Source organism: Pseudomonas sp. Sample_20 (assembly GCF_004307585.1).
Taxonomy (GTDB): Bacteria; Pseudomonadota; Gammaproteobacteria; order Pseudomonadales; family Pseudomonadaceae; genus Aquipseudomonas; species Aquipseudomonas atacamensis.
In genome coordinates this window covers 1-55,183 of sequence record NZ_RCOA01000034.1, presented here as the reverse complement: position 1 = coordinate 55,183, position 55,183 = coordinate 1, and the positions used below count along the sequence as shown (strand labels likewise).

Annotated in this window: 57 protein-coding genes (1 of these 57 cut by a window edge); 24 read left to right on the top strand and 33 right to left on the bottom strand. The window is 60.7% G+C overall.

Annotation, left to right across the window (positions count from 1 at the left end; all coding sequences use genetic code 11):
• On the top strand, positions 1–592 hold the 3' portion of the coding sequence (locus tag D8U70_RS08780; protein WP_130928654.1) for a DUF2797 domain-containing protein. The gene continues 239 nt to the left of window position 1, outside the view; the window shows 592 of its 831 coding nt (coding positions 240–831); its start codon lies off the left edge, out of view; it ends in the stop codon at positions 590–592.
• Positions 593–602: 10 nt separating this feature from the next.
• Positions 603–3,260, top strand: a complete 2,658-nt coding sequence (pepN, locus tag D8U70_RS08775) for an aminopeptidase N (RefSeq protein ID WP_130928653.1) — start codon at positions 603–605, stop codon at positions 3,258–3,260.
• Between the two features lie 182 nt (positions 3,261–3,442).
• On the opposite strand, the gene katG is transcribed toward pepN, so the two are convergent.
• Positions 3,443–5,719, bottom strand: coding sequence for a catalase/peroxidase HPI (katG, locus tag D8U70_RS08770; protein WP_130928652.1), 2,277 nt, complete (start codon positions 5,717–5,719; stop codon positions 3,443–3,445).
• A gap of 222 nt (positions 5,720–5,941) precedes the next feature.
• Positions 5,942–8,152: an LTA synthase family protein gene (locus D8U70_RS08765; RefSeq protein ID WP_130928651.1), complete on the bottom strand. Its 2,211-nt coding sequence runs from the start codon at positions 8,150–8,152 to the stop codon at positions 5,942–5,944.
• Between the two features lie 326 nt (positions 8,153–8,478).
• On the opposite strand from D8U70_RS08765, the gene D8U70_RS08760 reads away from it, so the two are divergent.
• Complete coding sequence (locus D8U70_RS08760) at positions 8,479–9,495, top strand: ABC transporter substrate-binding protein (protein ID WP_130928650.1); 1,017 nt, start codon at positions 8,479–8,481, stop codon at positions 9,493–9,495.
• A gap of 59 nt (positions 9,496–9,554) precedes the next feature.
• On the opposite strand, the gene D8U70_RS08755 is transcribed toward D8U70_RS08760, so the two are convergent.
• From D8U70_RS08755 to D8U70_RS08740, 4 genes are all read right to left on the bottom strand, one after another.
• Positions 9,555–9,770 carry a helix-turn-helix transcriptional regulator gene (locus D8U70_RS08755; RefSeq protein WP_073475280.1) on the bottom strand — a complete coding sequence of 72 codons (216 nt, stop codon included), beginning with the start codon at positions 9,768–9,770 and terminating at the stop codon, positions 9,555–9,557.
• Positions 9,767–10,141 (bottom strand): hypothetical protein, encoded by a 375-nt coding sequence (locus D8U70_RS08750; RefSeq protein ID WP_073475277.1) that lies wholly within the window; start codon positions 10,139–10,141, stop codon positions 9,767–9,769. The genes D8U70_RS08755 and D8U70_RS08750 overlap by 4 nt, the downstream gene beginning before the upstream one ends.
• 166 nt (positions 10,142–10,307) lie before the next feature.
• Positions 10,308–10,787 (bottom strand): copper chaperone PCu(A)C, encoded by a 480-nt coding sequence (locus D8U70_RS08745; RefSeq protein WP_073475275.1) that lies wholly within the window; start codon positions 10,785–10,787, stop codon positions 10,308–10,310.
• Positions 10,787–11,392 (bottom strand): SCO family protein, encoded by a 606-nt coding sequence (locus D8U70_RS08740; protein ID WP_016774221.1) that lies wholly within the window; start codon positions 11,390–11,392, stop codon positions 10,787–10,789. The genes D8U70_RS08745 and D8U70_RS08740 overlap by 1 nt, the downstream gene beginning before the upstream one ends.
• A gap of 264 nt (positions 11,393–11,656) precedes the next feature.
• On the opposite strand from D8U70_RS08740, the gene D8U70_RS08735 reads away from it, so the two are divergent.
• The gene (locus tag D8U70_RS08735) at positions 11,657–12,583 is read left to right on the top strand and encodes a Gfo/Idh/MocA family oxidoreductase (protein ID WP_130928649.1); all 927 of its coding nucleotides are present in this window, start codon (positions 11,657–11,659) and stop codon (positions 12,581–12,583) included.
• A 96-nt stretch (positions 12,584–12,679) separates the two neighbouring features.
• On the opposite strand, the gene D8U70_RS08730 is transcribed toward D8U70_RS08735, so the two are convergent.
• Together D8U70_RS08730 and D8U70_RS08725 are read right to left on the bottom strand one after the other, a co-directional pair.
• Entirely contained in the window at positions 12,680–13,417 is a 738-nt protein-coding gene (locus D8U70_RS08730; protein WP_073475270.1) for a Fic family protein, read from the bottom strand.
• Positions 13,414–13,677 carry a hypothetical protein gene (locus tag D8U70_RS08725; protein ID WP_016774224.1) on the bottom strand — a complete coding sequence of 88 codons (264 nt, stop codon included), beginning with the start codon at positions 13,675–13,677 and terminating at the stop codon, positions 13,414–13,416. Before D8U70_RS08725 ends, D8U70_RS08730 begins: the two co-directional genes overlap by 4 nt.
• A gap of 205 nt (positions 13,678–13,882) precedes the next feature.
• Here D8U70_RS08725 and ycaC (D8U70_RS08720) point away from each other — a divergent pair, with 205 nt between their 5' ends.
• The gene (ycaC, locus tag D8U70_RS08720) at positions 13,883–14,512 is read left to right on the top strand and encodes an isochorismate family cysteine hydrolase YcaC (RefSeq protein ID WP_016774235.1); all 630 of its coding nucleotides are present in this window, start codon (positions 13,883–13,885) and stop codon (positions 14,510–14,512) included.
• Positions 14,513–14,656: 144 nt separating this feature from the next.
• Complete coding sequence (locus tag D8U70_RS08715) at positions 14,657–14,857, top strand: hypothetical protein (RefSeq protein ID WP_071171863.1); 201 nt, start codon at positions 14,657–14,659, stop codon at positions 14,855–14,857.
• Positions 14,858–14,891: 34 nt separating this feature from the next.
• Here D8U70_RS08715 and D8U70_RS08710 read toward each other — a convergent pair whose 3' ends face one another.
• Positions 14,892–15,518: a helix-turn-helix domain-containing protein gene (locus D8U70_RS08710; protein WP_122704627.1), complete on the bottom strand. Its 627-nt coding sequence runs from the start codon at positions 15,516–15,518 to the stop codon at positions 14,892–14,894.
• 46 nt (positions 15,519–15,564) lie between these two features.
• Here D8U70_RS08710 and D8U70_RS08705 point away from each other — a divergent pair, with 46 nt between their 5' ends.
• Positions 15,565–16,260: a B3/4 domain-containing protein gene (locus D8U70_RS08705; RefSeq protein ID WP_130928648.1), complete on the top strand. Its 696-nt coding sequence runs from the start codon at positions 15,565–15,567 to the stop codon at positions 16,258–16,260.
• Positions 16,261–16,678: 418 nt separating this feature from the next.
• Here D8U70_RS08705 and D8U70_RS08690 read toward each other — a convergent pair whose 3' ends face one another.
• Together D8U70_RS08690 and D8U70_RS08685 are read right to left on the bottom strand one after the other, a co-directional pair.
• Entirely contained in the window at positions 16,679–17,416 is a 738-nt protein-coding gene (locus D8U70_RS08690; RefSeq protein WP_071171866.1) for an SDR family oxidoreductase, read from the bottom strand.
• 126 nt (positions 17,417–17,542) lie between these two features.
• A complete protein-coding gene (locus D8U70_RS08685) occupies positions 17,543–18,424 on the bottom strand; it encodes an AraC family transcriptional regulator (RefSeq protein ID WP_130928661.1) in 882 nt (293 codons plus the stop codon).
• Between the two features lie 258 nt (positions 18,425–18,682).
• On the opposite strand from D8U70_RS08685, the gene D8U70_RS08680 reads away from it, so the two are divergent.
• Complete coding sequence (locus tag D8U70_RS08680; RefSeq protein WP_056784713.1) at positions 18,683–19,447, top strand: SDR family oxidoreductase; 765 nt, start codon at positions 18,683–18,685, stop codon at positions 19,445–19,447.
• A 174-nt stretch (positions 19,448–19,621) separates the two neighbouring features.
• Complete coding sequence (locus tag D8U70_RS08675) at positions 19,622–20,539, top strand: AraC family transcriptional regulator (RefSeq protein WP_016774232.1); 918 nt, start codon at positions 19,622–19,624, stop codon at positions 20,537–20,539.
• Here D8U70_RS08675 and D8U70_RS08670 read toward each other — a convergent pair whose 3' ends face one another.
• Positions 20,540–21,469, bottom strand: a complete 930-nt coding sequence (locus tag D8U70_RS08670) for a LysR family transcriptional regulator (protein ID WP_130928647.1) — start codon at positions 21,467–21,469, stop codon at positions 20,540–20,542.
• Positions 21,470–21,563: 94 nt separating this feature from the next.
• Entirely contained in the window at positions 21,564–22,274 is a 711-nt protein-coding gene (locus D8U70_RS08665) for an SDR family NAD(P)-dependent oxidoreductase (RefSeq protein WP_016774234.1), read from the bottom strand.
• Between the two features lie 265 nt (positions 22,275–22,539).
• On the opposite strand from D8U70_RS08665, the gene ycaC (D8U70_RS08660) reads away from it, so the two are divergent.
• Positions 22,540–23,169: an isochorismate family cysteine hydrolase YcaC gene (gene ycaC, locus D8U70_RS08660; RefSeq protein WP_130928646.1), complete on the top strand. Its 630-nt coding sequence runs from the start codon at positions 22,540–22,542 to the stop codon at positions 23,167–23,169.
• 193 nt (positions 23,170–23,362) lie between these two features.
• Here ycaC (D8U70_RS08660) and D8U70_RS08655 read toward each other — a convergent pair whose 3' ends face one another.
• The 3 genes from D8U70_RS08655 to D8U70_RS08645 form a co-directional block, all read right to left on the bottom strand.
• Positions 23,363–24,061: a tRNA (adenine(22)-N(1))-methyltransferase TrmK gene (locus D8U70_RS08655; protein ID WP_347238399.1), complete on the bottom strand. Its 699-nt coding sequence runs from the start codon at positions 24,059–24,061 to the stop codon at positions 23,363–23,365.
• A gap of 130 nt (positions 24,062–24,191) precedes the next feature.
• Positions 24,192–25,241 carry an NAD(P)-dependent alcohol dehydrogenase gene (locus tag D8U70_RS08650; RefSeq protein ID WP_122708254.1) on the bottom strand — a complete coding sequence of 350 codons (1,050 nt, stop codon included), beginning with the start codon at positions 25,239–25,241 and terminating at the stop codon, positions 24,192–24,194.
• Positions 25,242–25,383: 142 nt separating this feature from the next.
• Positions 25,384–25,611 carry a hypothetical protein gene (locus D8U70_RS08645; protein ID WP_130928645.1) on the bottom strand — a complete coding sequence of 76 codons (228 nt, stop codon included), beginning with the start codon at positions 25,609–25,611 and terminating at the stop codon, positions 25,384–25,386.
• Positions 25,612–25,774: 163 nt separating this feature from the next.
• On the opposite strand from D8U70_RS08645, the gene D8U70_RS08640 reads away from it, so the two are divergent.
• A complete protein-coding gene (locus D8U70_RS08640) occupies positions 25,775–25,984 on the top strand; it encodes a DUF2945 domain-containing protein (protein WP_122507430.1) in 210 nt (69 codons plus the stop codon).
• On the opposite strand, the gene D8U70_RS08635 is transcribed toward D8U70_RS08640, so the two are convergent.
• The 5 genes from D8U70_RS08635 to D8U70_RS08615 all read right to left on the bottom strand — a co-directional run bounded on the left by D8U70_RS08635 (position 25,981) and on the right by D8U70_RS08615 (position 32,456).
• Positions 25,981–27,234: an FAD-dependent oxidoreductase gene (locus D8U70_RS08635; RefSeq protein WP_130928644.1), complete on the bottom strand. Its 1,254-nt coding sequence runs from the start codon at positions 27,232–27,234 to the stop codon at positions 25,981–25,983. The genes D8U70_RS08640 and D8U70_RS08635 overlap by 4 nt on opposite strands.
• Entirely contained in the window at positions 27,224–28,816 is a 1,593-nt protein-coding gene (locus D8U70_RS08630) for an aldehyde dehydrogenase (NADP(+)) (protein ID WP_130928643.1), read from the bottom strand. Before D8U70_RS08630 ends, D8U70_RS08635 begins: the two co-directional genes overlap by 11 nt.
• Before the next feature lie 63 nt (positions 28,817–28,879).
• Positions 28,880–29,827 (bottom strand): dihydrodipicolinate synthase family protein, encoded by a 948-nt coding sequence (locus tag D8U70_RS08625; protein ID WP_110599051.1) that lies wholly within the window; start codon positions 29,825–29,827, stop codon positions 28,880–28,882.
• 54 nt (positions 29,828–29,881) lie between these two features.
• Positions 29,882–30,808: a 4-hydroxyproline epimerase gene (locus D8U70_RS08620; RefSeq protein WP_130928642.1), complete on the bottom strand. Its 927-nt coding sequence runs from the start codon at positions 30,806–30,808 to the stop codon at positions 29,882–29,884.
• A 22-nt stretch (positions 30,809–30,830) separates the two neighbouring features.
• Entirely contained in the window at positions 30,831–32,456 is a 1,626-nt protein-coding gene (locus tag D8U70_RS08615) for an APC family permease (protein ID WP_110645805.1), read from the bottom strand.
• Positions 32,457–32,678: 222 nt separating this feature from the next.
• On the opposite strand from D8U70_RS08615, the gene D8U70_RS08610 reads away from it, so the two are divergent.
• Entirely contained in the window at positions 32,679–33,449 is a 771-nt protein-coding gene (locus D8U70_RS08610; protein WP_073475236.1) for an AraC family transcriptional regulator, read from the top strand.
• On the opposite strand, the gene D8U70_RS08605 is transcribed toward D8U70_RS08610, so the two are convergent.
• Together D8U70_RS08605 and D8U70_RS08600 are read right to left on the bottom strand one after the other, a co-directional pair.
• Positions 33,446–34,042: a LysE family translocator gene (locus D8U70_RS08605; RefSeq protein WP_110645804.1), complete on the bottom strand. Its 597-nt coding sequence runs from the start codon at positions 34,040–34,042 to the stop codon at positions 33,446–33,448. The two genes, D8U70_RS08610 and D8U70_RS08605, sit on opposite strands and share 4 nt — an antisense overlap.
• Positions 34,043–34,096: 54 nt before the next feature.
• A complete protein-coding gene (locus D8U70_RS08600) occupies positions 34,097–34,933 on the bottom strand; it encodes an AraC family transcriptional regulator (protein WP_122708244.1) in 837 nt (278 codons plus the stop codon).
• 1,029 nt (positions 34,934–35,962) lie between these two features.
• On the opposite strand from D8U70_RS08600, the gene D8U70_RS08595 reads away from it, so the two are divergent.
• Positions 35,963–36,259 (top strand): hypothetical protein, encoded by a 297-nt coding sequence (locus D8U70_RS08595; RefSeq protein WP_024012526.1) that lies wholly within the window; start codon positions 35,963–35,965, stop codon positions 36,257–36,259.
• A 79-nt stretch (positions 36,260–36,338) separates the two neighbouring features.
• On the opposite strand, the gene D8U70_RS08590 is transcribed toward D8U70_RS08595, so the two are convergent.
• The 3 genes from D8U70_RS08590 to D8U70_RS08580 are packed head-to-tail and all read right to left on the bottom strand — an operon-like array spanning position 36,339 to position 39,855.
• Positions 36,339–37,577 carry a nucleoside permease gene (locus D8U70_RS08590; protein WP_122746927.1) on the bottom strand — a complete coding sequence of 413 codons (1,239 nt, stop codon included), beginning with the start codon at positions 37,575–37,577 and terminating at the stop codon, positions 36,339–36,341.
• A 42-nt stretch (positions 37,578–37,619) separates the two neighbouring features.
• Entirely contained in the window at positions 37,620–38,702 is a 1,083-nt protein-coding gene (locus D8U70_RS08585; RefSeq protein WP_130928641.1) for a sugar phosphate isomerase/epimerase family protein, read from the bottom strand.
• Entirely contained in the window at positions 38,692–39,855 is a 1,164-nt protein-coding gene (locus D8U70_RS08580) for a Gfo/Idh/MocA family oxidoreductase (RefSeq protein WP_130928640.1), read from the bottom strand. The genes D8U70_RS08585 and D8U70_RS08580 overlap by 11 nt, the downstream gene beginning before the upstream one ends.
• Before the next feature lie 203 nt (positions 39,856–40,058).
• On the opposite strand from D8U70_RS08580, the gene D8U70_RS08575 reads away from it, so the two are divergent.
• Positions 40,059–41,072 (top strand): LacI family DNA-binding transcriptional regulator, encoded by a 1,014-nt coding sequence (locus D8U70_RS08575; protein WP_130928639.1) that lies wholly within the window; start codon positions 40,059–40,061, stop codon positions 41,070–41,072.
• Positions 41,073–41,077: 5 nt separating this feature from the next.
• Here D8U70_RS08575 and D8U70_RS08570 read toward each other — a convergent pair whose 3' ends face one another.
• Positions 41,078–43,459 (bottom strand): DUF3772 domain-containing protein, encoded by a 2,382-nt coding sequence (locus D8U70_RS08570; RefSeq protein WP_130928638.1) that lies wholly within the window; start codon positions 43,457–43,459, stop codon positions 41,078–41,080.
• 165 nt (positions 43,460–43,624) lie between these two features.
• On the opposite strand from D8U70_RS08570, the gene D8U70_RS08565 reads away from it, so the two are divergent.
• The 5 genes from D8U70_RS08565 (at position 43,625) to D8U70_RS27715 (ending at position 45,681) form a co-directional block, all read left to right on the top strand.
• A complete protein-coding gene (locus D8U70_RS08565) occupies positions 43,625–44,134 on the top strand; it encodes a CinA family protein (protein ID WP_110599071.1) in 510 nt (169 codons plus the stop codon).
• On the top strand, positions 44,131–44,649 hold the full coding sequence (locus D8U70_RS08560; RefSeq protein WP_130928637.1) for a hypothetical protein: 519 nt from the start codon (positions 44,131–44,133) through the stop codon (positions 44,647–44,649). The genes D8U70_RS08565 and D8U70_RS08560 overlap by 4 nt, the downstream gene beginning before the upstream one ends.
• 7 nt (positions 44,650–44,656) lie before the next feature.
• Entirely contained in the window at positions 44,657–45,112 is a 456-nt protein-coding gene (locus D8U70_RS08555; RefSeq protein WP_130928636.1) for a YetF domain-containing protein, read from the top strand.
• Positions 45,113–45,198: 86 nt separating this feature from the next.
• On the top strand, positions 45,199–45,426 hold the full coding sequence (locus D8U70_RS08550; protein ID WP_024012535.1) for a PLD nuclease N-terminal domain-containing protein: 228 nt from the start codon (positions 45,199–45,201) through the stop codon (positions 45,424–45,426).
• A 108-nt stretch (positions 45,427–45,534) separates the two neighbouring features.
• Positions 45,535–45,681 carry a hypothetical protein gene (locus D8U70_RS27715; RefSeq protein WP_016774259.1) on the top strand — a complete coding sequence of 49 codons (147 nt, stop codon included), beginning with the start codon at positions 45,535–45,537 and terminating at the stop codon, positions 45,679–45,681.
• 112 nt (positions 45,682–45,793) lie between these two features.
• Here D8U70_RS27715 and D8U70_RS08545 read toward each other — a convergent pair whose 3' ends face one another.
• On the bottom strand, positions 45,794–47,017 hold the full coding sequence (locus tag D8U70_RS08545) for an MFS transporter (protein WP_130928635.1): 1,224 nt from the start codon (positions 47,015–47,017) through the stop codon (positions 45,794–45,796).
• A gap of 107 nt (positions 47,018–47,124) precedes the next feature.
• Between D8U70_RS08545 and D8U70_RS08540 the strand changes: the two genes are divergently transcribed.
• Both D8U70_RS08540 and D8U70_RS08535 read left to right on the top strand, forming a co-directional pair.
• A complete protein-coding gene (locus tag D8U70_RS08540) occupies positions 47,125–47,580 on the top strand; it encodes a helix-turn-helix domain-containing protein (protein WP_130888629.1) in 456 nt (151 codons plus the stop codon).
• 158 nt (positions 47,581–47,738) lie between these two features.
• Entirely contained in the window at positions 47,739–48,164 is a 426-nt protein-coding gene (locus D8U70_RS08535) for a VOC family protein (RefSeq protein ID WP_073475213.1), read from the top strand.
• Here the strand turns inward: D8U70_RS08535 and D8U70_RS08530 are convergent, their stop codons facing one another.
• Complete coding sequence (locus D8U70_RS08530; RefSeq protein ID WP_130928634.1) at positions 48,165–49,079, bottom strand: LysR family transcriptional regulator; 915 nt, start codon at positions 49,077–49,079, stop codon at positions 48,165–48,167.
• Positions 49,080–49,281: 202 nt separating this feature from the next.
• Between D8U70_RS08530 and D8U70_RS08525 the strand changes: the two genes are divergently transcribed.
• The 3 genes from D8U70_RS08525 (at position 49,282) to D8U70_RS08515 (ending at position 52,078) form a co-directional block, all read left to right on the top strand.
• Positions 49,282–50,622, top strand: coding sequence for a nucleobase:cation symporter-2 family protein (locus D8U70_RS08525; protein WP_130928633.1), 1,341 nt, complete (start codon positions 49,282–49,284; stop codon positions 50,620–50,622).
• Positions 50,623–50,655: 33 nt separating this feature from the next.
• Positions 50,656–51,165: a nucleoside deaminase gene (locus D8U70_RS08520; RefSeq protein ID WP_122699068.1), complete on the top strand. Its 510-nt coding sequence runs from the start codon at positions 50,656–50,658 to the stop codon at positions 51,163–51,165.
• Between the two features lie 178 nt (positions 51,166–51,343).
• Positions 51,344–52,078 (top strand): class I SAM-dependent methyltransferase, encoded by a 735-nt coding sequence (locus tag D8U70_RS08515; protein WP_122750668.1) that lies wholly within the window; start codon positions 51,344–51,346, stop codon positions 52,076–52,078.
• Here the strand turns inward: D8U70_RS08515 and D8U70_RS08510 are convergent.
• From D8U70_RS08510 to D8U70_RS08495, 4 genes are all read right to left on the bottom strand, one after another.
• Complete coding sequence (locus tag D8U70_RS08510) at positions 52,075–52,323, bottom strand: DUF6555 family protein (protein ID WP_041480580.1); 249 nt, start codon at positions 52,321–52,323, stop codon at positions 52,075–52,077. The genes D8U70_RS08515 and D8U70_RS08510 overlap by 4 nt on opposite strands.
• Positions 52,324–52,407: 84 nt before the next feature.
• A complete protein-coding gene (locus D8U70_RS08505; RefSeq protein ID WP_016774268.1) occupies positions 52,408–52,647 on the bottom strand; it encodes a hypothetical protein in 240 nt (79 codons plus the stop codon).
• Positions 52,648–52,792: 145 nt separating this feature from the next.
• A complete protein-coding gene (locus D8U70_RS08500) occupies positions 52,793–53,725 on the bottom strand; it encodes an MBL fold metallo-hydrolase (protein WP_016774269.1) in 933 nt (310 codons plus the stop codon).
• A gap of 39 nt (positions 53,726–53,764) precedes the next feature.
• Positions 53,765–54,967 (bottom strand): NAD(P)/FAD-dependent oxidoreductase, encoded by a 1,203-nt coding sequence (locus D8U70_RS08495; protein ID WP_130928632.1) that lies wholly within the window; start codon positions 54,965–54,967, stop codon positions 53,765–53,767.
• Positions 54,968–55,183 lie beyond the last annotated feature (216 nt).

Below are 55,183 nucleotides of genomic sequence, written 5' to 3'. Positions count from 1 at the left end.
GTGCATCATGAGTCCGGAGCGTTGCCACTTCGACGCCGGCACCTGCCGTGATCCGGTGTGGGGCCAGCAGTTCTGCATGACCGATCATGTGGTTTACCTGGCCAACTCGTCGGGGATCAAGGTCGGCATCACCCGTGCCACCCAGTTGCCGACCCGCTGGCTCGATCAGGGCGCGAGTCAGGCGCTGCCGATCATGCGCGTATCGACACGCCAGCAGTCGGGCTTTGTCGAGGACCTGTTCCGCAGCCAGGTGGCGGACAAGACCAACTGGCGCGCGCTGCTCAAGGGCGATGCCGCGGCGGTGGATCTGGCGCAGGTGCGCGATCAGTTGTTCGAAAGCTGCGCTGAGGGCCTGCAAGGGTTGCAGGAGCGATTCGGCCTACAGGCGATTCAGACGATTGCCGATGTCGAACCGCTGGAAATCCGCTATCCCGTCGAGCAATACCCGGCGAAAATCGTCAGCTTCAACCTGGACAAGAACCCGATTGCCGAAGGCACGCTGCTGGGGATCAAGGGTCAGTATCTGATCTTCGACACCGGCGTGATCAACATTCGTAAATACACGGCTTACCAGCTCGCCGTGCATCAATAAGGATTCCAGCATGCGCACCGAACAACCGAAGATGATCTATCTCAAGGACTATCAGGCGCCCGAGTACCTGATTGACGAAACGCACCTGACCTTCGAGTTGTTCGAGGACCACAGCCTGGTTCACGCACAACTGGTGATGCGCCGCAACCCGGAGCGCGGCGCCGGCCTGCCGCCGCTGGTGCTCGACGGCCAGAAACTCGAGCTGCTCTCGGTAACGCTGGCGGACCGGGAGCTGAGCGCTGCTGACTATCAAGTCTCGGACAGCCACCTGACCCTGCAGCCGACCAGTGAAACCTTCACCCTCGACACCAGCGTGCGCATCCACCCGGAAACCAATACCGCGCTGGAAGGCCTGTACAAGTCCGGCACGATGTTCTGCACCCAGTGCGAGGCCGAAGGCTTCCGCAAGATCACCTATTACCTCGACCGCCCGGACGTGATGAGCAAGTTCACCACCACCGTCGTGGCCGAACAGCACAGCTACCCGGTGCTGCTCTCCAACGGTAACCCGATCGCTTCCGGCCCCGGCGAAGATGGCCGGCACTGGGCGACCTGGGAAGATCCGTTCAAGAAACCGGCGTACCTGTTTGCGCTGGTCGCCGGTGATCTGTGGTGCGTCGAAGACACCTTCACCACCATGAGCCAGCGCAATGTCGCGCTGCGCATTTATGTCGAGCCGGAAAACATCGACAAGTGCCAGCACGCGATGAACAGCCTGAAGAAATCCATGCGCTGGGACGAAGAGGTCTACGGTCGCGAGTACGATCTGGACATCTTTATGATCGTCGCGGTCAACGATTTCAACATGGGCGCGATGGAGAACAAGGGCCTCAACATTTTCAACTCCAGCGCCGTGCTGGCCCGCGCCGAAACTGCCACCGACGCCGCGCACCAGCGGGTCGAGGCGATCGTCGCCCATGAATACTTCCACAACTGGTCGGGCAACCGCGTGACCTGCCGTGACTGGTTCCAGCTGTCGCTCAAGGAAGGTTTCACGGTGTTCCGCGATGCCGGTTTCTCCTCGGACATGAACTCGGCGACGGTCAAGCGCATTCAGGACGTGGCGTACCTGCGTACCCACCAGTTCGCCGAAGATGCCGGCCCGATGGCCCACGCCGTGCGTCCGGACAGCTTCATCGAGATTTCCAACTTCTACACCCTGACCGTGTACGAAAAGGGCTCGGAAGTGGTCGGCATGATCCACACCCTGCTGGGCGCAGAAGGCTTCCGCAAGGGCAGCGATCTGTACTTCGAGCGCCACGACGGCCAGGCCGTGACCTGCGACGACTTCGTCAAGGCCATGGAAGATGCCAATGGCGTTGATCTCAGCCAGTTCAAGCGCTGGTACAGCCAGGCCGGCACACCGCGTCTGGCCGTCAGCGAGTCCTACGACGCTGCGGCGAAAACCTACAGCCTGACCTTCCGCCAGAGCTGCCCGCCGACCCCGGACAAGGTGGAAAAACTGCCGTTCGTGATCCCGGTCGAGCTCGGCCTGCTCGACAGCCAGGGCAATGAAATCGCTCTGCGTCTGGCTGGCGAAGCCTCGGCACAAGGCACCACTCGGGTGATCTCGGTGACCGAAGCCGAGCAGACCTTCACTTTCGTCGACATCAACGCACAGCCGTTGCCGTCGCTGCTGCGCGGCTTCTCGGCGCCAGTGAAATTGAGCTTCCCCTACAACCGCGATCAACTGATGTTCCTGATGCAGCACGACAGCGACGGTTTCAATCGCTGGGATGCCGGTCAGCAATTGTCGGTGCAAGTGCTTCAAGAGTTGATCGGCCAACATCAGAAAGGCGAGAGCCTGAAGCTCGATCCGCGTTTGGTGTCGGCGCTGCGCACGGTGCTGTCCGACGAGTCGCTGGATCAGGCGATGGTTGCCGAAATGCTCTCGCTGCCGGGGGAGGCCTATCTCACCGAGATCAGCGAAGTGGCTGACGTCGAGGCGATTCACGTCGCTCGCGAGTTCGCCCGCAAGCAACTCGCCGAAGGCTTGTTCGAAGCGCTGTGGCTGCGTTATCAGGCCAACCGCGATCTGTCGAAAAAGACTCCGTACGTCGCCGAGGCAGAGCACTTCGCTCGTCGCGCCTTGCAGAACATTGCCCTGTCGTACCTGATGCTCAGCGGCAAGCCGGAAGTGTTGGCAGCGGCCCTGGAGCAGTTCGAGACCGCCGACAACATGACCGAGCGCCTGACTGCGCTGGCGGTGCTGGTCAACTCGCCGTTCGAAGAGCAGAAGGCTTTGGCTTTGGCCAGCTTCGCCGAGCACTTCAAGGACAATCCGCTGGTCATGGATCAGTGGTTCAGCGTGCAGGCCGGCAGCACCTTGCCGGGCGGTTTGGAGCGGGTGAAGGCGTTGATGCAGCACCCGGCATTCAACATCAAGAACCCGAACAAGGTGCGGGCACTGATCGGCGCGTTCGCCGGGCAGAACCTGATCAACTTCCACGCGGCGGACGGTTCCGGTTATCGCTTCCTCGCCGATCTGGTGATCGAACTGAACGGCTTCAACCCACAGATCGCCTCGCGCCAACTGGCCCCGCTGACCCGCTGGCGCAAATACGACAGCGCGCGTCAGGCGTTGATGAAGGCTGAGCTGGAGCGGATTCTGGCGTCCGGGTCGCTGTCCAGTGATGTGTATGAAGTGGTGAGCAAAAGCCTGGCGTAACCCGATCCGGTAGGAACCGTCGAGTTGATCGTTCCCATGCTCTGCGTGGGAATGCCTCTCTCGACGCTCTGCGTCGGCTTTGGGACGCAGAGCGTCCCTTGTTGCATTCCAACGAGGAGCGTGGGAACGATCAACAAAAAATGCCGCTCAACGAGCGGCATTTTTATTGGTACAACAAACAGCTATTTACGCAGATCAAACCGATCCAGATTCATCACCTTCGTCCATGCCTTGACGAAATCGTTGACGAACTGCGCCTTCGCGTCGGAACTGGCGTACACCTCGGCCAACGCGCGCAATTGCGCATTCGAGCCGAACACCAGATCCACCCGAGTCGCCGTCCACTTTGGCGCCCCGGTCTTGCGGTCACGGCCTTCAAACTCATCGGCATCCCGTGACGTTGGGGTCCACTCAACTCCCATGTCCAGCAGGTGGGTGAAGAAGTCATTGCTCAGCGTTTCGGTTTTGTCGGTGAACACGCCATGCCGCGTCTGGCCGACATTGGTGTTCAATACCCGCAAACCACCCAGCAGCACGGTCATTTCCGGTGCCGTGAGCGTCAGCAACTGCGCCTTGTCGATCAGCAGGGTTTCCGCCGCAACCGTGTATTTTCCTTTGCTGTAATTGCGGAAGCCATCGGCAATCGGTTCGAGGAAGCCGAACGATTCGACATCGGTCTGCTCCTGCGAAGCATCGACGCGGCCCGGTGAGAACGGCACCGACACCGAATGCCCGGCGTTTTGCGCGGCTTTTTCCACTCCGGCATTACCGGCCAGGACGATCAGGTCCGCCAGCGAGATTTTCTTGCCACCGGCGGCCGAACCGTTGAACTCGTTCTGAATGCCTTCGAGTGTGCTCAGCACCTTGTCCAATTGCTCGGGCTGGTTGGCCTGCCAGAACTTCTGTGGGGCCAGACGCAAGCGTCCGCCGTTGGCGCCACCGCGTTTGTCCGAGCCGCGGAAGGTCGATGCTGCAGCCCACGCGGTCGAGACCAGTTGCGACACTGACAACCCTGAAGCCAGCACCTTGTTTTTCAGCGCCGTGGCGTCGCTGTCATCGATCAGCGGGTGCGTCACGTCGGGCAGCGGGTCTTGCCAGAGCAATTCCTCTTGTGGCAATTCCGGGCCGAGGTAGCGGGAGAGCGGACCCATGTCGCGATGGATCAGCTTGTACCAGGCGCGGGCGAACGCGTCGGCGAGCTGATCGGGATTGGCCAGAAAGCGCCGCGAGATTTGTTCGTAGGCAGGATCGAAGCGTAACGCCAGATCGGAGGTGAGCATGGTCGGCGAGAGCTTCTTGTTCGGATCGTGAGCGTGGGGAACGGTGCCTGCACCGGCGCCGTTTTTCGGTTGCCACTGATTGGCGCCCGCCGGGCTTTTGGTCAGCTCCCACTCGAAGCCGAACAGGTTTTCCAGATAGTTGTTGCTCCACTGCGTTGGTGTGGTGGTCCAGGTCACTTCCAGACCACTGGTGATGGTGTCGGCGCCTTTACCGGTGCCGAAGGCGTTTTTCCAGCCCAGACCCTGTTGCTCCAGACCGGCCGCTTCCGGCTCTGGGCCGACATTGTCGGCCGGGCCGGCGCCGTGGGTCTTGCCGAACGCGTGGCCGCCGGCGATCAGCGCCACGGTTTCTTCGTCGTTCATGGCCATGCGGCCGAAGGTTTCGCGAATGTCCTTGGCCGAGGCCACCGGGTCCGGGTTGCCTTCCGGGCCTTCCGGGTTGACGTAGATCAGGCCCATCTGCACGGCGGCGAGGGGATTTTCCAGATTGCGTTCGCCCTGATCGGTGCGGCTTTCTTCACGGCCATGCAAATCGGGCTCAGCCACCAGCGTGCCGTCACCGGGCTCTTGCACCGGGCCATTGCTCTTGCCGTAACGGTTGTCGCCGCCCAGCCACTCGGTTTCCGAACCCCAGTACACGTCTTCATCCGGTTCCCAGACATCGGCGCGGCCCCCGGAAAAACCGAAGGTCTTGAAGCCCATGGATTCCAGCGCGACGTTGCCGGTGAGCACGATCAGGTCGGCCCAGGAGATGTTGCGTCCGTATTTCTGCTTGATCGGCCACAGCAGGCGGCGGGCCTTGTCGAGGCTGACGTTGTCCGGCCAGCTGTTGAGCGGGGCGAAGCGTTGCTGTCCGGAGCCGGCGCCGCCACGGCCGTCGGCGGTGCGATAGGTCCCGGCGCTGTGCCAGGCCATGCGCACGAACAGCGGGCCGTAATGGCCGAAGTCGGCTGGCCACCAGTCCTGAGAATCAGTCATCAGTGCTTTGATGTCTTGTTTCAGCGCCTGGAAGTCCAGGCTTTTGAAGGCTTTGGCGTAGTCGAAGTCCTGGCCCAGCGGATCGGACTTGGGGGAATGCTGGCTGAGGATTTTCAGATTGAGTTGATTCGGCCACCAGTCACGGTTCGTCGTACCGCCGCCGGCGGCGTGGTTGAACGGGCATTTCGATTCGTTTGCCATGTTCGTATCCCTATCAGGTCTGCGGCCGGCTCGTGCCGACTTCGGACTGGTAAGGCTAGACCCGAGTTGGCAAGTCGGCTAATAGCCCGACTATTGGATACCGATAGGCAAACTCTTTCACCGTCCCATGTAGGAGCCGCCGAAGGCTGCGATCTTTTGATCTTGCTGTTCGATGAAAAATCAAAGGCAAAAGATCGCAGCCTCCGGCAGCGCCTACAGGGGTTAGCTGGATTGCGCGGTTTCGTCATCAGGAACGTCATCAAGGATGTCTTCCTGGCCGGGCAATTCGGTGATGACGCTGAAGTCGCTGACCTCGACCGCGCCATTGCCATATCCCAGCAAATGAAACGAGAACGCTTTGCGCGGCTGCGGGTTTTCAAAGCTGAAATCCATCTCCAGCGGCTGGTCCGCCGTGGCGATCATTTCTGCTGGCAGGCCCAGTTGCACGTCCTGTTCAAATTCCTTGGCCTTGAGCTGAATGTACGCCGCCTGCTGCGGATCGACCGAGCGAACGGTCAGGCGTACGCGGGTGTGCGAGCCTTTGGGCATTTCCAGGTATTGCGCCCCGATCAGGTTGTCGGCCCAGTCATCCTTGATCTGCGCTTGCAGAGGGATGATGTTGTTGCTGCCGAACTGGTAGCGATGATTAAGCGGTGTGCGCAGCAAGGACAGGTCCAGCGCATCGGCGCGCGCGGCGATCTGCCGGGCCGGATGGCCGCTGTAGGTGCCTTTGTAAGTGGCGCTTTCGGCGATGAAGCCGGTGCTTTGGTAGTAGCGGCAGCGGCGCGGCAGGTCGCATTCGGAGAAGATGCCCTGGCCGTCGTGGTAGCGCAGCTTGCCGTTGGTGAACGACATGATTTCTCGCCCGGAATCGTAGTCGCGAAACAGCGAGCGGCCGCTCAGCGCAGACGGCACCGGCAGGTCAAAATAGTCGAGGATCGAGGTGCTCAGATCGACGTGACCATAGACCCCGGCATTCAGGCGCGGTAGTTGCGCCTGCTCCGGTGCCAGCGTCAGGTTGAAACCCCACGAGGAGGCCAGCCGCACGCCGTCGATGCCGTGGGATTCATCCGAGGTGATCACTACCAGCGTGTCCTTGAGAACGCCCTGGCGCTCAAGTCCGGCAAGAAACTGATCCAGCGCATCGTCGAGATAACCGACGGCAGCCTGCTTGGGCGTCTCATAACGCTGCAGATAATCGTCCGGTGCCGAGTAGGGCTGATGGGTGCCGACCGTCAGCAGCGTGAGCATCCACGGCTGTTTTTGCTTCTTCAGTTGGCCGACGTAATCCAGCGCGCCTTCGAAAAATGCCCTGTCATCCTTGCCCCACGGGAACTCCAGATAGTTGCTGTTGCTGAACCATTCCAGGCCATGGGTCGCATCGAAACCGATGTGCGGCATGATCTTGTCTTTGGCCATGAAGCGCAGGCCCGCGCCCTGCAAGTAATGCGTGCTGAAGCCGTGCTCGCGCAATTGTGCCGGCAGGCAGGCCTGATTGCGTTCGTTGAGGGTGAGCATTTCCACGCCTTTGGGCGTGCCATTGTTGAGCTTGTCGTAGTCACCGCACAGCATGGCGTACAGACCGCGAATGGTCTGATGGGTGTGCAGCACGTAATCCGGGGTGTTCATGCCGCGCTCGGCCCAGCGGCTGAGGTTGGGCATCAGGTCTTCCTGATAATGACTGCCGATCGCCTCACGGTTGGCACGGATGTAGGCGCCGGGAATGCCTTCGAGCGCGATGATCAATACATTGCGCGCCTGGCCCGGCGCGGCGAGCAGCTTCTGGCCATTGAGATCGACGTCGGTGAGCCCAGCCATCGCCGGTGTGGGCTCTTCAACGTCGCCGTCGAGCCATTCCTCGGCCTGGATCTGCAGGTCGGCGACTTCACTGGCGAGCAACTGATGCGGCAGGTTGTACAGGCGCCAGGCGTCGCCGTCATTCGGCCACAGGTTTTGCACGCCCCAATGTGCGGCGAACAACACAATAGGCGCGGCCCAGACCGAGCGAGGCAGAGCAGGGCGAGACAAGCCGCGACCAACAAGCTGAGTCAGCAGCCAGAAAACCAGGGCACCCAGCAAAGCCATGGCCAGGGCAGGGTGCGCAAGTCCGCCGCCAGTGGAGTTTTCAACGAATTGCGGGTCGATCAGGTAGTGAATATCCGAAGGCGTCGGCAGGCGGCCGACGGCGCTGACCAATTCTGCCGTGGCGATCGCCAGCAGCGCCCAGAACATCAGCACCGGCAAGGCCAGCCACCATGCGCGGCGATGCAGTGTTACCACCAGCAAACTGCCGACGGCCAGATCCGACAAAAAGCCCAGCGGGTTTGACCAGCCCAGCGCCGCCCGCAGGCACACCGGCACGACCAATACCAGAACGATGAGAGAAAGAAGGCGGGCATTCGGCCGCCGCAGCCGGTTGAAAAGAGCGCTCACAAAAAAGGCCTGCTTGTCATCAAAGGGTCAAAAAAGTGTGGGTGATGATACCAAGGGCAGAAAGGCTGATCGGCTTTTAAAACCTGCGGCTGGCGATCGCTGAAACGGCGCGTGCCCATAGCGGGCGTGGGTTGTGGGACGTATGGCCGTTTTCGGAGGGGCAGTTTTTTGTTTCAGACTGTTGTAGCTCCAGCCACTGCTACTGAATTTCAGCAGCAGACGCTAAATCGCGGAGTGCTATAGATATGCGATAAAGATATTTAATTTATGTTTTTTATAGCTATAAAGTCAGGCCTTTCAGCCCACCCCCATGCTGCGAGGTTGTCATGGCCACACCGTTCAAACGTTCTGCGCTGACTCTGTTGGCCGCTACTCTGGCAGCGGGCGCGCTGTTCAGCAGCGGCGCCCAGGCCGAGGGCAAGATCAGCATCGCCCAGCAATTCGGTATCGGTTATCTAATCCTCGATGTCGTGCGCGATCAACAGCTGATCGAGAAACACGGCAAGGCCCAGGGCCTGGAGATCAAGGTCGACTGGAACAGCATTTCCGGCGCTACGGCCATGAATGAGGCGCTGCTCACCGGAGCGCTGGACGTCGTCTCGGCCGGCGTGCCGCCGATGCTCACCGTGTGGGATCGCACCAAGGGCAAGCAGAACGTCAAAGCCATCGCCGCGCTGGGGTCGATGCCCAATTACCTGCTGACCAACAACCCGAACATCAAAACCCTCAAGGACTTCAGCGACAAGGACCGTATCGCCGTGCCGGCCGCAGGTGTAGGCTTCCAGTCGCGTACCCTGCAGATAGAAACCGCCAGGGAGTTCGGTGATGACCAGTTCAAGAAGTTCGATAACATTTCGGTCAGCCTGCCGCACCCTGACGCCACCGCTGCGCTGATTGCCGGCGGCTCGGAAATCAACTCGCATTTCTCCAGCCCACCCTTCCAGTACCAGGCGCTGCAAAACCCCAACGTGCATAAAGTGCTGAGCTCCTACGACATCCTCGGCGGCCCGGCGACGTTCAACGTGCTCTACACCACGGAAAAATTCCACGACGAAAACCCGAAAACCTACAAAGCTTTCTATGACGCACTGGCCGAAGCCGAGAACATCATCAAAGCCGACAAACCCGCCGCCGCCCAGGCCTACATTCGTGTAGAGCAATCGAAACTGCCGCTGGCTCTGGTCGAGCAAATCGTCCAAGACCCGGAAATCGACTTCACCGTCGTACCGCAACGCACGTTCATCTATGCCGAGAAATTGCAGGAACTGGGCGTGTTGAAAAACAAAGCGGCGAGCTGGAAGGATTACTTCTTTGAAGAAGCGCATGGTGGTGCGGGGAGTTGAGGGGAGGGGAGTGCGGCAGGCTCCTGTGGTCTGCCGCTAATACTCGTCAGTGGCAGCGCTCACAGCGAGTCGGAAATGGACGTTTCCCCATCCTCGAAAATGCTTTCAATCGGCAACCCGAACGCTCGCGCGATCTGGAAGGCCAGCGGCAGGCTTGGGTCATAGCGTTCATTTTCGATGGCATTGATGGTCTGACGGGAGACCTTCAAGCGCTGCGCCAGATCGACCTGTGACCACTTGCGCTCGGCGCGCAGCGCCTTGAGGTGATTTTTCATTGATAGCGACGTCGGGCGATTTGCAGACCGAGGATCCACATTGCGCCCATCACCGGCCATACGCAGGTCCACGGGATGTGCGGGGCGCCGATATTTTCGAGAAAGCCATAGCTGAACGTCAGCAACGCGGAAGCGGCGAACGCAAAGCCCAGCGCTTCAAACTGGATGCGCAGGTGCATCTCATCCAGGCGCCGCAGGTTGCGCACGATAGCCCAGCACATCAATCCGGCGGGGATCATCGGCGCCAGCGCGACGGCTGAACGCAACAGCAGATGGGCGTCCAGCAAATGTTGGCTGGCAACCACCGAGGCGATCAGCACGAGTGTGTACAGCGTCAATGCGGCGCCCATTTCGAGGTAATAGCGATTCATGTTTAACTCCATGTAAAAGACCCTTTACATCCTCGTCGAAATCTTTGCTTATGTAAAGCAAGCTTTCCATTCGGTCAGAGCATCGCTTCCATAAAAAACGGGGCGGCCCGATCATCGATCAAGCCGCCCCGCTTATCTGTCAGGCGAACAGTCTTTCAGTCAGCGATCAATGCATCTTGCTGTGATCGTGGCCGCCCATGTTGGTCAGCGCGCGGACCGGTGCTTTGACTTCGATGGTTTCTTTCTCGCCCTTGGCGTTTTCCACGGTCAGGGTCAGCGGCACGCTGTCGCCTTCCTTCAACTGACCGGTCAGGCCCATCAGCATGACGTGGTAGCCGTTCGGGTCGAAGCTCACGGCTTTGCCGGCAGGCAACTCAACCGACTTCACCGGGCCCATGGTCATCACATCGTTCTTCATGCTCATTTCATGAATCTGAACGTCCTTGGCCACTGGCGAGGCAACGCTGAGCAGTTTGCTGTCGCTGTCGGCAGTGACGGTCATGAACGCGCCGCTGGCGGACTGGGTCGGCACGGTGGCACGGACCCAGGCGTCGTCGACTTTGGTCTGCGCCGACGCCTGAAAGGCCAGGCCGAGCAGGGACAGTGCACATACGGTGCGTTTGAGGTGATTCAGAACGGGATGCATCAGCAGACCTCCATAACAGTAAGCAAATCTTCCGTGCACTCTTGGGCTGTCAGCGAAGTGGACAGGCCCAGGCGCAACTCACCACGCGAGTCGTAGACGTAGCTGGTGGACGTATGGGAGATGGTGTAGGTGTCGCCGGCCGGGACTTTCTCGTAGAACACGTCGAATTCCTTGGCGGTGGCCTTGGTTTCCTCAAGCGTGCCGTACAGCGCGACGAAGCTCGGGTCGAAGGCTTTGACGTAGGCGTCGAGGATCTGCGGGGTGTCGCGTTCCGGGTCGAGGGTGATGAACACCACTTGCAAACGATCGCCGTCGCGGCCCATCAGTTTCTTGATCTGCGCGGCGCGCGCCAGGGTGGTGGGGCAAACGGCCGGGCACTGGGTGAAGCCGAAGAAGATCATCGGCATCATTCCGCGAAAGCTCGACAGCGACATGGTTTCGCCTTCGGGATTCTTCAGCTTGAAGGTGCGTCCGAGGATCTTGTCGCTCAGATCCTTGCCGTACTTGTACGACAGTTGGCCACGGGTATCGCAACCGGCGAGCAGGCCGAGCCCGAGCACGCCCATTCCCGCAAGTACCTTGCGGCGAGTCAACAAAGCCGTCATCTAATACCGCCTTTTGCAGCCCGCAAGTCGGCAGGACTGGCGGGGGGTTAACCGTAAAAGCGGCGCATGATAGCAAACTGAGGCTGATCGCCGGCTGCCGATCGCCGCGCGGTGCCGGATCGGACGACAAAAGGTGTAAGAAGAAATGACGAATAAGCCCTACGTCTAAACTCGATTTAAATAGTATGACGATTGGAGGCGGGCGCAGAAACACGTACTCTTGCCGCTGCGCTGCAAAGACCAAAACAACAACAGGAGTCTGTAATGCAACCGATTCGTCTCGGCCTGGTGGGCTACGGCAAGATCGCCCAGGATCAACACGTCCCCGCCATCCTCGCCAACCCGGCGTTTCAGTTGGTGGCGGTCGCCACCCAAGGCAAACCTTGCGCCGGGGTGGAAAACTTCCAGTCGCTGGGCGAGCTGCTCGAAAACGGCCCGACTGTCGACGCAATTGCGTTCTGCACGCCGCCACAAGGGCGCTTCGCGCTGGTGCAACAGGCGTTGGCGGCCGGCAAGCACGTGCTGGTGGAAAAACCGCCCTGTGCGACATTGGGCGAGGCAATGGCCCTGGTCGATCAGGTCGCCGATCAAGGCGTCAGCGCTTTGTTCGCCTGGCATTCACGCTACGCACCGGGCATCGCCGCCGCCCGCGACTGGCTGGCCAGCCGCACCCTGCAAAACGTACAGATTGACTGGAAGGAAGACGTGCGCAAGTGGCATCCGGGTCAGGCATGGATCTGGCAGCCGGGCGGCCTCGGTGTGTTCGACCCGGGCATCAACGCGCTGTCGATCGTCACCCACCTGCTGGCGCTGCCGCTGTTTGTCGAAGCCGCCGAGCTGCGCGTGCCGAGCAACTGCCAGTCGCCGATTGCCGCCTCGATCAACATGTCCGATGCGCGTCGTCTCGACGTGCGCGCCGAGTTCGACTTCGACCATGGCCACGACGAACTGTGGAGCATCGAAATTCGCTGCGTCGAAGGCGTCCTGCGCCTGGACAATGGCGGCGCGGTGCTGAGCATCGACGGCGTCCGGCAAAGCGTCTCGGAGGAGGGCGAGTACGCAGCGGTCTACCGCCACTTCCAGCAATTGATCAGCGACAAGGACAGCGACCTGGATCTGCAACCGTTGCGCTTGGTGGCGGACAGTTTCTTTGTCGGGAGTCGGACGTTGGTTGAGCCGTTTTACGATTGAGTGAATTTCAGCTTGAGTCGTCATAGCGCGTAAGCAGGTCTGCGTCGCGCAGGCCGCCAGACAAATAAAGCCTGCTTTTAACAGCAGGCTTCTTGGTCACTTTATTGGCTGCGTTCTGTAGGTTTCATACAGTTGCTGAATGTCGGGATTGTCCAGATTCGCGTAGACGATTCCTTCCTTGTCCAAACCGTCCAACCCTTTGATACCGCCAATCACTTCGGGCCATTCCTCACGGCTTGAGATATCTACGACGTGGGGCTTCAGATAGTCGTCCAGGTGGCCTCTGGAAGGATCGCGGATCTCGTCGCTGAGCGCCCGTAAATACGCATCTTTGTTGGTCTTCGACCAATCGATGGCGAACTTGGCTCGATAGCACAGTTCCATGTGAACGAGCAGGATGGTCCGCCCATTACCATCCAGAAACGGATGAGCGAAAGCCAATTGGCCCATCACCTCGCCGGGGCGCTCGCGGAAGCGTTTTTTGTTCGCAGCGAGCTCCAGCGCATATTCGACGGATCTTTTGATCAGCTCAGGTCGCTCGAAAGGTGTGTGATGCGGATCTTCTTTTGATCCTTTGAAAACCGCGAGGTGGGGAACAAGCTCATTCCTGTCTTTGCCTGACCATGGGTAGAAACCGGCAAACAGGATTTCATGAGTTTTGAGTATCGCTTGATAGTCGATGGATCTCTTTTTTGCCAGATGAGCAAGGGCGTCTTCGATACTGGCTTCGAAAGAGAGATGTTCCGATTCCTTTACTTCAACCGGGTCTTTCAGCTTGAGCGAGTTGCGAAGGTAGCCTTCAGTTTCGAAATCGCCGAAGGGGTCGAACGTCATGCGCTGAGCTGCTTTTTCGAACGCCTTTTTTCCTGAAGGTAACGTCCTTGCAAGGCCATGATTTCTGCCTTGTTCAACACACCCTTTCGCTTCAGATTAACCAGCAACTGCTCAACATTATCCAGCTCGACGGCATCACCAGCCAGTTGCGTTATCGTTGCCGCCATGCGGCTCAGGCCGTCACGCTCGGCGCCAATGCGGTGTTTTTCTGCAAGCTTGCATACTTCGCTCGCGACGCTGTCAGTGGCTGATTCGCTCATTGTTAACCCCTCGTTTTCTCTGTCGGAGCATAGCATGGCGCCGTTCCGCCGGATTAGCCGTCTAGCATTTCGACCATTGGCATTGTCCTCTTTGAGTTGACGGTGAAACGCTTTTCAGCCGATTTATCCCTTTGCTGTGCGTCAGTAATCTGTACCCAACTTGAACGCAACAACAAAACTTCAAACTTGAAAAGGGACGCACACCATGACCACTCCAACCTACAACCGCCTGAACAAAGATGACGCTATCGTGCTGCTGGTTGACCACCAGACCGGTCTGATCTCGCTGGTGCAGGACTTCTCGCCGAACGAGTTCAAGAACAACGTGCTGGCGCTGGCGGATCTGGCCAAGTTCTTCGACCTGCCAACCATCCTCACCACAAGCTTCGAACAAGGCCCGAACGGCCCGCTGGTGCCGGAGCTGAAAGAAATGTTCCCGGACGCGCCGTACATCGCTCGTCCAGGCCAGATCAACGCTTGGGACAACGAAGATTTCGTCAAGGCAATCAAGGCCACCGGGCGCAAGCAGATCATCATTGCCGGTGTGGTAACGGATGTCTGTGTAGCGTTCCCGACGCTGTCGGCGCTGGCGGAAGGGTTTGATGTGTTTGTGGTCACCGATGCGTCCGGCACCTTCAACACCACCGTGCAGCAAGCCGCGTGGAGCCGCATGACCCAGGCCGGCGCGCAGATGATGAACTGGTTCTCGGTGGCCTGTGAGCTGCACCGCGACTGGCGCAACGACATTGAAGGCCTGGGCAATCTGTTGTCGCAGCGCATTCCTAACTACCGCAACCTGATGAACAGCTACTCGGCGCTGACGCAGCAGAAGTAAGCGTTAAATCCAAAGCGAAAGCCTGCCTCGAAAGCAGGCTTTTTGCGTTTTCTACAGAACGCCGTTCGTCCATTGTCGGGCACTTGTCACGCAAGGGCATTTCACACGTTCAGGTACCTATCGCTGAACACCTCGGAGAACGACATGGACATTGATGAAAACGCACCGGGCAACCAGTCGCAACAAGCCGTGACGCGCACCACCGACAATGAGACCGGGCACGATCCCAAGCGGGAAAATCCCGAGGTGCCTTTGCCGCCGGACGATCAGGCGCCGGTCGAGGAAGATATGTCAGATGTGGATGCGGCCAACTCGGTGTCAACCGAACATCCGCCGTCACGCTGATCGAGCGATTTAATAGATGCCTCCCACTCTGGAATTAGAGTGAGAGGCTCTCCCGCGCACCCTGATGCAGTTCAGTCACCGACATCGTGAAAACCAGTTTCGCTCGCCCATGGTTGGCATACCCATGCGCCACATCGGTCCGCGCCACCGCCGAACACCCAGGCCCGACAATCAGCTCGGCATCGCCAACGTGCAAATGCAACGTGCCTTTCTCGACATGAAACAACTCGGTGGTGCCGTTCGGGTGACCGGCTGAAGCAAATGACTCGCCGGGAAACAATTCCCAGCGCCACAACTCGAGCATGTTCGGGCCGCTGGTGCCGGCCAGCAGGCGCGCCGATCCGCCCAGTTCACCGGTCCATAGCGTGGGGATGTCATCACTGTCGATCAGATGCGCCGCCGGAGTGTCGGCGACATTGACGAAGTCCGCCACGGACAAGCCCAGCGCCGCGGCGATTTTGCACAATGTCGCGATGCTTGGGTTGGCCGAGCCTTTCTCGATCTCGACCACCATGCCTTTGCTCACGCCCGAGCGTCGGGACAGTTCGTCGAGGGTGATGCCCTGTTGTTTGCGCGCCTGTTTGAGCGTGCGCGACACCGCCGCGCTGACGGTCTCGACGTCGGCGCCGGCCTCGGTCGATATATTGACTTTCTTGGTCATTGATCGCTAGCATCGTTTGAAATTCGGGTATGAGGGGGATTCTGGGATGCTGTCTGTCGTGCCGTCAATCGATCCGGCTGTTGCGCAACTCGCGCCGGGCTTCAGAGCGCTGAGTATTGTCGTGCAAGCGGCGCCGATTACTCAGGCATACGTGGCCGGTGAAGCACTGGCCAAAGCCTGTCAGATCGTCGCCAACGGTGGCCCGTCATGGGCGCCCGCGCACTTGCAGGCCTGGGCGGACGTGTTTCGCCAGTTCGGTGCCAAGCCGCAGCGCACGCCGTGCTCGGCCGAGGCTCTGCGCAAACGGGTGTTGCGCGACGGCGAGTTGCCGAGCATCGATCCGGTGGTTGATCTGTACAACGCCATCAGCCTCGAGTACGCGATTCCGGTCGGCGGCGAGAATGCGCAAGCCTACATAGGCTCACCGCGTCTGGTCGTCGCCGATGGCAGCGAACCGTTCGACACGATGAAAGAAGGCCAGCCCGCGCACGAATTCCCGGACGCTGGCGAAGTGGTCTGGCGCGATGACCAAGGCGTGACCTGCCGGCGCTGGAACTGGCGCCAAGGCGTGCGAACCCGCCTCGATGCGCAAGCGCAGCACATGTGGTTCATCCTCGAAAGCCTGCCGGCGATGCCGCTGGAAGCGCTGACCGAGGCCGGCGACAAGCTCATCGAAGGCCTGCAGCAAATGATGCCCGGCGCCGAGATCGAAAGCATGTTGATCGGGCCGGGAGCGCGTTAGGTTGGATATGAGTGCCAGCCCGTTTCGTCAGCGGCACCGCGATTGCCTGTGAGAGCGAGCCTGCTCGCGAAGACGGCGGTACATTCAGCATCATGTTCGCCTGACTCACCGCTTTCGCGAGCAAGCTCGCTCCCACAAAGTTCCGTGTTGACCAATGATTTGGTGGTGCCACAAAAAACCTGTGGGAGCGGGCTTGCCCGCGAATGCGGCGGTACATTCAACATCATGTTCGCCTGACCCAGCGCTTTCGCGAGCAGGCTCGCTCCCACAGTGTTCCGTGTTGACCAATGATTTGGTGGCGCCACGAATTCCCTGTGGGAGCGAGCCTGCTCGCGAAGACGGCGGCACATTCAACATCTTTGCCGACTGATCCAGCACTTTCGCGAGCAGGCTCGCTGCCACAGATTGACTCCTGGTCTCAATAAGGGCTCGCGGTTGGACGCACGATCAGTTCGCTGACGTCCACGTCCGCCGGTTGTTCGACGGCGTAGGCAATTGCGCGGGCGATGGCTTCGGCGGGGATGGCGATCTTGCGGAAAGACTTCATCTCTTCGCGGCCGCCTTCATCGGAAATGCTCTCGGCCAGTTCCGATTCGGTCACGCCCGGTGCGATGACGGTGACGCGGATATCGCCGCCCACCTCCTGACGCAAGCCTTCGGAAATTGCCCGTACGGCGTATTTGGTCGCGCAGTACACCGCCGCAGTAGGGCTCACCGCGTAAGCACCGATCGAGGCGATGTTGATGATCTGCCCGGCGCGCTGGCGCTGCATCAACGGCAGGCTGGCGGCTATGCCGTGGAGTACGCCACGGATGTTGACGTCGATCATGCGGTTCCACTCATCGACCTTCAGCGCGTCCAGCCGCGACAACGGCATGACCCCGGCGTTGTTGACCAGCACATCGACGCGGCCGTAATGCTCGACGGCAAAATCGACGAAGCGCTGCACATCCTGCTGATCGGTGACGTCCAGTGCGCGGAACTGCGCGTGGCCACCGGCGCTATTGATCTCTTCGGCAATGACTGCCAGACGCTCGGTGCGCCGTGCACCCAACACCACTTTGGCGCCACGTTCGGCGAGCAGGCGTGCGGTGGCTTCGCCGATGCCGCTGCTGGCGCCGGTAATCACGATCACTTTGTCTTGAATGTTCAGCATGATGTCGTCCTCTTCTGTGTGCCCGTGAGTGGGCTTGGAAGAAGATTAAGTGCGGCGGCTCATGGGCTATTAATCGATTCCTCCACGGGATTTGCCCAATTCTGCTGCATCGCTTTTCGACAGATTTCAGGCCCCGCGTGGCGCATCGCGGTAGGCACTTGGGGTGACGCCGACTTCACGGCGGAACACCTGGGAAAAGTGGCTGGGGCTGGAATAGCCAACCTCCAGGCCGATGTCGATCACGCTGTGGGCGGTTTCCAGCAACAGATGACGCGCGCGGCTCATGCGCAGGCGGATGAAGTATTGCGAGGGCGATAAACCGGTGGCGCGCTTGAAGGTGCGGCTGAAGTGGTAGTCGCTCAGCCCGGCGATGGCGGCCAGATGACTGAGGCTGAAATCCTCCGCCAGATTCGCATTCATGGCTTCGATCACCCGGCGCAGTTTGTAGGCGGGCAGGGCGTTGTCGCGGCGCGGGTTGCTGTCCGGGTCGAGGTAATGACGCAGCAGATGGATCGCCAACGCCTGAGCCAGGCTGTGCACCAGCAGTGCGCTGGGTTGGCGCTGTTCGGTCAGTTCGATGCGCAGTTGCTCAAGGATGAAGCTGACCTGCTCGTCACGCGCACCGGACACATCGACAAACGTCACTGCACCGGCCTGTTCGCCGAACGCTTCGCGCGCCGCTTGTTCGATCAGGCCCAGACCTAGGTAGAGGTGCATGACTTCGAAGACCTCACAGCCTTCGGTTTGCCAGCGCATTTCATAAGGTTCGCGGGTGTTGGTCAGGAAGAAGTCGCCCGCCGTGACCTGGCTCGCCTGCCATTCTCCGCCCAACGAACGTTCTTCGACCCGGGCAGTGCCGGCCAATACCAGCACCAGCAGCGGTTCGGCCACGCATGGCACGCGGATCGGCTCAAGCAGAGTCTGATGGCGGAACAGCTGCACCACTGCATCCTTGATCTGCGGCCGCGGTGTGGTCGTTTCCGCAACACCGGGCAAATGCTCCGGCATGGCTTCGGCGGCGATGCGCGCGGGCTGGTTGATTGTCGGCATAGCAGGGCTGGCAGGGGGCACAGGACGCTCCATGAAAAGCTTCGGCTGTGAATGATTTTGCAGGTTAGGGCGGGCGGGCAGGAAATTCCAGCGCAAAACTCCGACAGTCCCGGCAATCGCCCGAAAGCCCGGCGGCGGAGAGTGCGCGACAGTGAAGCCGTGTTTACGACCGCGCCATCAGGCGCAACACCGATTCGCTATCGAGGAGTTAAAACCATGACTGATTTCAACCACACCCTGCCACAAGAAGTCGCCGGTAAAGTTGCACTGGTCACTGGCGCGGCCAGTGGCATCGGCAAGGCGATTGCGCTGATGCTGCACGCTCGCGGCGCCAAGGTGATTGCCGAAGACCTCAACCCGGCTGTCGAAGCACTGGCTCGTCCCGATCTGGTGCCGCTGGTGGCGGACATCACCGAGGACGGCGCCGCCGAACGCGCAGTCGGCCTTGCCGTCGAGCAGTTCGGGCGCCTGGATATTCTGGTCAACAACGCCGGGATCATTATCAACAAAGCAGTGATCGACATGAGCCGCGACGACTGGGAAAAGATCCAGGCAGTGAATGCCACGGCCGCCTTCCTGCACTGCCGCGAAGCGGTCAAGGCGATGATCCCGAACAAGTCCGGCGCGATCGTCAATATCGCTTCCTATGCGTCGTACTTTGCCTTTCCGACCATTGCCGCCTACACCGCTTCCAAAGGTGCGCTGGCACAATTGACCCGCACGCTGGCCTTGGAAGTCATTGAGCACGGCATTCGCGTCAACGCCATCGGCGTCGGCGATGTGGTGACTAATATCCTCAATGACGTGGTCGAGGACGGCCCTGGCTTCCTCGCGCAGCACGGCGAAGCGGCGCCGATCGGTCGGGCGGCGCAGCCGGAAGAAATCGCCGAAATCGTCACCTTCCTCGCCTCCGACCGCGCCAGTTTCATGGTCGGCTCGGTGGTCATGGCCGATGGCGGCATGACGGTTACGGCGGGTTGATAGTCGGGTGAGAAGCCAAGGGCGCGTGTGATAACGCGCCCATGGCTTTGCCAGTAAGACGAGCACGCAGAATCAGGCAAATCTGCAGCATCTTTGATCTAGTCGCCGCTGGACAAAACTGGCTAATCTTCCTCCGCAGTTGACCCACCTTCTTCTGCTTTCGAGGCCCTTTGCATGGATAACCACGACGCTTCCATCCTCCACGATACGGCGGTGTATCGCGCCGAACTGGTGCGCTTGCTGACTCAGCGCTTCGATGCGCCGGGCACCTACGAGACTGCGATTGCGCCGCTGCACGTGATCCGTCTCGATGGCCCGTCCGAGTTGATTCACGTTGTGCACCGGCCGGCGCTGTGCCTGATCGTGCAGGGGCGCAAGGAAGTCGGGCTGGGTGACGAGCGCTTCCTCTACGACCCGCTGAATTATCTGGTGGTGTCGGTGACATTGCCGGTGTCGGGACGGGTGATCGAAGCCTCGCCTGAGGCGCCGTATTTTTGCGTACGGCTGGATTTCGATCCGGCGCAACTGACGCAACTGATAGCCGAATCGCCGCTGACCGGCATGCCACAGGACGCCGGTCGCGGGATGTTTCTCGACAAGATCGACGTGACATTGCTCGATACCATGCTGCGTCTGGTGCGCCTGCTGGATAATCCGCGCGACATCGGCATGCTCGCGCCGATGGCGTTGCGCGAGCTGTATTACCGCCTGCTGCGCGGCCAGCACGGGCATCTGCTGTATGAAATCGCCGTCAACGATTCGCAGACCCACCGGGTCACGCGCGCTATCGACTGGCTGAACAAGAATTTCACCGAGCCGCTGCGCATCGACGCGCTGGCGCAGGTGGCCAACCTGAGCAACTCGGCGCTGCATCACCGCTTCAAAGCCGTCACCGCGATGAGCCCGCTGCAATATCAAAAACAGCTGCGCCTGCAAGAGGCGCGGCGGCTGATCATCAATGAAGGGCTGGACGTCTCAAGCGCCTGTTACCGCGTCGGCTACGAAAGCGCTTCGCAGTTCAGCCGCGAATACAACCGCCAGTTCGGCTGCCCGCCGTCCAAGGAACTCAGCCGCCTGCGTCAGACCGGTTGATTACCGCGCGGGTCCTGCCCATTGCTCACGAAACCCCAGCAGAAAATCCACAAACGCCCGCACCCGTTGCGGCACATAGCGGCCGTGCGGGTAGAGCAGGGTGTAGGGGCGCGAACGTCCGGTGTACGGTTGCAGCACTTCAATCAGGCGGCCATCGGCGAGTTCCTGCTCGACGATGAAACGGTAAGTCTGAAACAGCCCGGCGCCGTGCTTGGCCAGCGTCACACCGCCGAGCACATCGTCGGAACAGGAATAGCCACCGTCGGAAATCACTTCCAGGTCCCGGCCGTTTTCCTGAAACAGCCAGGAAATCCGCCGCCCGCTGCTGGGCAATTCGAACTGGATGCACTCATGCGCAATGAGATCGTCGAGGGTCTGCGGCGTGCCGGCTCTATGCAGATATTCGGGGGCGGCGACCACCACCAGGGCGGCGTCTTCCAGCAGGCGCGCGATCAGGGTCGAGTCCGGTTGCGCGCGCACGCGTATCGCCAGGTCGTAGCCCTCTTCAACGAAGTCGATATTGCGATTGCCCAAGTGCACGTCGACCGTGACCTCGGGGTATAACGCGCGAAATTTCGGCAGCAGCGGCAGGATGCGGTGATGCCCGTAGGTGGTTGGCAGGCTGATGCGCAGTCGCCCCGACGGCGAAGTCTGTGCGCCCATGACTTCCTGCTGCGCTTCGACCAGTTGCGTCAACGCCTGGCTGCATTGTTCGAAGAAGCTCCGGCCGGCGTCGGTGAGGCGAATGCTGCGCGTGGTGCGCGCGAACAGTCGCGAACCCAAGCGTTGCTCCAGACGCAGAATCGACCGGCTCACCGCAGCGGGCGTGACCCCGGCCAGTTGCGCGGCAGCGGTGAAGCTGCCGGCTTCGGCGGCCAGGCAGAACAGTTCGATACTGCCTAACTGCAAATCTTCAAAATGGCGTTTCATTGTGGCTCGCACCGAGGATCGACGGACGTTCATCCTCTGTGTACCACAACCAACGACGCCGCCGGTATCCACCGGCAGCGTTGCAGGGTTTCGATCAATGGCCGGCGCTCTGGCCACCGTCGACATGCAGGATCTCGCCAGTGACGAAATTTGCGCCGTCGAGGTAGAGGATCGCTTGCACGATGTCGTCGATTTCGCCCATGTGGCCGACCGGGTGCAGGCTGCCCAGCGCCTGATGGGTTTCCTCAGCGTGCATCGGCGTTTTGATGATGCCCGGCGATACCGCGTTGACCCGAATCCCGCGCTTGGCGTACTCGATGGCCAGGGATTTGGTCGCGGCGTTGATGCCGCCCTTGGTCAGCGACGCCAATACCGAAGGCACGCCATCGATTGCATGATCGACCAGGCTGGTGGTGACGCTGACGACGTGACCGCTGCCGTGTTTTTCCATCTCGGCAATGGCCAGTTGCGAGATGTAGAAGAAGCCGCTCATGTTGGTCGCCACGACCTGGGCATAGTCCGCCTGGCTGTAAGCGGTGAACGGCTTGGCCAGAAAGATCCCGGCATTGTTGACCAGCGTGTCGACGCGACCGAAGCGGGCAACAGCGGCGCGAATCACGCGCTCGGCGGTTTGCGGATCGGCAATGTCACCGGCGACGGTCAGGACATCCGGGTCGCTCGACTCTTTGATCGAGCGCGAGGTCGCGACCACTTGATGGCCAAGGGCGCGAAAGCCTTCGACCAGACCTGCGCCAATGCCTTGCGAGGCGCCGGTGATGACAACTACTTTTTTCGATGTGCTCATGATGATTTCCTCTGTCGCTGGCCCGTCAGGATGGCGGGTGGCTGTTGGAGGAGACTTTAGGAAGTTGTGCCGAGTTGATAAATGGGGGCTGAGGTACATCATTTGTACTGTGGTGTATCTAATCAGAGCGGACCTCGAATGATTGTCCCGTTTGAGTGGACGGTGAAACGCTTTTCAGCCGATTTATCCCTTTGCTGTGCGTCAGTAATCTGTACCCAACTTGAACGCAACAACAAAACTTCAAACTTGAAAAGGGACGCACACCATGACCACTCCAACCTACAACCGCCTGAACAAAGATGACGCTATCGTGCTGCTGGTTGACCACCAGACCGGTCTGATCTCGCTGGTGCAGGACTTCTCGCCGAACGAGTTCAAGAACAACGTGCTGGCGCTGGCGGATCTGGCCAAGTTCTTCGACCTGCCAACCATCCTCACCACCAGCTTCGAACAAGGCCCGAACGGCCCGCTGGTACCGGAGCTGAAAGAGATGTTCCCGGAGGCGCCATACATCGCTCGCCCAGGTCAGATCAACGCCTGGGACAACGAAGACTTCGTCAAGGCGATCAAAGCCACCGGGCGCAAGCAGATCATCATCGCCGGTGTGGTAACGGATGTCTGTGTAGCGTTCCCGACCCTGTCGGCGCTGGCGGAAGGTTTTGATGTGTTCGTGGTGACTGATGCGTCCGGCACCTTCAACACCACTGTTCAGCAAGCCGCGTGGAGCCGCATGACTCAGGCTGGCGCGCAGATGATGAACTGGTTCTCGGTGGCCTGTGAGCTGCACCGCGACTGGCGCAACGACATTGAAGGCCTGGGTAACCTGCTGTCGCAGCGTATCCCCAACTATCGCAACCTGATGAACAGCTACTCGGCGCTGACGCAGCAGAAGTAAGTTCACGACCCACGAAAAAGCCTGCTTTTAACAGCAGGCTTTTTGTTTTTCCGACGGCTGCGGCCAACTTGGTTGCTGTGTAGCTTGCCACACCGCTTTCGCGAGCAGGCTCGCTCCTACAGGAAATTGCATTTCTCCTGACGAAACACCGTCAACTGTGGGAGCGAGCCTGCTCGCGAAGACGGCGGCGCAGTCACCCGAGCAATTCGCTGATCCACTGCATCTCTTGCTTCAGCGCAAGAATTTTGTCCTCCGGCAACGCCTGTTGCGCTCGCGTAAACTGCCCCAACGTCTTCTGCCGCTGACTCAGCCTGCGTTGCCATTTGTGCAGAAATGCCGGGCAGCGCGCCTGCAGATGCAGGGGGCCGAAAAACAGTTCCCTGGCATCGTAAGTCACCGGATCAGAGGCCCGCTCGGCAACGATAATTTCGTAGTCGAAGCGGTTCTCGTGCAGCACTTCTTCGCAAACGATCCGGTAACTGTTATCCATCAACCACTGGCGCAGCGCTTGCTCGCCGCCGTTGGGTTGCAGGATCAAGCGTTCGTGGCCACTGAGATGGGCTTTGCCACTGTCGAAAATATCGCGAATGGTTTCGCCGCCCATGCCGCACAGGGTGATGGCGCTGATGCCGTCGTCAGGCCTGATCGCCGCCAGGCCATCGGCCAGACGCACGCTGATCTGGCCGCGCAGGTCGTTGTCATTGACGGTGCGTTGCGCCGCGTGAAATGGCGTGCGCGCGACCTCGCCAGCCACCGCCGCTGTAATCAGCCCTCGGCGCATCAGGGCAACGGGCAAATAGGCGTGATCGGAACCGATATCGGCCAGTCGTGCGCCGACCGGCACGTGAGCGGCGACGCGTTCAAGGCGCATGGACAATGTCTGTTGGTTCAACGGCGACCCCTGTTCACCCAGCGGTGGAAAAAGGGGTGCGACTCTGGCGAGCAACGCGGGCGCTGTCAAATCGCGCCGATGGAATCCCTCAAGCCATCGGCAGCACGGCGCTGCCGATGGACGTTGGCGCTTAGCCGGCGAGCGTTGCGTTGTCGATGACGAAGCGGTATTTCACGTCGCCCTTGAGCATGCGCTCATAGGACTCGTTGATCTGGTCGGCGCGGATCAACTCGATGTCGGAAACGATGCCGTGCTCGGCGCAGAAATCCAGCATTTCCTGAGTCTCGGGAATGCCGCCGATCATTGAACCGGCAATGGTGCGCCGCTTGGTGATCAGGTTGAATACGTTCGGCGACGGATGCGGCGATGCGGGCGCTCCGACCAGGGTCAACGCGCCATCGCGCTTGAGCAGCACGAGGAAGGCGTCGAGATCGTGCGGCGCTGCGACGGTATTGAGGATGAAGTCGAAACTCTTGGTGTGTGCCGCCATTTCTTCGGCATTGCGCGACACCACCACTTCGTCCGCACCCAGCGCCTTGGCCGCTTCGCGCTTGGATTCGGAGGTGGTGAAGGCGACGACATGGGCGCCCATGGCGTGGGCCAGTTTGATGCCCATGTGGCCCAGGCCACCGATGCCGACCACGCCGACTTTCTTGCCGGGGCCAGCGTTCCAGTGGCGCAGCGGCGAGTAGGTGGTAATGCCGGCGCAGAGCAGCGGCGCGACGGCGGCCAGTTGCGCCTCGGGATGACGGATGCGCAACACATAGCGCTCGTGCACGACGATGTTCTGCGAGTAACCGCCGAGGGTCCAGCCCGGTGCGTCCGGGGTCGGGAAATTGTAGGTGCCGATCATGCCGTCGCAGTAATTTTCCAGGCCGGAATCACAGTCATCGCAGTGCTGGCAGCTGTCGACGATGCAACCGACACCGACCAGATCGCCGACCTTGTAGGCTTTGACGTGATCGCCAACCGCCGAGACGCGGCCGACGATTTCATGGCCGGGCACGCAAGGGAATTGCGTGCCAGCCCATTCGGCGCGCACCTGATGCAGGTCGGAATGGCAGATGCCGCAGAAGGCGATATCGATCTGCACGTCGTGCGCCGCCGGGGCACGGCGGTTGATCTGCATCGGCTCAAGAGGTTTGTCGCCAGCGTGGGCGCCGTAGGCTTGTACGAGCATGTGAGCATCCTCCATGGGGTTGTCGGACGCCCATTGTTGCGCCTGGGTCGGAGCGCGAGGTAGTGCATTTCTGTGAAATGCTTGCCTGATTCTGCTGTTGATTGCGCAACCGAAAGGCAGCCGTATGGCTGCCGTTTCAGGCTCAACGCGGATTGGGCTGGTCGTCCATCTCGGCGTTATCGGTTTCCTGACGTACACGCTCCGGATCCAGGCCGGTACTGTCATCGTCCAGCGGGATTTCGCCTTCGTTGTCGGGCAGTTCGTCGATGCTGCGTTCCTTCATCGGATCGACCTCGGTACGCCCCGGACTCAGCGGGTCGGGCGTGGTTGGGAGCGGATCGTCACCTTGCTTGCCTTGATCGTTATTCATCTCACACCTCGTCATGGCCGTTTTCTATGGCTTGTGCAAGTTGGACGTGCGGGCGATTTTCGCCGTTCGATTTTTTTGCCTGCCTTCGGTCGCCTCGCAAAAAGCGGAATTTCTCCGACGCGCGCGGCTCCATAAACCAACAGCCAGAGGCAAGGAGGCAATGATGAGCAGCTCATTCAAAGTCGGCGAAGCGGTGCGCTGGAATTCCGAGGCCGGCGAGATCCACGGCAAAGTGGTCAAGGTGCACACTCGCGATACCGAGTTCATGGGCCGCCACCGGCCGGCTTCGAAAGACGCGCCGCAGTACGAGGTCAAGAGTGACAAGACCGGCCACCTGGCCATGCATCACGGCGACGCGCTGAAGCACGCTTAGAAACGCGCCAGTCGGTAGGCGTCGGCATTCGGCAACTCGCCGGCCGCGCCTGAGACCATCTGCCCGATCATCTCCGCCGTCAGCGCCGCCTGCGTCAGGCCCAGATGCTGATGACCGAAGGCAAGCAAGACCTTGCCGGCGCAAACCTGATCGATCACCGGCAGCGAATCCGGCAGCGACGGGCGAAAGCCCATCCACGGTGTCGCGCCATCAGCGTTCAGATCCTTGCGAAACAGGCCTTGGCTCAAACGCTGCAACTGCCAGGCGCGCGCCATGTTCGCCGGCCGCTCCAGCCCGGCGAATTCGACCGTGCCGGCCAGGCGCAGCCCATCGCGCATCGGCGTCATGATGAACTTGCGTTCCAGCGAGGTGACGGGGAAGGGCAGGCGATCATGCTCGTGCGGCAGCATCAGGTGATAGCCACGCTCGGTGTCCAACGGTACTTGCTTGCCGGTCAGCGCGGCAGTCAGTTTCGCCGAATGCGCACCGCAGGCCAGTAACACGCGGCTGGCCGTCACACCGCCGTTGCCCGTTATCAATAAGACGCCGTTTTCCTGCACGTAGCCGCCCTGAACCTGCTGCTGGAGAAAACTCACACCGCTGCTGCGAGCCGCTTCGACCAGTGCGCAGACCACCCGATAGGGATCAAGGAAATGCCCGGTGCGCGGGAAAAACAGTCCGCCCTGAATTTTCTCGCTGAGCTGTGGCGCCGTTTCGCGGATCGCCCCGGCCTGCCAGTAATCCACCGGCACTTGCTGCTGATGCAGTCGTGCCTGCAAGGCGTCGAGGGATTGCCGCGATTCAGGTTTTTCGAAGACCAGTAACGAGCCGTCAACCTTGAGCAGATCCGGGCGCTGGATATCGCTGAGCAAGCGCTGCCACGCATCCAGGCTGCTTTCATTGAGCGCGCGCAGGCCGGCGACTGTTTTCTGAAAAGGCTCAGGCCGCAGATTCAGCAATAACCGGGTGAACCACGGCAGGGCGCGTGGCAGATATTTCCAGTCCAGACGCAGCGGTCCCATCGGGTCCATGAGCATGGCTGGCAAGCGCTTGAGTATCGAAACATCAGCGATCGGAAATACCTGCTCGGTGGCCAGATGTCCGGCGTTGCCGAACGAAGCGCCATGCCCCGGTTCCTGCTGATCGATGACCACCACGCGCAAACCCTGGCGGGCCAGGCGCAATGCGCAAGCCACGCCAATGATTCCGGCGCCGACCACGGCGATGTCGTGCGAAGGATTATTCGCCATGGCGTGTCGCTTCCCGTTGGCCATCGAGCAAGCGCCGAAGGTTGAGCGGATTGGTCTGTTGCAGCGCCGTCGGCAGCAAGCTGTCGGGGAAATCCTGATAGCACACCGGCCGCAGGAAACGCAGGATCGCCGCAGTGCCCACCGAGGTGCTGCGCGCATCCGAGGTTGCCGGGTAAGGCCCGCCATGCACCATTGCATCGCAGACTTCCACGCCGGTCGGCCAGCCATTGACCAGCAAGCGCCCGGCCTTGCGCTCGAGGGTTGGCAACAACGTGCGCGCCAGTGCAAGGTCGGCGTCATCCATGTGCAGGGTCGCGGTCAGTTGGCCTTCCAGATGTGCGCAGACCTGACGGATTTCTTCGTCACTGCTGCATTGCACGATCAGCGCTGTCGCGCCGAAGACCTCGGCTTGCAAGCTTTGATCGGCAAGAAAATCCGCTGCATCGGTGGTGAAGACATGCGCCTGACACTGATTCGGGCCGCCGGCGACTTGGCCAACCGCTACCGCGCGTGCACGGGGATTGCCTTGCAGAGCCGTCACGCCTGCTTGATAGGCGCCGAAGATGCCGGGCGTGAGCATGGTTTGCGCCGCACTGCGCGGGATCAGTTCAGCCACCGCGCTGAGGAACCCGTCGAGCGCCGGGCCTTTGCGGGCAATCAGCAATCCCGGGTTGGTGCAGAACTGCCCGGCGCCCAGTGTCAGCGACGCGACAAACCCTTCGGCCAACGCCTGCGCGCGATTTTCCAGAGCGGCGGTAAACAGCAAAACCGGGTTGATCGAGCTCATTTCCGCATACACCGGGATCGGCTCGGCCCGCGCTTGCGCAGCTTTCATCAAGGCCAGACCGCCAGTGCGCGAGCCGGTGAAACCAGCGGCTTTGATGCGCCAGTCGCTGACCAATGCGATGCCGACTTCGTAGCCAGAATCGAACAATAAGGAAAACACGCCCTCGGGCAGAGCGCAGGCTTTGACCGCTTGCGCCACTGCGCGGCCGACCAGTTCGCTGGTGCCCGGATGGGCGCTGTGCGCCTTGACGATTACCGGGCAACCGGCCGCCAGTGCTGCGGCGGTGTCGCCGCCGGCCACGGAAAATGCCAGGGGAAAGTTGCTCGCGCCGAACACCGCGACCGGCCCCAGGGCAATCTGCCGCTGGCGCAAGTCGGAGCGCGGCAGTGGCTGGCGTTGCGGTTGCGCACTGTCGACGCGCACGTCCAGCCATTCACCCGCGCGCACCGTGCGGGCGAACAGGCGCAATTGCGAGCAGGTGCGGCCACGTTCGCCCTGAAGGCGTGCAGGCGGCAGACCGGTTTCGGCGTGGGCGCGTTCGATCAGTTCATCGCCAAGGTTTTCGATGTGTTCGGCAATGCTTTCGAGAAATGCCGCACGGGTGCTCAGGCTGGTTTCGCGGTACGCGTCTTGCGCCGTCCAGGCCAGGGCGCACGCCTGTTCCACCTGTTCGGCTGACGCCCCGGCGTACTGCGGTTCAAGTGCCTGGTTGGTCGCCGGATCAATCCCGCGAAAGGCTGGACGATGGCCCGTCACGGATTGTTGGCCGATCAGCATGTTGCCCGTCAGAGTCATGGTGTCTTCCTGTGAAATGAGCGAGGCCTGCCGCGAATCGTGATGACTCGCGGCAGGTGGCGGTCAGGCGAAGTTCTGCTCGGCGGACCAGTTTTCGTACCAGTGACGGAACAGCGAATACTGCTTCTCGGCATAGCGCCGTTGCGAGTCGCTCAGCACGTCGCTTTCGTTGAAGTGCAGGGTGTATTCCTTGTCGCCGTTGAGCACCATCAGATGCTTGTAATACAGCACCAGATCGCAACCTTCGTCGAACGAGGACAGCACCGCCAGCGCCGACTCCAGTTCCCGCGCCTGGCGCCGGGCCTTGGCATCGCCTTGCGCGGCCTGCTTGCTCAGCGCCACCAGTTGCAGCACTTCGCGGGGCAGGGCGTTGCCGATGCCGGTAATGGCGCCGGTGGCGTTGCAGTTGACGAAGCCGTGCACCACTTGCGTGTCGACGCCGACCATCAGCGTCACGTCGTCATCCTTGGAGGTGATGTTCTCGGCCGCGTAGCGCAGGTCCGCGCCGCCGCCGAATTCCTTGAAGCCGATCAGGTTTGGGTATTCACGGCGCAGTTCAAAAAATAGATCGGCGCGGGTGGCGAAGCCGTAGTAAGGGCTGTTGTAGATCACCGCCGGCAAGTTCGGTGCGGCTTGCAGAATGGCGGCGAAGTGGGCCTTTTGCGCCGTCGCCGAAGCACCACGGGACAGCACGCGCGGAATGACCATCAAGCCTTGCGCGCCGACTTTCGCCGCATGCGCTGCGTGGGAAACCGCTTCTCGGGTATTCACTGCACCAGTGCCGACGATGGTCGGCACCCCGGCAGCGACCAGGCGCGCCACGCCTTCCTGGCGCTCGGCTTCAGTCAGCAGCGGCCAGTCGCCCATCGAGCCGCAATAGACCACGGCGCTCATGCCGACATCGATCAGCTCGCGTCCCTTGGCCACCAGCGCATCGAAGTCCGGTTTGCGCTGGGCGGTGCATGGGGTCATCAGGGCCGGCATGCAGCCGGTGAAGATGTTGTCGCTCATGGTTCAACTCCTTGGCATTTCGTTTGATTCGAGGTGGAAAAGCGGCGTGGCGGCTCAGATGCCCCACGCGAACGGGTCGGTTTCGTCGATCAGCAAGGTGCTGTCGGCGGTCATGTAGGCGCGGCCGGTGATGAACGGGCGAATGCGTTCGCCCTCCCATTCGAAGCGCCCTTCGAACTGGCTGCCGGTGATGCTCGCCTGGATCCACGGTGCGCCCGCTTGCAACTTGTCGTCGGCGGCCAGGCAGGCAAGTTTGGCGCTGGTGCCGGTGCCGCACGGTGAGCGGTCATAGGCTTTGCCGGGGCACATGACGAAGTTGCGGCTGTCGGCCCGATCGTCATCGGCGAACAGTTCGATGTGGTCGATGACCGCGCCGTCTTCGCCAAAAATGCCCTGATCTTTCAGCGCCTTGAGCATGGCCCAGGTGTACGCGGTCAGGTGTTCGACGTTGTCCATGGTCAGGGTCTGGCCATGCTCGGAAACCAGGAAGAACCAGTTGCCGCCGTAGGCGATATCACCGACTACGCGACCAAAACCGGGCACGTCCACTGGTACTTGTTTGCGATAGCGGTAGGCGGGCACGTTGCCCAGAGTGACCGAGCCATCGTCGCGCAGCGTCGCGCTGACTTGCCCCACCGGTGTGTCGATCTTGTGCACGCCCGGCTGGATTTTCCCCAGATGCTGCAACGAATTGATCAGGCCAATGGTGCCGTGGCCGCACATGCCCAGGTATCCGGCGTTGTTGAAGAAGATCACCCCGCAGGTGGCATCAGGCGACACCGGCGGGCAATACAGCGCGCCGACCAGCACATCGTTGCCGCGTGGCTCAAGCAGACAGGCGCGCCGCCACTGGTCATGCTGGTTGCGCAAGGCATCGCGTTTCTCGACCATGCTGTTGCCGGACAGCTCGGGGAAGCCGCTCATCACCAGCCGCGTCGGCTCGCCGCCGGTGTGGGAATCAATGACGTGTACTCGTTTCATGAAGAGATCCCGTTGGATGATTTCAGTAGGCGCCGGCAGGGCGGGCGGTGACGGTTGGCGAGGGCGCAGGGCTGTCGCTTTCTTCGTCCTCGTCGTCCAGGCGCAGCAGATGGGCAGGCACGCCGGTCGCTGCGCCCCAGTAGTAAATACCGGTGGCGCAAGCGGCGACGACGATCGTATCGAACGGATGGGCGAGGATGCCCAGACCCCCGAAGGTGCCGAGTTTAGACAGCACGATAGTCACCGCGTAGAACGCGATCAGCCACGCCGATGAGCGCACCTGACGCGCCAGACTCAGGTGTGCGGTCGGCACAAAGCGACCGCAGAACAGGTAGATGACAAACATCAGGATTTGCAGGCCAAGCAGCCACGATACGGTGTTCCAGCCCGACCAGTAGACGATCAGCGCGGCGATGATGAACGACACCGGCCCGAGCAGGCCCATGCTCTTGACCCGGAACGGGCGCGGCATGTCCGGCGCATTGCGGCGCAGCGCCGCAACCGACACTGGCGCCACCGCATAGCTCAACACCAGCGCGGCGGAGACCACGTTGATCAGCGCTTCCCACGACGGGAATGGCAGGGTCCAGAACACCGACAGGGCGAAAGTCAGCCACAGCGCCGGACGCGGGATGCCGGACTTTTCATCGATGTGGGTGAAGACCTTGAAGAAGGTGCCGGTCTGCGCCCAGCCGTAGATCACTCGCGGCGTGGCGTTCATGTAGATGTTGCCGCAGCCGCTCGGCGAGATCACCGCATCGGCGACCACCAGATAGGCCAGCCAGCCGACACCGAGCGCCAGGGCGATGTCGCGATAGGGCAGGGCGAATTCCTTGCTGATACCCGCCCAGCCGTTGGCGAGCATTTCCGTCGGGATGCTGCCGAGAAAGGCCATTTGCAGCAGCACGTAAATCAGGGTCGACAGCAGTACTGAAAGAATCAGCGCGATGGGAATGGTGCGCTGTGGATTCTTCACTTCGCTGGCCACGGAAATGATCGGCGTCAGGCCCAGGTAGGCAAAGATGATCCCCCCGGCAGAGACCGCCATCTCCACGCCGGACAGGCCGAATGGAGCGAATCCCTGAACCTGGAAATTCTCCGGTTTGAAGAAGGTGAACAGCACGCCGATGACCAGCAACGGCACGATGAATTTGAACACGCTGACCAGATTGTTGGCCTTGGCGAAGGTCTTCACGCTGCGGTAGTTGAGCAGGAAAAACACGCAGAGCAGGCCGAACTGCACCAGCCAGCCGAGGATCGTCGGATCACCGCTGCCAGCCTTGGTCAGGCCGGGAAACCACGCCGCCGCGTATTGGCGCGAGGCGACCACTTCGATCGCCACCAGACTGGAAAACGCAATCAGCGTAATGAAGCCCATCAGGTAGCCGAGCAGCGGGCCGTGGGAATAAACCGGGTAGCGCACCACCCCGCCGGCACGGGGCAATGCCGCGCCCAGTTCGCAGTAGACGATGCCCAGCAGCAACACGGCAAAACCGCCCAGCAACCAGGAGAAAATCCCCGCCGGACCGGCAATCGCCGAGACATGGCTGGCGGCGAACAACCAGCCGGAGCCGAAGATCGCGCCGAGTCCGATAAAGGTGAGGTCGATCAATGAAAGCTGTTTTTTGAACTTGCCTTGGCCTGACATGGCATCGCCTTCTTGTGAGTTATTGGATAGGCAGTTGTGTCACGGGGATGAGCAGACTTTGCACGGGTCGACGGCGGCGGCGATTGATGTTTTATGCAGGGATCGATGACGAATTCAGCACAATGGCGCTGGCGATTGCTGGGCCTCGACAGGGCCGTGACGTTGCTGCACTCTGCTCGCGGACAGCTTTTCTGGCGGTTCATCTCGAGGGGGAAGTGTTTGATGCAGTCAGCGTTTTCGATCCTGTGCCAGGGCACTGACGGCTTGCGTGCGCAGACCCTCGAAGAGATGGTCGCCGGTGCCGCGCAGTTGTTGCCGATACTCGATGTCATCCCCAATGCGGCGATCTTCATCAAGGATCTGCAAGCGCGCTATGTGCTGGCCAACCGTACGCTGGTGCAGCGCTGTGGCTTGAAGGACCTGCGCCCGTTACTCGGCAAAACCAGTGCGCAGGTGTTCCCGGCGCAGTTGGGCCCGGGTTATACCGAGCAGGATCGCAAGGTGCTGGAGGAAGGATTTGTGCTGGAGGATCAGCTCGAACTGCATCTGTATGGCAGTCGCGAACCGGGCTGGTGCCTGACCCACAAACGACCGATCTACAACCGTGACGGGACGATCATCGGCCTGGTGGGGATCTCGGTGGATCTGCAATCAGCCAGCGAAACCCACCCGGCGTTCGAGCGCCTGGCGGCTGTCGATGAATACATTCGCGGCAACTTCAACCGGCGGGTGACGCTGGGTGAACTGACGCGGATCGCCGGGATTTCCGTGGCGCAACTGGAACGCTACTGCAAACGCGTTTTTCACCTGACACCACGGCAGATGATTCAGAAAGTCCGCCTGGAACACGCGCATCGATTGCTGCACAGCGACTTGCCGATTACCGAGGTTGCGCTGCAATGCGGCTACACCGATCACAGCGCTTTCACCCGTCAGTTCAAGGCCTCGACCGGGTTTACACCACGCCAATACCGGCAAGCCACCGGGCATTAGACCAACACGGCCAGCCAGGCCGAGAGCAGCAGAAGAAGGGCCAGTGCCGCGTTCATTCGCTTGAACGCTTGCGGTGAGCTGAGCAACCGCGCGCTGCCGACGCCGAGCAGCGCCCAGAGCGTCATGCACGGCAGCGACACCAGCAGAAATGCCAGCGACAACACCAGCAGGCGCAGCGTCTTGTCGCCGCCGCCAACGAATACGCTGACCACCGCCACAGCCATCATCCACACCTTCGGATTGACCAGTTGCAGCAGCGCCGCGCCGAATACGCTCAAGCCTTGTTCCTGCGCAGCATTTGGGTCCAGCGACGGCGGCGTACTGCGAAAGATCTGCCACGCCAGCCAGCTCAACCAGAGCACGCCAGCCCAAGCCATGGCTTGCTGCACGCGCGGAAAGCGCAACAGGGTTTCGCCAGCGCCGAGCCCGACCACCAGCACGATCAACGCGGCCGCCGCACAGGCGCCGAAAATGATCGGCAGCGTGGCAATCAGTCCGCGCCGCGAACTGTGGCTCAGCACCAGAATATTGGTCGGCCCCGGAGTGATCGAGGCGACGAAAGCAAACAGCAGAAAGGGCAGTAAAGAAGCCATGGTGCAAATTCCTGAAAGTCGAAACTGGACACCATGATCGTCAGCGGGCGGGCCTCAGTCTGGAAGATTTGAGCAGCGTCTGCGGTAGTCCGCCGGGGTCAATTGGTAGGCGCGGCGGAACCAGCGACCGAGATGACTCTGATCGGCAAAACCGAGCACGCTGGCCACCTGCGCTGGCGTCTCGCCGCGCGCGAGCAATTGCCGTGCCTTGGCCAGGCGCAGTTGGATCAGGTAGGCGTGGGGTGCCAAACCGAAAGCGGCCTTGAACGCGCGGGTCAGGCGAAAACGATCGACACCACAGGCTTGCGCTAGGTCGTCGAGGCCGATGTCTTCGTAGGTGTGGGCATGCAGATAGTCGCGCGCAACCTGCGCAACCAGTGGCAGGCGCGGATCGAAGTCCTGACGCTTGCGCCAGTCGAGATGACGGGTGAGGGACGCCAGCAGGCCATCCAGCGCAGTCTGCCGGACGATGCGCAGATCGCCGTCATGTAACGCGTGGAAGGCTTGCACGATCGCTGTCGACAGGCGCGGATCATGGCTCAGTGTGTCGGCAAAGCCTGGCTGGCTGTCGGCGGGCGCCTCTTCGAACAGCGCGTGCAGCTCGCGCTCCAGCCAGTGCGGATCCAGATACAGCATCGAGTAGGTGAACCCATCCTCGGTCGGCGCATGGCCATCGTGGATTTCACCCGGCTCAAGCAGAAACACATGCCCCGGCGTACTGCGATGACGCACACGACGGCAATTGAACTGCTGCACGCCTTGCTCGGTCACTCCGACGAGAAAACTGTCATGCCAGTGCGGATCGTAGGCATGCCCACGGAAATGCGCCCGAATCGACTCGATCCCGGTATCGACATCCTGGGAGAGAGTGATCCAGTTGCGTTTGTCCATGGGAGGATTCCATAGGTCGGTTGAGCAGGGGCGTTTCTAAAATACCGCGTGGCGGAGGAGAGTGTTTAGAAGATTTGTGCAGGTGCGCAGGGGGATCGTGTCAGGCAATGTGCCTTGGATGGGGCGGGATCAGAAAACGCAGACGAAAAAAAACCGCCTTCGCGGGGCGGTTTTTCAATCCTCGGTTTGGAGCCGAGGCCATGTGCTTCACTAGCCACACCAACATGTCCGCGCATGGTATTGAGTTTCTCCCGTCAGTGCAACGAGGGTTTAGCGTGGTGTGCGAGGTTTTTTCGGAACGTACAACGCATGTAACTGAATTCAGGTCTGTCAATAAACATTGTCAGAAATACGATTTTACAAAGGTTCAGGCGTAGCCGCAGGATAACCTTGGCTACTCGGGTTTTCTCTTCTGATTTCTGCGTTAAGATGCCCGCGCTCATCTTGTTGGTAGAGCAGTGAGGTTTGGCTGGGGGCGCAAAAGGTTTCACGCCCTCTGACGCGGATTCGCACCCGCGCCGGAATGTTGTCTCGGAGGGATTTCAACCGGCCGCCTCACTAGCCACACCAACATGTAGGCTGAAGGCACGCATGGTCCGGTAAGTTTGCTGGAGGTTTGGCCGCCAGCACTGGAGGCCAAAACGTATGAAGCTTTTGCTGCGTACGCTGAGCCTTGTATGGAGATTGTTGAAAGCCTTGCGCTTTTACGAGTTCCTGCGAGATCACTTTGACGACCTGAAATAAGGTCGTCTAAGTGGGGAAAGACCCGTTTCGGTTTCGACTGATACGGGTCTTTTTTTGTGCGCAAAAACTGTCAGAAACGAGATTGTCGGTTTTATGCTTTCGACTTTGTAGGGCGTTTCGCTTAACGACGTAAGCAACAGCATGAAGATCGATCCAATAGCGGCTCATGCTCGATCAGCCATTGATTGCGTCAATAACGACCATTAAGTCAATGAAGTTCTCATATCCACGGTGCGGCGTAAGATCGGCTCCATACCCAACCACTGCAACTCGGAGCACATCATCATGAAACGCCAGACTATTCTCGGTATCGCTTTCTCGGTTTTTGCACTGAATGCCTTCGCCGCCACCGAAACCGACCCACTGTTCAGCGACGCGGTCGCCTCCACTCAAACAGACCGCTTGTTCAGCGACGCAGTAGCCGCAACCGAAACCGACCCGCTGTTCAGCGATGCAGTAGCCGCAACCGAAACCGATCCACTGTTCAGCGATGCAGTAGCCTCTGATGGCTCCGATCATCTGCAAGGCAATCGGGTCGCCGAAGGCGGCGCTGACCGTCTGCTCGAACGTCGCACCGCTTGAGCGCAACCATGAGCATCGATAACGAATGCCGCCTCAACCACAGGCGGCATTCGCTCTATCCACGCTTTACAACTCTGCTCTAAACCGCACTCGGCAGCACGGCCTTGTCGCGATCGCGGCTCTTGAATGTCGCCCAGAAACACAGCAATACCGCCACGGAAAAACCGGCGGGGAACAGCCAGATGCTTCTCCAGTCATGCCCTGCGCTTGATGTGAAGTGGTCGGTAATCCGTCCCGCGATCCAGAAACCAATCAACATGCCCAATCCGTACGTAGCCAAGGTGATCAAACCTTGCGCCGAGCTGCGGAAGCGTTCCGGTGCCTTGGCATCGGTGTAGATTTGCCCGGACACGAAGAAGAAGTCATAGCACACACCGTGCAGGGCAATGCCGATCAGCAGCATGAATGCCTGATCGTCGTTATTGCCGAACGCAAACAGCACGTAGCGCAACGCCCAGGCAGCCATGCCGACCAGCAGGGCGATCTTGATGCCGAAGCGATGGATGAACAGCGGCAACAGCAACATGAACAGCACTTCCGACACCTGACCGATGGCCATCTTCGCTGTCGGGTTGGTCACGCCAATCTCGGCCAGAAACGGATTTGCATTCTGGTAATAGAACGCCAGCGGAATGCAGATCAGGATCGAGGCGAGGAAGAACACCAGATAGCTGCGATCCTTGAGCAAACCCCACGCATCGACGCCGAGCATCTGCTTGAGGCTTGATGAGCCGGCTGCGCTTTTCAACGGCGCAGTGTTCGGCAGACTGAAGCTGTAAAGCCCCAACAACAGCGACGCGACGGCGGACATCAGGAACGTATTGCGCAAGCCTCCGGCCGCGATGCTTTGCTGCGAGTCCCAAGCGAACACGAAGCTGATCACCACGCCGGCGACGATCCAGCCCACCGTGCCCCACACGCGAATGCGCGAGAACTCCAGCGCCGGGTCTTTGATCTGGCGGAACGCCACGGCGTTCACCAGTGCCAATGTCGGCATGTAGACCATCATGTAGGCGAGCACATAGGGATAAAACGCGCTGAAGTCTGCCGCGCGATAGAGCTGATAGAGCAACACTGCGCCAAGCAGATGCAGCACTGCCAGAATGCGTTCGGCGTTGAAGAAACGGTCGGCAATCAAGCCAATGACAAACGGCGCCAGAATCGCGCCCCAGGATTGCGTGGCGAAGGCCATGCCGACCTGGCCGCCGCTGGCAGCCAGCGTTGTCGCCAGAAAAGTGCCGAGGGTGACGAACCAGCCGCCCCAGATAAAGAACTGCAAAAACATCATCACGCTGAGTCGCGCATTCATTACGTTCATTTCAGATCACCGTATTGTTTTTATGTCGGTAACGCGGATGAGTCAGTCGTCAGTCAGGCCGAGCAAGCGCCGGTTGGAAGCGGCATCGGCGCTGACCCCGGCGAAATCGTCGAAGGCCTTGGCGGTCCTGCGGATCATGTGTCGCTCGATGAACGCCGCGCCTTGCGCAGCGCCCTGTGCGGAGTCTTTCAGGCAGCACTCCCACTCGAGCACGGCCCAGCCGTTGAAGTCGTATTGGCACAATTTGCTGAAAATCGATTTGAAATCGATCTGGCCGTCGCCCAGCGAGCGAAAGCGCCCGGGACGCTCGACCCAACGCTGATAGCCGCCGTAGACGCCGGAGCGCGCATCAGGGCGGAACTCGGCATCCTTGACGTGAAACATGCGGATGCGTTGGTGATAGCGATCGATGAAGCCGAGGTAATCCATTTGCTGCAGCAGCAGGTGGCTCGGGTCATACAGAATTGCGGCGCGGGGGTGATGATTCACCGCTTCGAGAAACTGTTCGAACGACGCGCCGTCATGCAAGTCTTCGCCGGGATGGATTTCGTAGCACAGATCAACGCCAGCCTCTTCGAAGCAGTCGAGAATCGGCAGCCAGCGTTTGCCCAGTTCGGCGAAACCTTGCTCGACCAAACCGGCCGGACGTTGCGGCCATGGATAGACGTAGGGCCAGAGCAGGGCACCGGAAAAGGTTGCATGGGCGGTAAGTCCCAGACGTTGGCTGGCACGGGCGGCCAGTTTCAACTGCTTGATCGCCCACTCGGTGCGCTCCTGCGGCTTGCCGCGCAACGCTGGCGGGGCGAAGTCGTCGAACAGACTGTCGAACGCCGGATGCACCGCGACCAATTGCCCTTGCAGGTGCGTCGACAACTCGCTGATCACCACACCGGCGCGGGCGCAGACGGCGATGAGTTCGTCGCAGTAATCCTGGCTCTCAGCGGCGCGCTGCAAATCGATGAACCGTGTGCCGAGGGTCGGTACCTGGATGGCTTTGTAGCCTTGCGAGGCCGCCCACTCGGCAATGTTGGCGAGGGAGTCGAAAGGCGCTTCGTCGGCGATGAATTGCGCGAGGAAAATCCCCGGACCTTTCAGGCCAGTCGAATTTTGCTGATCACTGTTCATTGTGCTGGGCTCCTGTCAGTGGGCCGGGGATCTCGCTCCACTTTTCATTGCCAAGGTGATTGGCGATGGCGGTTTCAATGAAGGCCATGCCGCGCAGGCCGGTCTCGATGCCCGGTACGCCCGGTGCCTGATGGCCCTCGGCGCCATGCACAATCGCTTCGGCGAGATCGCCGTACAGGTTGGCCATGGCTTCCAGATAACCTTCGGGATGCCCCGCAGGCAGGCGCATGCGTTGAGTTGCGGCGGCACACAGCCACGGCTGATCGACCCCGGAGCGCAGAACGCGCATCGGCTCGTTCAACGGTCGATGAATCAGGCTGGCCGGATCCTCTTGGCGCCATTCCAGGCCGCCCTTGTCCCCGTAGACGCGGATCTTCAGCGGGTTTTCCTCACCGGCGCAGACCTGGCTGGCGAGCAATACACCACTGGCGCCGTCGCGCATTTTGAACAGCATCGCCACATCGTCATCCAGTTGCCGACCCTCGACATGCGAGCCGAGCATTGCGCTGATGAACTGGATCGACTGGCCGGCAACGAACTCGGCGAGGGAAAACGCATGGGTGCCGATGTCGCCGATGCAGCCGCCGATCCCGGATTGCGTCGGGTCGTCGCGCCAGCCGGCCTGCTTGTTGCCTTGCCCGGCGACATCGGTGCTGAGCCAGCCTTGCGGGTACTCGACGAGGACTTTGCGCACGCGCCCGAGCACGCCGCTGGCGACCATTTCGCGGGCCTGCCAGACCATCGCGTAACCGAGGTAGGTATGCGCCAGGCCGTAAATTCGCTGGCTGTTGATGACCACCGAGTGCAGCGCCTGCACCTCGGCGAGGTTCAGCGCCGCGGGTTTCTCGCTGAACACATGAAAACCGGCGCTCAATGCCTCACGGGCAATTGGTGCGTGCAGGTGATTGGGAGTGACGATGACCAGCAGTTGCATGCGCTGCTCGGCGGGCAGGGCGGCCTCGCGGGCGAGCAGGGTTTGCCAGTCGTCGTAACAACGCTCGGCCGCGACACCCAAGGCCGCGGCGGTGCGCTGATTATTCTCCGAGTCGCGGCTGAATGCGCCGCAGACCAGTTCGAAGCGTCCGTCGAGGCCGGCGGCTTGCCGGTGGGCACGGGCAATGAATGAACCTTCACCGCCTCCAACAAAACCCATTCTTATTTTTGCGGCAGCGTACATGGCAGTCGTCTCGGTAGCTGGATGCAATGTTGATGAGCGATGTAACCGGTTACATCGTGGGCGAAATCTAGGCTTGAATTAGCCGAGTGTCAAATGCCAGCGGATGATCGACAGCGTTTCGATCGCTCGTCGCCTGCGGTAAGCTCCGCGCCTGATCGGCATGAATCAACGAGGTGTTTTTGTCCAATATTCGCGAAGTGGCTCGGCTGGCCGGGGTTTCCGTGGCGACGGTTTCGAGGACTTTGAAATCGCCCGAGCGTGTGCTCGCGCCAACCCGTGAGCGCGTCATGGCCGCCGTGGAGCAGGCCGGCTATCGGCCGAACCTGATGGCCGTGCAGTTTCGTTCGCGGCGCACCGGCAATCTGGTGATTCTGGTGCCGACCATCGCCAATACCTTCTTCGCCCGCGTCATCAGCGGCGCGCAGCAAGCGGCGCAGGCGGCCGGTTATCGCCTGCTGCTGTGCGACACCCAGGGCCGGGAAGAACTGGAGCGACAATTCGCCGAGCTGGTTTACGCCTATCAGGCCGACGGAGTGATCCAGTTGCGCGCTTACGATCCTTTCGAAAACGCCCCGGCCGACGCCGATGTGCCGCCGATCGTGAACGCCTGCGAAGTGATCAAGGCCGGGCGTTATCCAACCATCAGCCTGGACAACGTCGCCGCCGCCAAAGCCATGACCGACCACCTGATCGCCTTGGGACATCGACGCATCGGCCTGATCAAAGGCTCAAAAAACAGCCCGCTGACCCTGGATCGACTGGCAGGTTACGAAGCGGCATTGCGCGAGGCCGGGATTGCCTTCGATGAAGCACTGATCTGCCATGGCAATTTCAGCCTCGAGGCCGGTTATGCAGGCGCGCAAAAGATGCTCGGCTTGGCCGAGCGGCCGAGCGCGCTGTTCTGCGAAAACGATGAAATGGCCATTGGTGCGCTCAAGCGCATCCGGCAGGCCGGGCTGCGTGTGCCCGAGGATATTTCCCTGGTGGGTTTCGATGACATTCCCATGGCTGCGTACTGCGATCCGCCGCTGACCACCATCTCGCAACCGGCCGAGGCCTTCGGGGCCAAGGCGGTCGAGATGTTGATTGCCCTGATCGAAAAACAGCCGCTGACAGAGCGGCATGTCATCCTGCCGTTCGAGCTGACGCCACGCAGCAGCACGGCCCGCATCGACAACACGGGCAAGCGCTAACCGAATCACGCCGCTGGCGGTTTCGCCAGCGCAATCCCCGCTGCGCCCAACCGCTTCAGCACCTCAAACAACAAATCGCTCTTGGTCAGCCCGACAATCCTCGGGCTGCCGACATAGCCGGTGACCGTGAGGGTTATGCCGTCCGGCGACAATTTGCTGAAACGCACGAACGGCGCCGGTTTATCGAGGATGGTTTCGTTCTCGTGATACGCATCCAGCAGCAGTTGTTTGACCTCTTCAGGATCAATATCCAGCGGGAAAACCAGCTCCAGCGACGCCACGCCCTGAGCGCTGCCGCCAAGGGTGACGTTGCGCAGGTTCTGCGAGATCAGTTGCGAGTTGGGCACGATCACGATCGAGCGGTCGCTGAGCTGGATTTCCGTGGCACGCACGTTGATCCGGCGGATGTCGCCCTCGACGCCGCTGATGCTGATCAGGTCGCCGACCTTGACCGGGCGCTCGGTGAGCAGGATCAGGCCGGAGACGAAATTCTTGACGATTTCCTGCAAGCCAAAACCGATACCCACTGACAGCGCACTGACGATCCACGCCAGGTTGGTCCACTGCACGCCCAGCGACGACAGCGTCAGCAGAATCACAAAGGCGTAGCCGATGTTGGAAAACAGCGTGCTCAGTGACGCGCACATGCCCGGGTCCATGTCGGTCTTGGGCAGGAATTCGTTGTCGAGCCAGCGGCTTAATGCACGGATCAGCCAGATGCCAATCAGCAGTGCCAGCAGTGCGTTGAGCAGATGCGCCGGGACAATATTCAGCTTGCGCAAACCGGCGCCGCCAAGGATCGACATGATGTTGGTGACCAGTTGGCCAAGCGTGGTGCCGATGCCGCCGACAAACAACGAAATCAGCGCCATCAGCATCAGGCCGGCGCGGCTGACCCCGGACAACAGGATCGACGTCTGCTCAAGGCGCCGATCGCCGACGCCGAGCAATTGCTTGAGCGCCTGGCCGCTCGCGTGTTTCGGCGAAAACAGGTGCTCACAGGCGTCCTTGACCAGCTGAATCAGCAAGTAGAAGCCCGACAGCACGACATAGCCCCACACCAGCTCATAACTGATGAACCGTGCCAGCGAAACATAGCCGGCCAGCAGCGCAATAGCCGTCACCAACATCGAGAGACTGGCGACGCTGTAGATCAGCCCGGCGAACACGCTGTTGGTCGCCGATGGGTCATTGGCTGCGACCAAGGCCTTGCGCACTTTGCCGACGCGCAACAGCATCGTGCCGATGATCGCCAGTACCACCATGGAAATCACGCCGCGCCCGGCCATCACGATGTGGCTGCTCATGCCTGTGGCATTGGCGACTTGCACCAGCGTCACCAACACCAGCAACGAGCAGGCGAGGATTCGCGGATAAGGCTTGAGGGCCAGCGCCACTGGATCGGCAATTGACGGCAGGCGCCAGGATGGGTGCGCGGTGGAGAGCAATGCGCGGCTGAGCCCGGTGATCAGCACGCAGGCATAGACGACTTTCTCGAACTCTTCGGAGAAAGTTTCCAGCACCGGCGGCAGCGCGTCGTGGCGGGTGCAGGCGTAGAACAGCAGCTTCAGGGCGATGGCGGTGGTGACGAAGGTCGCTATGGCTGAGGCGAAGGCCAAGGCACTGCGGCGCAGTCGGCCCTCCGCCACGCGATGAATGCAGAACCAGGTCAGCCCGCGCTCAGCCAGACGTCGGCCGAAGGTCCAGATCAGCAGCGCCAATAGCACCAGTACGCAGGTGTAGAAGCGCTCGCCCGGCGCCCAGACCGTCGCCCATACGTCAGCGACCTGCTCGACGAACAGTCGCAGGCGCTGGCGGTCGTCTTCGCTTGGATTGACCAGCGGTGTCCAGAAATACGGGCTCAATACGCTGCGCGTGCTCAGGGTCAGTTCGCTTTCCAGCAGGGTGCGGCGGATGCCGGCGATTTGCGTGATCAGATCGGCGGCGTTCTGTTTCAGTGCGGCGAGGCTTTTCAGGGTGCCATCGATCTTGCTTTTCTGCTCCGCCAGCGCCGCCCGCTGCGCGACGATATCGGCTTGCTCGGCGGCTACCTCGGCGTCGGGCGCCGTGCCGAGCACGCCCAGTTGCACCGCCAGTTGCGCCTGTTGCGGCAACAGCGCTGCCGACAACCGATCGACATCGAGAATGAACGCCTGCACCCGATCCTGCGGGCCTTCGAGCTGGTTGTAATTGTTTGCCGCCGAAATCTGCTGCTTGAGCCCGTCCAGGCGTTGTTGCAGGGCTTGCAGATCGCTTTGCGAAATCACCGGCATTGGCGCTGTGCCGGAGTTTGCCGGCGCGGCAACATCCGCCGCCCACAGCGCAGCGCTGCCCGGCATCAGTAGCAGCAACAGAATCAAAAACAACGACTTGAATGAACAGCGCATGGGGGCGGCGGGCTCGAGTGGTTCACACAGACTATGAGGGTAGGTGATCGCGCTGAACGGGGCGGAAAACTTTCACTGCAAGAGGCGCTTACACGCTCATCCAATCCGGCGGAATGATCCGCCCAGCGAGCGGTCAACCGGCAATAACAGCTTCGAGAACATGCCATGTCCATCGCCAAGGAAACGATTGAATACCTGCGCCAACATTCGCTGATCATCACCACCGCCGAATCCTGCACGGCCGGGGAAATCGTCATGTTGCTGTCGGAAGTCCCCGGCAGCGGCGAGCTGATCGAGTGCGGCTATGTGGTCTATTCGCCGCAAGCCAAGCAGCGCCTGCTGCACGTCAGCCCGGCGACCATGGACACCTTCAATCTGACCAGCGTGGAAGTGGCCAGTGAAATGGCCATCGGTGCGTTGCGCGACAGCACCGCCAACGTTGCCGTTGCCACCACCGGCATTCTCGGACCCGACGATATGGATGGCATCAAGGCCGGTACGGTGTGTTTCGCCTGGGCATTCCAGTTCGATGACAAACATTTTCTGTTCAGCACCCAGCAATGGTTTGCCGGATCTCGCAGTGAAGTGCAGACCCTCGCTTCTGAATTCGCCCTGCAGCAGTTGCCGGACTACCACCGTCGCGCGTTGCGCGGCGAAGGAGGGTGGCGCCGATGAAGCACGACGCTGAGCATCCCGATCTGCGCAGTCGGCAGTTCCCGGTGCAGGAGGACATGGCCTATCAGTTGAAGGTCTGGCGCTTCGAGCACATCGGTTGGTACCTGTTGGTGCTGTGCATGCTGCTGGGCCTGTTGGGGTTGTTTTCCCGTGGCGTGCTCAGTTCGCAGGACGCCCGCAGCGACGACGGCAAAGTCCAGGTCGAGTACGAGATGTTCCACCGCAACGGCTCGACCAACCCGCTGAAACTCAGCGTGCACACGGCGCCTGCAGCCACTGTCGAACTCGACATCGGTGGCGAGATGCTCGATGGCTTCAGCGTCGAAACCATGCAACCGGCCCCGGTGCGTATGCGCAGCTCAAAACAGGGCATGCGCTTGTGGTTGCAGGCGGATGCCCAAGGCCAGGCGACGCTCTATGTGACGCTGCGCGGTGACGGATTGGGCCTGTTTCGCAGCCATATCCGCGTGCCGGGCTCGAGCGAAGTGAAGCTTACTCAATTCATTTATCCATAGGTGACCCATGGACTCGGTGTTGCGCGCACTCGCGATGTATCTGGCACTGATGGTGCTGTTCAAAATTGCCGGCCGGCGTTCGCTGGCCGAGTTGACGACGTTTGATTTCGTTCTGCTGATGATCATCGGTGAAGCCACCCAGCAAGCGCTGCTTGGTGATGATTTTTCCCTGACCAATGCGTTTCTGGTGATCATTACGCTGATCGCTGTGGATGTCGGTTTTTCCCTGCTCAAACAACGTTCCAGTTGGGTGTCGCGGCTGATTGATGGCGAACCGACGATCATTGTCGAGAATGGCAAGCTGTTGCACCAACGCCTGCGTCATGCGCGGCTGGTCGAGGCGGATGTCATGGAGGCTGCGCGCTCCAGTCAGGGCATAGAAACCATCGACCAGATCAAATTCGCAATCATCGAGCGCAACGGCAAGATTTCCGTGATCCGCCAGGATCCGGAAGGCGGCTGAACCTTTGGCGCCGCACGGCCGCAATTTTTTTGAACGCTGAAAAAGCCTCACAGCCCAATGCTTACAAGTCATCGGAGGATTGCGAAATGAACGAGGCAGCCAGTTACTTCTCCATCGCCGTGGCGGTGATCATTCTGCTGGTCGATCTGTGGGCGATCGTCAGTGTGTTTCGCAGCAACAAAAGCGTCGGCGTCAAAGCCGCCTGGGCGATCGGTCTGATCGTATTCCCGGTGCTCGGCCTGATCGTGTGGGGCATCGCCGGCCCGCGCGGCGTCAAGGAAGGGCCCTCGTCGCCGGAGCACAGTAAGGGTTGAGAGCCCGATGCACTCCTACAATGAATTTGCGCACATCCCGGAAGAGGGTAAACGATGCTAGGTCAAGCTTGAACCGGGTAGCGATACCACTGCTGACAGGAGATCGTCATGAAAAAAATCTGCGTATGTCTGGGGTTCTGCTCAATGTTTCTGTTGAGCGGCTGCTTCGATTCCAACGATGCACCCAACAAGGACGGTGATAAAAGTAAACCGTCGGTGCAGATGCAGACCGAAAAGCCTGAGGAGGGCAAGTAACTCCACTTGGCAACAACCTGTGGGAGCGAGCCTGCTCGCGAAGGCGTCAGGTCACACAACTCTGTGCTGACTGATGCTCCGTCTTCGCGAGCAGGCTCGCTCCCACACTGGTTCAGTGCGAGTAGCGGTATTCCAGCCATGCCCAATACAGTAAAGCCACAGCACTGATCCCGCCTCCGAGAAAACACACCGCCACCCAGCCAGAGTGCGCATAGGTATACGTCGCCGCGATAGCGCCCAAACCACTGCCCACCGAGTAAAAGCACATATACGCACCGACCAGTCGACTCTGCGCATCGGGCCGTGCGGCGAAGATCAGGCTTTGGTTGGTGACGTGCACCGCTTGCACGGCGAAGTCGAGCAGGATCACTCCGACAGCCATGGCCAGCAGCGAACTGTCGACAAATGCGATGGGCAGCCAGGACAGCGTCAGCAGCGCCAGGGCGATGCCGGTGGTGCGATTGCCCAAGCCGCGATCGGCCAGGCGCCCAGCCCGTGCTGCGGCGAGCGCGCCCGCCACTCCGGCCAGACCAAACAGGCCGATCTGCGTGTGGGACAACGACAGGGGCGGGGCGCTGAGCGGCAGCACCATCGACGTCCACAACACACTGAAGGCGGCGAAGATCAGCAGGGCGAAGATGCCGCGCACGCGCAGTACCCGCTCAGTCAAAAACAATTCCAATACCGAGCGCAGCAGTCGCCAGTAACTGCCCTGCGCGGGCGGTTTTGCCGAGGCGGGCAGGGTGCGCCATAACAGCAGGGCCAAGCCGATCATCATGACTGCCGAGACAAAATACACGCCGCGCCAACCGGCCAGATCAGCCACTACGCCGGAAACGAAGCGCGCCAGCAAAATGCCCAGCACCACGCCACTGGTGACGGTGCCTACGGCGGCGCCGCGCTGTTCCGGACGAGCAAGGCTGGCGGTGCAGGCGACCACCACTTGCACCACCACCGCCAGCAATCCCACCAGCATCATGGCACCGAGCAGCACTCCCCAGCTCTCGGCCAGGCCCACGGCACACAGCGCCGTTGCAGACAACAGCAGTTGGCTGACGATGAGTTTCTTCCGATCGAGCAGATCACCCAGCGGCACAATGAACAGCAGCCCGACCGCATACCCGGCTTGCGTGGCCGTGACCACTACGCCGATTGCACCGGATGAAACCCCGAGGCTGGCGGCCATCGATTCCAGCAATGGCTGTGCGAAGTAAACATTGGCCACCGCCATCGCGCAGGTGATTGCAAAAAGAAGAGTCTGCAAACGACTCAGCCCGATCGTTGCGCTGTCAGTTGCGGCTTGCGCATTGACCAGGTTTTGCGTCTGACACGGCATCCTTGCTTCCTCGTAGGGTGGTTTTGAATCGAAACCGATACGTTGATCTTTATTCATTCGGGTTGTTAAATGCAACCACATTCAATAGCCGATCCATCAGGAACCACATGGCCCGACAACAAACATTGGCGCAGAGCGAATGCCCGGTGGCCCGAACCCTCGAAGCCATTGGCGATCGCTGGGCCTTGATGATCATTCGCGATGCGTTCGATGACGTGCGCCGGTTCAGCGAATTCCAGAAACGTCTGGGCCTGGCCAAGAACATCCTCACGGTCAAACTGAAAATGCTCGTCGAGCTCGGCGTGTTGCAGATTCAGCCCGCGTCGGACGGCAGTGCCTACAAGGAATACGTGCTCACCGACATGGGCCGCGCGGTGTTCCCCATCGTGGTCAGCCTGCGGCAGTGGGGTGAGCGCTTTCTGTTTGCGGAAGGCGAGGAGCACTCGATTCTGCTCGACAACGAACGGGCCGAGCCCGTTGAAACCATTGTCGTACGCTCCAGAGCCGGTGCCGTGCTGAGCCCGGAGGATTGTCACCGACAGGTTGTCAGGCGCGGGCAGTGAAACCGGGCGGATAGCCGTGGCGCGTATCGATAGCCGCGCCTTCTCGTGACATGTCGGGTCGGCGTCTGGCGGGTTTTTGATCTAGGCTGTTTTCGAACCTCGATCAGCAGCGGTGCGCCGTTGCCATATTTCCAGCAACGCGATTACCGGAGTGCCTGATGAGCCTTTCACCTTTCCACCTCGCCATCCCGGTTTACGACCTCGCCGCTTGCCGGCGTTTTTACGGTGAAGTGTTCGGCCTGGAGGAGGGGCGGTCCAGCGCGCAATGGGTCGACTTTAACTTCTACGGCCACCAATTGGTGATCCACGAACAGCCGAAAACGGCTGCCCAGCAAAGCGTTAATAGCAACCCGGTAGACGGTCACGACGTACCGGTCCCGCACTTCGGCATCATTTTGCAGTGGGAGCAATGGGAGGCACTGGCCGAGCGACTGAAGTCATTCGGCACGCAATTTGTGATCGAGCCCTACATTCGATTCAAGGGTCAGGTCGGCGAACAGGCGACCATGTTTCTACTCGATCCCTGCGGCAATGCGCTGGAATTCAAGGCGTTCAAAGATATGAGTCAGGTGTTTGCCAAATGATCACAGCGTAGTGATCTGCCCGTTGCGATCGCGTTCATAAACCTTGGTGGCCTGCAGCTTCTCCTTCAGCCAGCGCTCGGCCGTGCCCAAGGGCCGTTGGCGCGCCCACAATAGGTCGACGCCGATTTGCCAGTCGGTATGCGGGTACGCCGACAGCTGCAACTCGACCAGTTCGCCATTGCCCAGTTCACGCTGGATCAGCTGGCGCGGCAGGGTCGCCCAGCCGAGGCCGGCGCGGACCATTTCGAGCAGGGCCAGATAGCTTTCCGCTTGCCACAGTTGCGTCGAACGCAGGTATTCACTGCTCGGCAGTTTGCTGACGTGCGCACTGAACGCCAGGCGCCGGTGCACATGCAAATCGTCGAAGGTGACGTTGTCCAGTTTCGCCAACGGATGATCGGGATGGCAGACGTGCAGCATGATCAGTTTGCCCAGTTGCTGGAACGCCAGTTCCCGAGGATAGCCCGGCTGCGAAAACGCCACGCCCAGCACCGCCTCGCCACTGCTGACCAGTTCGCTGACATCGCCGTAGACCGGGTGGCGAATGATCAGATCGACAAACGGGAAGGCCTGCTCGAACGCTTGCAGCACCGGCATGATCGGGCCGTACGGCGTTTCAATCGCCAGGGTCAGGCTCGGTTCGACGCTATCGGAAAGGCAATCAGCGTGGGCCTCGAAGGTCATGCAGCGCTCCAGTACCGCCTCTGCCTGCACCAGTAATTTATGCCCGCTGGCGGTGAGGGCAGGGCTGCGGTTGCTGCGGTCGAACAGCTCGACGCCAAGGTCGGTTTCCAGATTGGCGATCGCTGCGCTGATGGTCGATTGCGTCTTGCCCAGCTTGCGCCCGGCGGCGGAGAACGAGCCGCTTTTCACCACCTGGACGAACATCAGCAACTGATCGAGTGAGAAGCGCACGCGGTGTACTCCGAGGTTGAGCGAGACGGCGATTGTGCCGCGTCTTTGCCATCGAAAAAAGCGATGGTTGCCAATTTGTTTCATCGTTAAAAACATTCAAGGATGACCCCGCGTCTTCGAACGCCGGGGCCGATTCTGTTTGTGCGTCTGTCCCTGAGCGCCCGCGATTACAACCAACGCTGCCCCTTCAGGAGCTTGTGCCATGACTACACAGCGCGTTCACCCGGTCGACGAGGTGTTGCCCCTGCGGCAGCTTTTCACCTTCGGTCTGCAGCATGTTCTGGTGATGTATGCGGGAGCGGTGGCGGTGCCGCTGATTCTCGGCAGTGCGATGGGGCTGACGTCGGCTCAGGTGGTTTTACTGATCAACGCCAACCTGCTGACGTCCGGTGTGGCGACGCTGATTCAGACCCTCGGTTTCTGGAAGTTCGGCGCGCGGTTACCGTTGATTCAGGGCTGCTCGTTCATTGCGCTGGCGCCGATGATCATGATCGGCAAGGAGTTCGGCCTCAGCCAGATCTTCGGGGCGGTGATCGCCGCCGGCTTCCTGACCATCGCACTGGCGCCGGTGTTCAGCCGCTTGCTGCGATTCTTTCCGCCCGTGGTGATTGGCAGCCTGATCACCATCATCGGTATTTCACTGATGCCGGCGGCGGCAATCTGGCTGGGTGGTGGTAATCCCGATTCGCCTGACTTCGGTCGCCCGGCCAATCTGCTGCTGGGCCTGGCCACGGTCAGTGTGACGCTGGTGATTTATGCGAAATTCAGCGGTTTCATCGGCAATCTCAGTGTGCTCATCGGCTTGTTTGTCGGCAGCCTGATCGCTGCCGCCTGCGGCATGACGCACTTCAATCGGGTCAGCGAGGCGGCGTGGTTCGAGTTGAGCGCGCCAATGGCCTTCGGTCCGCCGGAGTTCTCTCTGGTACCGATTCTGATCATGACCCTGGCGATGCTGGTGATCATGGCCGAGACCACTGGCAACTGCCTGGCCATCGGCAAACTGGTCGGCAAACCGACTACGCAGCAGACCCTCGGCAACGCCTTCCGCGCCGACGGCTTGTCGACCATGCTCGGTGGTGTGTTCAACAGTTTTCCCTACAACGCCTTCACGCAAAATACCGGCCTGATTGCGCTTTCGAGCATCAAGAGCCGCTTCGTCGTCGCCGCCGCTGGCGCGATCATGGTGTTGATGGGCTTGTTCCCCAAGCTTGGCGCGCTGATTGCGGCGGTGCCCACTCCAGTGCTGGGCGGCTGCGCGATCGTCATGTTCGGCATGACCACGGTGGCGGGCATTCAGGAATTGTCACGGGTGCAGTTCGAAGGCACACGCAACGCCATCATTGTTGCGGTGTCGGTCAGCGTCGGCGTCTTGCCAATGTCGTTTCCGGCCCTGTTCGAACATGTCGGCCCGACGCTGAAACTGGTGCTCGATAGCGGCATTTTTCTCGGTGCGATCACCGCCATTCTGCTCAACGTACTGCTCAACAAACAAAAACCATCGACCGACGCCGTCGGCGCATCCGTGGCCGAACTGGCTGACTGACCTTTGTCTTTTCCCACTGCCCAGGAGTTACCCATGAATCAATTCACTCAGCTTGTTCCGGCCGGCGTCAGCGATCTGGACCTGGCATTGCTGCGCCAGACCATCGCCCTGTCGCAGGCGTCGAAACAACGTGGCCGGCACCCGTTTGCGGCGCTGGTGGCGGACCGCGACGGCAAGGTCATTGCCGAAGCGGGCAACAATTCGATGCCGCCAGAAGGTGATCCCACTCAGCATGCCGAACTGGTCGCGGTCGCTGCGGCGGCGAAGCGGTTGTCACCCCCGGAGCTGGAGGCGTGCACGCTGTATACCAGCGCCGAACCTTGCTGCATGTGCGCGGGCGCGGTGTATTGGACCGGTGTCGGGCGAGTGGTGTATGCGTTGTCGGAACATGCTTTGCTCGGGCTGACCGGCGATCATCCGGAGAACCCGACGTTCTCGTTGCCGTGTCGCGAAGTGTTTGCCAGAGGGCAGCGCACGGTCAGTGTCTTCGGGCCGATGCTGGAGGCAGAGGCGGCTGAGCCGCATAAAGGGTTCTGGTCTTAGTTGTTATGGATCGTTCCCGCGCTCCTGCGTGGGGACCCATCCGCTGACGCTCTGCATCACTTTTACTTCGCCGGGATGACATCCACACATTCCCCAGCGGAATGCCCCCCATGAAATCATTGGATTTTTCTTCTCCACGCTCACCGCGTAGCGTGTCGCAAAGACAAGGAGAATCGCCATGACCCAACCCGCCACTGACGCCGCCGGCAAATTCGACACCTCCCGCGCCAATGAATATGCCCGGCAAAGCCGCATTGCCTTGGCTGGCTACGATGCCTGTCACGACCTGTCGGCCTGCATGCTCGCCGCCAGCCTTGGGCAGTCGCGTCCGGCAAACGTGCTGGTGGTGGGCGCGGGGGGCACCGCGCAGGAAATCATCGCCATGGCCGCGCTGGAGCCGGATTGGCACTTCACTGCGGTCGATCCTTCCGGGCCGATGCTCGATGCTGCGACCGAACATCTGCGCGCCAATGATCTATTGCACAGAGTCCAGATACATCTCGGTCATGTCGAAGACTTGCCGGCCGACGCATCTTTCGACGCCGCCACCCTGATCGGTGTACTCCATCACCTGGGCGGTGACGAGGCCAAGCAACAAATACTGCGCTCCATTCAGGCCCGCCTCAAACCCGGCGCGCCATTGATCGTGGCCGGCAATCATTACGCTTACGCCAGTCAGCCGTTGCTGCTGCAAGCCTGGAGCCAGCGCTGGCGACAGCAGGGCGCAACCGCTGACGAGGTGCAGGCGAAACTCGGGAAGATTTTGCAGGGCGCTGATCCGCCGCACTCGGAGGCGGCGGTACAGGCTTTGTTACATGGTGCCGGGTTCGGCGATGCAACACGGTTTTTCAGCAGTTTGTTCTGGAGCGCCTGGCTGACGTGCAAGCTCAGCCAGGCGACCCGATTTGCCTAAGCCTCCGTCCAGTCCAGCGCAGCCGTCTCGCGCCACTTCACCTCCGTAATCCCATAACGCTCGGCCTGGGGTTTGGAAACCACTTTCAACGGTGGTTTACCCGGTTTCGGAATCGGCGCAATACCGGCGTCACAGCTCGCCCAATGCCAAGCGTCGGCGTTGCGCATACTCTTGGCGCGGATGACGAATGATTTTGGCTGGTCGTGATGTTTGTATTCGATGACGAAAATATCGGTGCTACGCATGAGTTCCTCCTTACGCTCATACGTAAATGATTTTGTCCGACAAGAAAAATTCAAAGGATTTTCTGGCCGGATGATCAGCGTCACTCAGCGCTCTAAAACGCGGTTCTTCATGAAGCCGCGCAGGTTCATCAGGAACAGGCAGAGCTGCAGAACGATGAGCGCGTAAGCCCCGGCATGGACGCCCCAGATCACCCACAGCAAATTGCTCAGACTGAAACAAACGAAGCCGCTCATGCGCCGTTGCGGTCGTTGCGAACCGATCAGCCACGCGGCCAGAACGGTGACCAGCATCGCCGGCCATTGCACCCAATCCAGATATGCCAACACCCTTTCCTCTGCACAGATTTGCTTGATGCAGAAAGGGTACACAGCAACCGAAGTATGGTCACCGCCCGCACGGCTCTGCGTAGCAATGGCGGTGAAAAAGGTTTCGCCCGGCAGAAGCCGGGCGAAGATTTCAGGCGCGCAATCAGTAATCCCAAATCGCAGGTATCCAACGGAAAGCAGCACCATTGATCGCGACCCTACCCACCGAAGGGAAGGCCAGATGCGTGGCGACGAACAGCTCGCCGCTGGCGGCGGCTTCCTTGAGCATGCGCACGCGCACTTCCACCGATTTGGCCGGATCGTGTTCGAAACCGTTGTGCCAGTCGGGGTGATCGAACGCCACCGGGAACAATGCGTCACCGGCAAAGGTCAGGCGCTCGCCACCGGAGTTGACGTAGACCACGCAGTGCCCTGGCGTATGACCACCGGTGAGTTTTGCAACTACGCCAGGTGCAACCTGACATTCGTCTTCGAAGATGTGCAACTTGCTTTCATAGTGGTCGATGAACGCGTTGGCGGTGCTGCGCAGGACGTCTGGTACTGGTGCGGGCATGTCGGTGCTGGTGAAGTCTGGCGTGGACCAGAAATTCACTTCGGCCGCGGTGACGTGGATGCGCACGTCGTGACGCAGACGGCTCTTCACCGAGTCGACCAGCAGGCCGCCGATATGGTCCATGTGCATGTGCGTGATGACGATATCAGTGATGTCGGCGAGATCCACCCCGGCAGCGGCCAGGCGCTTGGGGAACTGCCCGGCACGCGGGAAACCGGGGAATTGGCCACCGAGGCCGGCGTCGACGAGGATGACTTGTTCGCCGCTACGCACCACCAGCACGTTGAGCGCCCAGTCGAAGGCGTCAGGGCCCAGATACATTTCCTTGAACCAGGCGGCACGGTCGGCGGGGTCGGCATTGGTTGACATGGTCTGGGTCGGCAACGGCAACACGCCGTCGCTGATCACCATCACGTCAATGTCGCCCAGGCGCAGGGCGTAGCGCGACGGCACCAGTTCTTCGCTTTGCGTTTGCAGGGCCACCGCGCGGTTGGCGGTGAAGGAATCCAGATGCAGGGTCATGGTGTTCTCCTTGTTTTCAGGGCTAAAGCGGAGGTGAAATCAGGCTACAGGGATCAGCGGATCGGCGGCCGCGAGGGTAGCGCGACGATCTGCGGCGGGCGGGTAGATCCACACCGTGTTGATCTGCGTCTTCAGCTCTTTGGCTTCGGCCTTCACCAGCTTCAGCTGACGATCCCAGCCTTCGGTGTATACCGCGCCCCAGGCGCCCAGATCCAGGCAAGTCACGTACTTGGGCTGGCGATACATTGTCGGAGCGACGCCGAGTAGATCGGCGGCGGCGTTGTTGCCGGCGTAGCGACCCAGGCTGATCGCGTGCTGGCAAGACATCGCAGCATAGTTGCCGAAGTCGTCTGTGGCGGCGCGAGCGACATCACCAGCGGCAAAGACGTGATCGATGCCGTGCACCTTGAGGTTGCCATCGACGTGCAGGCGGCCCTGGCCATCGCGTTCGGCGTCGAGTTGTTCGGTGAGCGGGCTGGCGCGGAAACCTACGGTCCAGATCACGGTCTGGCTTTCGATGTGGCGGCCATCGGCGAGGGTGACGCCATTGGCATCCACAGCGGCAACGCTGGCATCGACGATCCATTCGATACCCAGGTCATTGGACGCCTCGATGATCGACGGGCGAATGCCATCACCCATGGTCGCGGCGATGTCCTTGCTGCGATCGACAATGATCACGCGCAGGTCTTGATCCTCACCGAGGATCGCACGCAGGCGCGCCGGCATTCCCGTCGCAGTTTCAATCCCGGTGAAACCGCCACCGGCGACCACCACGGTGTTGCGCGCAACGCTGGGCGGTTGGTTGCCGAGGGCGATGAGATGACGTTCCAGACGCGCCGAGGATTCGATCTGATCGACATCGAACGCATGCTCCTTGAGGCCTGGCACCGGAGGCCGAGCGAGCTGGCTGCCGCTGGCGAGAACCAGCCGATCGTAGGCCAGTTCACCCGGACGCCCGGCCTCGTCGCGGTAGCCGACTCGGCGCGCCCGGGCGTCGATGCTTTCAGCGGTGCCTTTGACGAAGCGCACACCCACCGCATCGAACAGGGCGTCGAGCGGCGCGTACATGCTGTGCACGTCCGGCTCGTAGAAGCGCGGGCGAATACGCAATTCGGCTTGCGGGGCGAGCAGCGTGATCTCGACATCCTGACGGGCATGCATATCCAGCAAACGCGCAGCGCTCAGCGCACTCCACAGCCCGCCGAACCCTGCACCGATCACCAATAATTGCTGTTTCATAATGTGCTCCCTGACGCTGATGGATGGATGACACCCGAGTCTGATGCGGACTCTGGCGTGACGATCACTGGCCGCCGTAACTGCTTGCCGTACTGCCTGGCGCTCAATCGCCCGCTGTGTAGAGCCATGCTAGGGCGGGGAGGCTGCGAGCGCAGTTGTCCATCGGTGTGCGTGGGCTACGCATGGGTGGAAGGGGGGTATACGAAGGTATGGGGG

Bases quoted from the DNA above. Each gene is read 5' to 3' on its own strand.
- pepN (WP_130928653.1), top strand. From the start codon at position 603: ATGCGCACCGAACAACCGAAGATGATCTATCTCAAGGACTATCAGGCG.
- katG (WP_130928652.1), bottom strand. From the start codon at position 5,719: ATGGCAAACGAATCGAAATGCCCGTTCAACCACGCCGCCGGCGGCGGT.
- D8U70_RS08760 (WP_130928650.1), top strand. From the start codon at position 8,479: ATGGCCACACCGTTCAAACGTTCTGCGCTGACTCTGTTGGCCGCTACT.
- D8U70_RS08755 (WP_073475280.1), bottom strand. From the start codon at position 9,770: ATGAAAAATCACCTCAAGGCGCTGCGCGCCGAGCGCAAGTGGTCACAG.
- D8U70_RS08750 (WP_073475277.1), bottom strand. From the start codon at position 10,141: ATGAATCGCTATTACCTCGAAATGGGCGCCGCATTGACGCTGTACACA.
- D8U70_RS08745 (WP_073475275.1), bottom strand. From the start codon at position 10,787: ATGCATCCCGTTCTGAATCACCTCAAACGCACCGTATGTGCACTGTCC.
- D8U70_RS08740 (WP_016774221.1), bottom strand. From the start codon at position 11,392: ATGACGGCTTTGTTGACTCGCCGCAAGGTACTTGCGGGAATGGGCGTG.
- D8U70_RS08735 (WP_130928649.1), top strand. From the start codon at position 11,657: ATGCAACCGATTCGTCTCGGCCTGGTGGGCTACGGCAAGATCGCCCAG.
- D8U70_RS08730 (WP_073475270.1), bottom strand. From the start codon at position 13,417: ATGACGTTCGACCCCTTCGGCGATTTCGAAACTGAAGGCTACCTTCGC.
- D8U70_RS08725 (WP_016774224.1), bottom strand. From the start codon at position 13,677: ATGAGCGAATCAGCCACTGACAGCGTCGCGAGCGAAGTATGCAAGCTT.
- ycaC (WP_016774235.1), top strand. From the start codon at position 13,883: ATGACCACTCCAACCTACAACCGCCTGAACAAAGATGACGCTATCGTG.
- D8U70_RS08715 (WP_071171863.1), top strand. From the start codon at position 14,657: ATGGACATTGATGAAAACGCACCGGGCAACCAGTCGCAACAAGCCGTG.
- D8U70_RS08710 (WP_122704627.1), bottom strand. From the start codon at position 15,518: ATGACCAAGAAAGTCAATATATCGACCGAGGCCGGCGCCGACGTCGAG.
- D8U70_RS08705 (WP_130928648.1), top strand. From the start codon at position 15,565: ATGCTGTCTGTCGTGCCGTCAATCGATCCGGCTGTTGCGCAACTCGCG.
- D8U70_RS08690 (WP_071171866.1), bottom strand. From the start codon at position 17,416: ATGCTGAACATTCAAGACAAAGTGATCGTGATTACCGGCGCCAGCAGC.
- D8U70_RS08685 (WP_130928661.1), bottom strand. From the start codon at position 18,424: ATGCCGGAGCATTTGCCCGGTGTTGCGGAAACGACCACACCGCGGCCG.
- D8U70_RS08680 (WP_056784713.1), top strand. From the start codon at position 18,683: ATGACTGATTTCAACCACACCCTGCCACAAGAAGTCGCCGGTAAAGTT.
- D8U70_RS08675 (WP_016774232.1), top strand. From the start codon at position 19,622: ATGGATAACCACGACGCTTCCATCCTCCACGATACGGCGGTGTATCGC.
- D8U70_RS08670 (WP_130928647.1), bottom strand. From the start codon at position 21,469: ATGAAACGCCATTTTGAAGATTTGCAGTTAGGCAGTATCGAACTGTTC.
- D8U70_RS08665 (WP_016774234.1), bottom strand. From the start codon at position 22,274: ATGAGCACATCGAAAAAAGTAGTTGTCATCACCGGCGCCTCGCAAGGC.
- ycaC (WP_130928646.1), top strand. From the start codon at position 22,540: ATGACCACTCCAACCTACAACCGCCTGAACAAAGATGACGCTATCGTG.
- D8U70_RS08650 (WP_122708254.1), bottom strand. From the start codon at position 25,241: ATGCTCGTACAAGCCTACGGCGCCCACGCTGGCGACAAACCTCTTGAG.
- D8U70_RS08645 (WP_130928645.1), bottom strand. From the start codon at position 25,611: ATGAATAACGATCAAGGCAAGCAAGGTGACGATCCGCTCCCAACCACG.
- D8U70_RS08640 (WP_122507430.1), top strand. From the start codon at position 25,775: ATGAGCAGCTCATTCAAAGTCGGCGAAGCGGTGCGCTGGAATTCCGAG.
- D8U70_RS08635 (WP_130928644.1), bottom strand. From the start codon at position 27,234: ATGGCGAATAATCCTTCGCACGACATCGCCGTGGTCGGCGCCGGAATC.
- D8U70_RS08630 (WP_130928643.1), bottom strand. From the start codon at position 28,816: ATGACTCTGACGGGCAACATGCTGATCGGCCAACAATCCGTGACGGGC.
- D8U70_RS08625 (WP_110599051.1), bottom strand. From the start codon at position 29,827: ATGAGCGACAACATCTTCACCGGCTGCATGCCGGCCCTGATGACCCCA.
- D8U70_RS08620 (WP_130928642.1), bottom strand. From the start codon at position 30,808: ATGAAACGAGTACACGTCATTGATTCCCACACCGGCGGCGAGCCGACG.
- D8U70_RS08615 (WP_110645805.1), bottom strand. From the start codon at position 32,456: ATGTCAGGCCAAGGCAAGTTCAAAAAACAGCTTTCATTGATCGACCTC.
- D8U70_RS08610 (WP_073475236.1), top strand. From the start codon at position 32,679: ATGCAGTCAGCGTTTTCGATCCTGTGCCAGGGCACTGACGGCTTGCGT.
- D8U70_RS08605 (WP_110645804.1), bottom strand. From the start codon at position 34,042: ATGGCTTCTTTACTGCCCTTTCTGCTGTTTGCTTTCGTCGCCTCGATC.
- D8U70_RS08600 (WP_122708244.1), bottom strand. From the start codon at position 34,933: ATGGACAAACGCAACTGGATCACTCTCTCCCAGGATGTCGATACCGGG.
- D8U70_RS08595 (WP_024012526.1), top strand. From the start codon at position 35,963: ATGAAACGCCAGACTATTCTCGGTATCGCTTTCTCGGTTTTTGCACTG.
- D8U70_RS08590 (WP_122746927.1), bottom strand. From the start codon at position 37,577: ATGAACGTAATGAATGCGCGACTCAGCGTGATGATGTTTTTGCAGTTC.
- D8U70_RS08585 (WP_130928641.1), bottom strand. From the start codon at position 38,702: ATGAACAGTGATCAGCAAAATTCGACTGGCCTGAAAGGTCCGGGGATT.
- D8U70_RS08580 (WP_130928640.1), bottom strand. From the start codon at position 39,855: ATGGGTTTTGTTGGAGGCGGTGAAGGTTCATTCATTGCCCGTGCCCAC.
- D8U70_RS08570 (WP_130928638.1), bottom strand. From the start codon at position 43,459: ATGCGCTGTTCATTCAAGTCGTTGTTTTTGATTCTGTTGCTGCTACTG.
- D8U70_RS08565 (WP_110599071.1), top strand. From the start codon at position 43,625: ATGTCCATCGCCAAGGAAACGATTGAATACCTGCGCCAACATTCGCTG.
- D8U70_RS08560 (WP_130928637.1), top strand. From the start codon at position 44,131: ATGAAGCACGACGCTGAGCATCCCGATCTGCGCAGTCGGCAGTTCCCG.
- D8U70_RS08555 (WP_130928636.1), top strand. From the start codon at position 44,657: ATGGACTCGGTGTTGCGCGCACTCGCGATGTATCTGGCACTGATGGTG.
- D8U70_RS08550 (WP_024012535.1), top strand. From the start codon at position 45,199: ATGAACGAGGCAGCCAGTTACTTCTCCATCGCCGTGGCGGTGATCATT.
- D8U70_RS27715 (WP_016774259.1), top strand. From the start codon at position 45,535: ATGAAAAAAATCTGCGTATGTCTGGGGTTCTGCTCAATGTTTCTGTTG.
- D8U70_RS08545 (WP_130928635.1), bottom strand. From the start codon at position 47,017: ATGCCGTGTCAGACGCAAAACCTGGTCAATGCGCAAGCCGCAACTGAC.
- D8U70_RS08540 (WP_130888629.1), top strand. From the start codon at position 47,125: ATGGCCCGACAACAAACATTGGCGCAGAGCGAATGCCCGGTGGCCCGA.
- D8U70_RS08535 (WP_073475213.1), top strand. From the start codon at position 47,739: ATGAGCCTTTCACCTTTCCACCTCGCCATCCCGGTTTACGACCTCGCC.
- D8U70_RS08525 (WP_130928633.1), top strand. From the start codon at position 49,282: ATGACTACACAGCGCGTTCACCCGGTCGACGAGGTGTTGCCCCTGCGG.
- D8U70_RS08520 (WP_122699068.1), top strand. From the start codon at position 50,656: ATGAATCAATTCACTCAGCTTGTTCCGGCCGGCGTCAGCGATCTGGAC.
- D8U70_RS08515 (WP_122750668.1), top strand. From the start codon at position 51,344: ATGACCCAACCCGCCACTGACGCCGCCGGCAAATTCGACACCTCCCGC.
- D8U70_RS08510 (WP_041480580.1), bottom strand. From the start codon at position 52,323: ATGCGTAGCACCGATATTTTCGTCATCGAATACAAACATCACGACCAG.
- D8U70_RS08500 (WP_016774269.1), bottom strand. From the start codon at position 53,725: ATGACCCTGCATCTGGATTCCTTCACCGCCAACCGCGCGGTGGCCCTG.
- D8U70_RS08495 (WP_130928632.1), bottom strand. From the start codon at position 54,967: ATGAAACAGCAATTATTGGTGATCGGTGCAGGGTTCGGCGGGCTGTGG.